Source organism: Pedobacter sp. 05T44 (genome assembly GCF_056395985.1).
Map to the genome: position 1 here is coordinate 1 of NZ_JBFTKO010000003.1, position 57,671 is coordinate 57,671.

Consider the following 57,671-nt stretch of genomic DNA (forward strand, 5'->3'; position numbering starts at 1 on the left):
GTATAACCATAGCCTCCAAAAATCTGCACTGCCTCTGTTGCCGTTCTTACAGCAACTTCCGAAGCAAAATATTTAGCCATAGCAGATTCTTTGGTCATAGGTAAACCACGATTCTTTAAATCGGCAGCCTGTCTAATCAACAGCTCCGCAGCCTCAATCTCAGTAGCCATGTCTGCCAGCTTAAAGCTAATGCCCTGAAAACTTGCTATGGGTTGCCCGAATTGATGTCGTTGTTTAGCATAAGCAACAGCTGCCTCATAAGCACCTTTTGCAATACCTAGTGCCAGCGCTGCAATAGAGATTCGTCCACCATCTAAAACTTTCATTGCCTGCTTAAAGCCTCCGCCTATATTCCCTAAAAGATTTTCTTTTGGAACACGGCAATTGTCAAATATCATTTCAGTTGTCTCCGATGCTCTCATACCTAATTTATTCTCCTTCTTGCCTGCTGCAAACCCTGGCGTTCCTCTTTCAACAACAAAAGCCGAAACCCCATTAGAATCTCCTTTTTCACCTGTTCTGGCCATAACAACTGCAATATCTCCGGTCTTACCATGAGTAATCCAGTTTTTAGAGCCATTAATAACATATTCATCTCCATCCAGTGTAGCAACTGTCATCATCCCCAAAGCATCAGATCCTGTATTTGCTTCGGTTAAGCCCCATGCTCCTATCCATTCTGCTGTTGCTAATTTAGGCAACCATCTCATTTTTTGTTCCTCATTAGCAAAAGCCAGGATATGACCAGTACATAAAGAATTATGAGCCGCTAAAGAAAGACCTATTGAACCGCAAACTTTAGATACCCCTACAATCACATCTACATATTCCTGATAGCCCAAACCAGATCCACCATAAACCTCAGGAACAAGAACTCCCATCAAACCTAATTCGCCAAGTTTTTTAAAAACATCTATCGGAAAATGCTGCACTTCATCCCACTCCATTACATTTGGACGAATATTCTTCTCCGCAAAATCATGTACCACCTTTCTTATCATTTCCTGATTTTCTGAGATGCTAAAGTTATAGCCTACAGAATTATCCATTGTTTCTAACATAATTTTATCGATTGAATCCCGACAATTATAAACAAATAAAACAACAGAAACACAAGTTTAAATTTGCAGAATAATAGAACGAAATGGTATTTAGTTCATTAACCTTACCTCCTTATTTTAAGTAAGTCAAATACGCTAAAAACTTTTTTTATTTTTTTTTAGCTTTACCCCCTTAGAACTATCTAAATAAAGCATCTCATGAAGTCCATTACCGTAAAAGCTCTTGTCGCTCAATTAAAGAACGACCTTATAGGCAAAGATTCTTACAGAGGAGTAACGCTTACTTACTCCTGGCTGGCAAACCAGTTTGGTCACTTTTCTTTAGGTTTTATTCCAACAATACTGCTTTATAATGTACTTAAAGCAAAGACAAATATGTCTCAGCCTGAATTGTGGGCGGCATTTGGTGTTTGGGCTGGCTGGATTTTGTTTGAACTTTTTAATTTCCTATGGCCGTTATTGTTTAAAACAGAATCAATACGTAAGGCTCTTGGAACAGGCAAATACACATTTCAGCCAGCATGGACAAATGTTGCGTTCGATACTTTAACAGATCTGGTTTATTTTGGAATGGGTGCACTTGCTGCAAGTCTCATCTGTGAGTTTCACAAAGGTATGTTAATTGGTCTTATTGTGTTAGTATTATTGGTTATTTACCCCTTCTACTATTGGTACACCACAAAAATGTTTATCCAAAATGCCGATTATCCTTTTCAGTTACGACTAAGTCAATGGAACCAACGAATAAAAGAAGACAACAAAGCATTGATTTTAGACTTCCTCAAGCACAATGAACCAGGAAAACATATGTTGCTATTTGGCTCCAGAGGCAGTGGCAAAACAATGCTATCAGTCGGAATTGCAACGGAGTCATCTATTAAAAATAACAGTTGCAGCTACATTACTGCCGTAAAACTACTCTGTTTATTTTTCGAGAATGAAGATAACCCGCCGATTACAAAGCCTGGGGCTTGGTCGTGGAGAAACTCTTCTTTATTAGTTATTGACGATATTAATCCTGGCGGAAATGTACAAGACGATATTTTAAGCGCAAAACAATTCTACACGATACTTAATAATTTAAACTGTGGCGAATTAAATAAAAAAGCTATCAAAGAAAAAAGTATTATCTGGGTTATGGGTAATGATGACCCAGACAGGCACGCTGAAGAACGCTGGGAAACATTATTAGAAAATATAGGTGTAGAGAAATCAAATATTACAACCGTAAACCTCGATGCAGTTTAATTAAGGAAGTATGTTATTGTCATACGCAAAGCTTACCAGGTGTGTTAAACTTTTAACATCAAAGCGCTTGTACAGTGGAATTATCCTTTTTTCAATTGCTGAGTGCGAAACACCCAATTCATGGGCAATTTCTTTGAAGGAATAGCCTTTTGCCACAAGCGAAAGTGCCTCCTTCTCTTTATTGGATATAGCCAGATGGTAAAACAATATCTTGTTTAATTCCTCTTCAAATTTTTCCTTATCAGGGCCATAAGCCGCATATCTCATTATTTTTCCAAAAATAAGACTCCTGTTAATTTGAAAACGACCGATAATAGATTCGATTTTACCATTCTCAGAACTAAAAACACCTACCCTTGCAGAGATAGGAACTTCCTGACCGTTTTTATGTATCTTTTTAAGCTCTATAGTAAAGCTATACTTCTCCAGGTCTTTTGACTTGTTATGAATAAATTTGAGGGCCTTATCATTAAGGTCATGTGAGAAGGGAGCAAATTCAGGGGCCGACATATTTACTATTGCCAGCATATTTATTTCATCATCTTTATAACCAACCACCTCTTCCCATCCGCTGGCAAAAATCATTCTGTTCTCTTTAAATGAATAGATATAAATGGCTTCTTCAGCAAACCTGGGGATAGTTTGTTCAAAGAACAATGCTTGTTCGCTCTCTAAGTCGGCAGGAACATCTGTAATAAAGTTCCTTGAATAGTCTCCAAAATTCCCTTTTGATTTCATTTTATATCAATTTTGAGAAATCCTTTCATTAAAACCTGCGTATTTACTCAGTTGATTTCAATTAAAAGCACTGCTAATTTTGCAACAAGTTTAAAAAAAATACCTCTCATTTCAGCATACAAAAAAAAGCTGCAAAATTATGCCTAGTCTTACCCCTCGCTTTTCTATTCTAATTTTAAAATTAATTGCAATTTCTCTACTGATCTTATGTTTATATCAAGCCAGCAATTTAATCGTTTAAGAGAACTAGTAAGAGGCTAAAGAAAAAACCTCACTTCCATAAGGGGTCAATCTCTTCCTGCCATTTAAAAAATCCAACGATATAATAAAAGAATAAGCGGCTACCGTTGCTTCCATTTGCATCACAAGTTTTGATGCCGCTACAACCGTTCCCCCCGTGGCCAGTAGATCATCATGAATTAAAACCCTTTGTCCTTTAAGCAATGCATCCTGATGACACTCTATGGTTGCACTGCCATATTCCAGATCATATGATTCCTGCATCGTTTTGTAAGGCAACTTCCCTGCCTTTCTAATAGGGATAAAAGGCACATTTAACAGCTGAGCCAAAGATGGGCCAAACAAAAAGCCCCGGCTCTCTATACCTGCAACCACATCAATGGCCACATTCGAAAGTTGTTTAGCCAACGCGGCTGTAATATCCATGCACAAGCCCGGATCCTTTAGTATCGGAGTTATATCTTTAAAAATGATTCCTGGTTTTGGAAAGTCTTGTACATCGCGTACAGTTTGTTTTATTCTTGATTCTATCATGACTAAAAAGTAAGGTAAGGCGCCAAACGCTCAACCGTTTCCGGGTCTAAAATAGCAACCTTATTTAAGTCAGCAATATTACTATAATTTCCGTGTTGTTTTCTATATTCAATAATAGCATTTACCTGTTTATACCTTATATATGGATGTCCTTTAAAATCCTCTAACCTTGTAGCATTAACGTTAATTCTTTTCAATTTTTGATCATCCACAGAAACCTGATTCCTGATCTCCTCATATTTTACTGAGTCCAGTCCAAATACTTCAAGCAGCTGCTCCTTTTTATAAAAGCCTCCAATACGTTCCCTGTATTTTATTATCCTCCTGGCAAAAGCCGGCCCAATTCCTTTTATCTCAATAAGGGCTGCACTATCTGCCCCATTCATTTCTATTATTTTGCGCGCTCTGGAAACTGGGCTGTTGACATTATTCTTAAAACTCTTCTCCGGCACTTTAGTATTTCCAGCATACTTATCCTCAATTCGTACATAAGGAGATAACCTTTCGTACATTTTCTCAGTAATCGTATACATTTTCTTCAGATCTTCTACATTTCTAAACTTCCCTCCTTTCTCTAAATATTTTAAAATAGCTGCAGATTGCTTAAAAGACAGGCCCAGTCTTTGCCAATCATCAACATTTATAGTATTCGGATCAAACACGAACAAAGAATAATGATGTTCTTTTTTAACATTGTACTTTAATTTTCTACTGTTAAAAACGGAAGACTTATTAACCGGTAGCACTAACCTTTTAATGGCTAATTGTTCGGCTACTGAATTATCCGGTTCTGGCGTCACAAAGCTGTATAAATAAGGAGTAGCACTAATTAATACTATAAGCACTATTAGAACTAAAAGACCATTAAATTCCTGTTTACTAAAATCAAAATAAGCATTCAACCATTTTCTCATTGCCTAATCTATAGCAGAATATTATAAATAACAACCATAATAGGATTAGTATTATATTTTAGTATGTCGCCAACGATTAAAAATATAAATCTTACTTTTGAGGTTGGATAATGTTTCACAAACTGGAATTTAAATGAAGATCATAACTACCCAAGAGTTTGCAAAAGCTACTAAAATAGATAAACTGGGCGTACCCGGACTTGCTGCTTTACTCATGGAGATGATGAAACTTAATGACATCAACAAAGTTTTTTCGCAGAATGAGCATTTTAGTGGTTTAGAATTTGTCGATAAGATTTTAGAAACCATAGGCGTTAGTATCGATTTTGATGAAGACGACCTTAAAAACATACCCAAAACCGGAGGTTTTATTGCAATAGCAAATCACCCATATGGCGGTGTCGAAGGTCTTGCACTTGTAAAATTACTTTGTACCGTAAGGCCCGAGGCAAAGGTGATGGTTAATTTTATACTTAAAAAGATTCCCAATCTAAGTGAGTTCTTTGTAGCAGTAAATCCTTTTGAAAACGTTCAGCACACCTCAAGCATAAGTGGCTTAAAAGCTACTTTCGACCTCCTTCAAAGCGGTACACCAATAGGAATATTTCCCGCAGGTGAGGTTTCAACCTTTAGTTTAGATAAGCAGGAAATTACAGATAGGATATGGCACCCGGTAGTAGGTAAATTAATTGCCAGGGCTAAATTACCTGTAGTACCAATCTATTTCCATGGCAACAACGGGGTTTTATTCAATATCCTTAGCTTTATCCATCCTACGTTAAGAACAGCTAAATTACCTTCAGAATTTTTAAACAAACAAGGTTTAAAAATAAAAGTAAGAATTGGTAAGCCTATTAATATAGAAGATGTTTCTTACAGAAATAACACCAATAAACTACTTGATTTTCTTAGGGCACGTACCTATGCCCTTGGAACCGGTTTAGAACAAGAAAAGAAATTGTTCAACCCAATCAATCTGTTTAAAATAAAGAAAAAGCCAGAAGAAGTTATTGTTGAAACGGATAGGAATAAAATTGTAGAAGAAGTTGATCAGCTCGAAAACTTCAGGGTATGGCAAGAAAAGAACTACGAAGTATATATTGCCCCTACGGTAGCCATTCCAAATATTTTAAGGGAAATTGGCCGTTTAAGGGAAATAACCTTTAGAGAAGTTGGAGAAGGAACAAATAAAAAGATTGATCTCGACAACTACGATATTTATTACAACCATCTTTTCATCTGGGATAAAGACCTGCAAAATATCGTAGGTGCTTATCGTATCGGTAAGGGAGATGAGATTTTAAATACCATGGGCAGACGTGGGTTCTATCTATCAGAACTCTTCAAAATCAAAGAGCCTTTTTATCCGATCTTAAGACGTGGAATTGAATTGGGCAGATCGTGGATCCGAAAAGAATATCAGCAGAAACCACTTCCTCTTTTCTTGTTATGGAAAGGTATTTTAAAATACCTTCTGGATAATCCTCACTATCGCTACATGTTTGGCCCGGTAAGTATCAGCAATAATTTCTCAAAGTTCTCCAAGTCTTTAATTGTAGACTATATTACAAAGAACCACTTTGATTATGAGCTGGCGCATTATGTAAAGCCTAAAAATAAATTTAAAGCAGATCTTTCTGCGATTGATAAGGATCTGTTAATTGAAAGCAGTGATTCCTTAAAAGACCTTGACAGCTTAATATCTGACATTGAGAACTCTCACATTAAGATACCTGTATTACTTAGGCAGTATATGAATCTTAATGCCAAAATCATTTGTTTCAATATTGATCCTAAATTTTCTGATTGTCTTGATGGCTTTTTAGTAGTGGATATGCAAAATATCCCACCTGAAATGCTAGAGAAGATTGGTAAGAATTTTTAATAACAAAAGCCCTGACATCCATCGGGGCTTTTTGTATCAACTAAACCTAAACGTATATAAATACTAACCAAATATTTATGCCACAAAAGTACTGGCGTGATGTTAAGTGCTTGTTAACTATTGATTACTATATAATTTTTTAAAGCCGAAAACTTAATATGCAACTACTGTTAATTCTGTGTATATTTAATGTTACCATAATATTAATTAATCCACAGAGTCATGGGCCGTTTGCTAAAAATATTCGGTACACTAATTTTACTACTGGTTACGCAACTTGCGTACAGTCAGAATAATAGCTACAATATTAGTTTTGAGTTTTACAATGACACCTTCAACCTTGAAGTCGATTCATCTATAATTGTAAATGCCCCCACAGACCTTTCAGAACAATACATTAAATCGAGCTACAACAAAGTAAATGCCGGCAAGTACTCATCAATAATAAAAACGCTTACTGATTACAAGGGGAAACACCAGCTAAACGATTGGCTTTATTATCAACTAATCAGAAAAACAGCTCAGCAGATTAGCCCTAAAAAAGATAACTATGAGCGCTATACTTTTTACAAATGGTTTCTTTTAGGTAAATCGGGATACGACGCCAGACTTACCATTGCAGATAACCGGATCATATTCTATGTTTTTAATGATGAGGATATTTCTGATATACCTTTCGTCATGTTCAAAAACAAAAAATACATGTGCTTAAACCATCATGATTATGCATATGCAGATTTAAATAAGGTACCTCCTCACGATATGATCAGCATCCCTGAAGCTAAAGAGGCCTTTTCTTACAAAGTAACCAGAATGCCTGATTTTAAGCCTGAAGACTATTATGAAAAACAGATTCAGTTCAGCTATAAACATAAAACCTATCATTTCAACATTAAGCTAAATCCTGATGTAGAAATTATTTTTGCCAACTACCCGGTGGTTGACTTTGAATCGTATTTTAATATCCCCCTTAGCAAAGAAACTTATGGTTCCTTAATTCCCCTCCTTAAAAAAAATGTGAGTGGAATGAAACAAAAAAAAGGGATTGATTACCTGATGCGTTTTACCAGATATGCATTCTTATATGAAAATGATGAAGAGAATTTTGGAAAAGAAAAGCGACTCTCTCCGGAAGAGACGCTCTTCTCTAAATATAGTGACTGCGATGATAGAGCAGCCTTGTTTTTTTATCTGGTAAAGGAGATCTATAATGTTCCAATGATTGCTCTGCTGTACCCTACCCATATCACTATGGCAGTTCAGTTTGACACACCTGTAGGCGGCGACCCTATAGTTTATAAAGGCAAGACCTATTCTATTTGTGAACCAACACCACAGAAAGAGGATCTTGGTATTGGGAAAATGTCTGCCGAACTAAAAAAGATCCCCTATCAAGTAGTTTATGCTTATGAGCCGAAACACTAAAGCCTAATTAAAAACAAAATTTGGGTCAAAATATTGCTTTACATGTAAAGTATCTCGCTTTGCTGGCTGTCCGATTGCTTCCAAAATAATCTCTGCCTCTAATAACCACCTTGTTTGGTCTGCTTGTTTATCAGGTCTTAAATTAATTCCTTTAACATATCCATCTTCTATTAGCCTAAACGGTGTCATCAGGCAAGCTGCACAACTCCTGATTAACTTTACTTTTCCATCTAAAATAGCTTGCTTGTTAAATGAAAAAGTTTTTCCTTCCATTGGCGCCTTTATGTAGAGCGTTGTTCTAACACCTGGGGTCTGTATATCTGCCCAAAATAGTCGATAAGGGCCGGTTATTAATCCTGAACCAGCTTCATTTAAATCTGCATCTTCAGTAAATAGATATTGACAACTTGCTTTTTCGGGACAAGGTGTTAGATTTTTTTCATCTATTTCATCCTTAATAATTTTTCCTTTGTCTTTCGTGCAGGAAACACCGATCAAAATGGTTGTCATTACCATCAACAGTTGAATAGTTATTTTTCTCATAATCTTATTGTTTACAACTATACGCTCAGCCATCTATTACCGCTACAGAATTCAGGTTAAGTTTATGTTAAATAAAAAGGCCTTTTTGCGATGTGCAAAAAGACCTATCAAAAATGTTATGATTTGAATATTATTTTACAGCTCCAGGAGTTGTATAAGGTAATACCTGAGGATTATAATTAGCCCAACCAGCAGTCCAATCAGTTGTACCAAAAGCACCTCTATAAGCAACTTTCTCGAAAAAAGCATCAGCAACTTTTACATTTGTGTACAAAGCTCCGTTAGCAGCGGCAGAACCTGCAACTACAGTAAAGTTAGGAGTACCTTGTTTAGCTGCAGCAACTAAATCAGGTGAAAACTTGTAAGGATCAGTAATAACTGATGAAGCATAAGCATCAGGAGTAAAAGTATTATTTGAAGTCAAAGAAGTAGTTAATGCAGCCAATATACCAGCAGCACCTTTAATTTGATTTGATTTACTATTACTTCCTAATACTAGATTGTTAGCAAATACAGATTTACCTGCCACAAAGTTAGCATAAGTAGCACCAGCTGTAGTAACCTTCGTATCATCATAATAAACACCCTCTGTATATCCAGCTAATACTGAATTAAAGATGCTTATTGATGAGTTACGACGAATTTGAGCAGCATGTTGATAGTTAGCATTTATATTTCCAGCACCAGCTACGTCAACAGGACCTAATATAGTTACGTTAGAAAAAATAGCAGATGTTTGAGGAACATTATTTGATCCATTTCCATCATTATCAGATTCAAAACCATTTGAGCCAGAGAAGTCAGCAATTGTAGCCACACGTTGTGCTAAAGCAAATTGAACCTTTCCAGAATAGCCATTATCAGTATCAAAATCATCATCCCATGTTCCAACTGAAAGTAAGTGTTTTGCATTTACTGTTCCACCGAACCATTCAAAAGCATCATCTCCTGAACGATAAACCTGAACATAATCAATAGTAGTACCTGAACCAACGCTTCCAAAAGTAAGACCGTTGATTTCATTATCAGGACCTAAGGCAATACCAGCATATTCAATACGAATATATTTCAGAGTTCCTGAATTATCAGCATCATCAGTACCTCCGTGTAGTGCCTTATCAGTAGCATCAGCAATACCTTCTATTTTAACACCTGTACCGATATTGTTTTTTGCTTTTCCTAATAAAACTAATCCACCCCAATCACCTTGAGCACGACCACCAGCAGGTTGATTTGAAGTAAATACAATCGGCTTGTCAACTGTACCTACAGCCTCGATTTTAGAACCACGTGTAATAACTAATGAACCTTTAGAAGCTTTATCACCTTTAATGATTGTCCCTGGCTGAATAGTAAGAGTAGCATTTCCAGTTACATAAACATTGCCTTTTAAAAGATATATTTTATCAGCAGTCCATGTAGTGCTTGTAGCAACATCTCCTGTTACGGTAACAACTCCTTCTGTAGTTGGAGGATTTATGATTCCTTCATCTGAATCATTCTTTGAGCAGCTTGCAAAAAAAACAAGCACACTTAAAGCTGATATTAATAACTGTTTTTTCATTTCTTTATTTTTAATTTGTTGTTTCAAAGATATTAAGCGTGATTTACCTGTATATTACTATATGTTTAAATAAACATTAAGCATTATTAAAGTCAATTAACAATGATTTAACATTAAAGCGTGTAAGAGAAAGACAAGGAGTAATTGCTACCCAATTTATATCTATTGATTGTTTCATCCTCTCCATTCATTTCATACTTCTTGTTCATGTTATTATCGTAGTATAAAATATTATTGTTGTTTAGGATATCTCCGGCATTGATTTTAAATTCACCCTTATTTTTAAATACCTTCATTCCTAATTGTAGATCTAAAACATTTCTTGGTGCTTCCCAGATGCTAGGGAATCTAGAGCCCCCAGCTGCTATAATTCTACGGCCTACCTTGTTATACAAAATATTGAAGTTCATTTTATTATTAAGAAAAGCATGTTGCAAGCCAGCATTTATAGTATAAGGAGCCTGTCCTACCATTTGGCGACTTTTTTCTAAATAAACTACCCCTGTATTTTCCGGATTTGTTACTTTAGATTTAATCAAAGCTAAATTGGCATAGGCAGTAGTATTTTTCATAAATTCATTCTCTGCTATAAAATCAAGAGACTTTCTAACTTCAAACTCTAACCCATAAACATCCGCCTTATCAGAATTGAAATAAGTAATTGTTCTTGTAGAATTGTAATCCTCATTTAGAGATTCAATGGCATTATTAAATTGCTTATAAAATGCGGATACAGAAATAATCTGACCTGCCGAAGGATATAGTTCAAAACGAATATCTGCATTATTAACCTGAGCACGCTTCAGATTTGGATTTCCTTGCTGAAAGGCAAGTTGTTCATAATCATAATATTGAAATGGGGCAAGTTCTCTAAATTCAGGACGTGCCAATGTACGGTAATATGATGCCCTTAAATTTATTTTTTCCGTTAGGCTATAAGTAAAATTCAATGAAGGTAAAACGTCAAAATAATCCTGTTTAACTGGTTTATTACTTGGGTCAAGTGTTTTTAAGTTTACATTGAACATTTCCGTTCTTACTCCCCAAACTAATCTTGCCTTCTCGCCAAATTTATTATCTAACATAGCATAGCCTGCATTCGTAAGTGAATTAGCTGTATAGATATCTCCAGAGTTTGGAATTTCACTTAGCGTATAAGCACCACTCTCAATTAAATCCTTGCCAAATAATGTTTTTAGTGGTCTTGCTCTTATGGCCTCAACATTTTCGTTATTGAACCCTAACTGTAATCCAAGGAAGCGAACATCAAAATTACGATCACGGTAAGATGAAGCTAGTCCAACTTTAAGTGTCGATGTCTCTTTAAATAAATTAACGGGTAAAGAATAATTTACTGAACCAGTGTATCCATTCTCTTTTAGGGTAGAGAACAATCTTGTGTTTTCTTTACCAATATTTAAAACGTTAGCTGTGTAAGCAATTTCAGGTTTATCCAGATCAGAAATATTTTTAGAATAATTGATCTTACGTTGATCTGGTTGATCATTTAATACGTTACTGAAGCCTACTGACCAATTAATCTTTGCATTTCTTGCCCCTAGCTGATGATTACCTTCTAGTGTTGATTTGAATAAAGATTTCTGAATTAGGTCAAAAGCAAAAAATTTGTTATCTGTTCCAGAACTTCCATTGGTTCCAGTTCTACTAGTATATTGGTCGTCAAATATTCTATTATAAATATTTTTGAAGGTAATTTTACTCTTACCATAAGTGTATGCAAAATTAGCAAGGGCACCTACGTTTGTAGAGAATTTATAAGAATTATCCAAATAATTATACTCATAAAAATCACGTACAGCGTCTCTAGTTATGCTTTGTGCATTACGATAAGTTAATGAAACTATAGCTCCGAATTTCCTATTATCCTTTAAATCCTTAACCCGACCTAAAGTAAACTGATAGTTTTGAGTTGGCAATGCGGTCATGTTATAGATCGACCAGTCTTGAGGAAGCGTTCTTATCGCTTTGATATTTTGCTCATAAGTAAGGCCTGCTGCTAGTCTATTTGTAGAAGGAAAACTTGATTGTAGCTTTCTTTTACCATCATCAAAACCAAAATAATCGGTTGCATTTCGAGGGCCACTAAAGAAGTCTTTAAAAGTCGATGCTGTATTATAGCCAACCCCACCACTTAATGTAATATAATTCTGATCAGGTATATCTTTAGTAGTAATCTGAACAGCTCCACCGGTAAAATCTCCTGGAAGATCTGGTGTGGCTGTTTTACTAATAATTAGATTATCTACCAAGTTCGAAGGCACAATATCAAACGAAAAAGCCTTTCTATTTGGTTCAGTACTTGGCAATGAAGCTCCATCAAGCATCGCAGTGTTATACCTATCACTTAAACCACGGATAACAACAAATTTATTATCCTGAATTGTAGCTCCACTTACCCTTTTTAGAACATCCGAAGTATTTTTATCTGGAGAGCGTTTAATTAATTCTGATGAAATACCATCAGAGATTACCGCGCTATTCTTTTGCTGAGCATAAAGTGCATTTACACTTTCCTTTTTAAAACTCCCCTGAATAACTACTTCATTCAGGTTTTGACCGCCTGCTTCATCAAGGATTATATCGAATATTGTATTTTTTCCAGAGGTTACTTCAACATCACTGATCTCTTTTCCATTGTAACCAACATATTGAAATATTAAAGTGTATTTTCCAGTAGCCAATCCTGTTAATGAATATTTACCATCAACATCTGTAGCCATACCTTTGGGGGTATTTTTTATCTTAACCGTAACACCAATAAGTGTTTCACCGGTTTTCTTATCAGATACCTTTCCTGAAATTTTGCCCGTTTGTGCAAATACTGCTGTGCCGATAATTACAAATAAGGCCGTAATTATTGCCTTTTTAAGATTTAGTTGTGATTTCAATTTGCCGTATATTAATTTCCAGCAAAGCTATTACCACAATGTTAGGTATATGTTAGGTGTAAATTACCATTCGTTTACCAGAGTGTTAACCCTATGTTAAGTAGCATTAGGCTCAGTATCTTAGCCCTACTTTTTTGCAAATAAAGTGCAATAACCAAATCGGTCCGATTAATAGAAACTTAACATCATCTAAAAACGAAGGCTTCTTTCCTTCAATCTTGTGCCCTATAAACTGCCCTATCCATGCAATTACAAAAATCACCAAACACACCAGCCACAATGCTGGTCCACCACTGGCCTCCCATTTCTCTAGCTGAACAATGATCATACTCATTCCAAAAATGAGCAACAGCATCAGGTACGACAATACAGGAGAAAGCTTTAAATAGTAATAAACAGAAAAGGCGATTAAGAACGAAGCCCAGTTCAGGTATCCATTGTACCTTCCCAAAAATCCGATATGCGGAAAAGGAATGGCCCAAACCAAACCTAATAAACTAAACACAATTAGAGGAACACAAATCCAGTGAATAATTTCATTTGAAGGGTTTTGATGGCTTTCGGCATATTTATCAAAAAGGACATCTACCTCACTTCTTTGCTCCGTTTTCATATCGTTATAAGTTTACTGAGTAAAAATAAAAAAAGCGACAGAATAAACCGTCGCTTTTATAAAATATTAATAGCCTGCAGTAATAATTGCAGGTTCGCTTATGCTATTTCGCAAAAGAAACAGATCTGGTCTCTCTTATTACAGTTACTTTAATCTGACCTGGATAAGTCATCTCTGTTTGAATGCGGTTCGAGATGTCAGCTGCCAATAGTTCTGCCTGCTGATCAGTTACCCTTTCACTTTCAACCACAACCCTAAGCTCTCTACCTGCCTGTATCGCAAATGTTTTCTCTACACCCGGATAAGAAAGCGCAAGCTCTTCCAACTCTTTTAATCGTTTAATATAGCTTTCAACTACCTCACGTCTAGCACCCGGACGTGCACCTGATATGGCATCACAAGCCTGTACAATAGGAGATATCATTGAAGTCATTTCTATCTCGTCATGGTGAGCTCCAATAGCATTACAAATTTCAGGATGTTCCTTATACTTCTCAGCCAGTTGCATACCTAAAATAGCGTGAGGTAATTCTGGATTATCATCTGGCACCTTACCTATATCATGTAACAGACCTGCACGTTTTGCCATTTTTGCATTTAAACCAAGTTCTGCCGCCATAGTAGCACAGAAGTTAGCAACCTCACGTGAGTGATGTAATAAATTTTGTCCGTAAGATGAACGGTAACGCATACGACCAACCATTCTGATCAATTCAGGATGTAACCCGTGGATACCCAAATCAATTACAGTACGCTCTCCTATCTCTACAATTTCATCCTCAATCTGCTTCTTGGTTTTAGCAACAACCTCTTCAATACGGGCCGGATGAATTCTACCATCAGTTACCAAACGGTGTAAAGCCAAACGCGCTATCTCTCTTCTTACCGGATCAAATCCTGATAAGATAATTGCTTCAGGAGTATCATCTACAATAATCTCAATACCTGTTGCAGCTTCTAAAGCGCGGATATTACGACCCTCTCGCCCAATAACACGTCCTTTAATTTCGTCACTTTCGATATGAAAAACTGAAACCGTATTCTCAATAGCAGCCTCAACTGCAGTACGCTGTATGGTTTGTATAACAACTTTCTTTGCTTCTTTTGTTGCAGTAAGCTTAGCTTCATCAACAATATCCTTAACCTGGATCATTGCTTGTGTGCGTGCCTCCTGTTTCATTGTTTCAACCAACTGGCTTTTTGCTTCATCAGCACTTAAACCTGCAATAGTTTCCAATTGCTTTACATGTTGGTTTTTCAACAATTCAACTTCTTCTTGTTTCTTTAATGCAATTTCAGTTTGCTTTTCAAGGTTCTTTTTATGATTATCAAGTTCTTGATCTTTGCGGGTAGCGTTTTCAAGCTTCTGGTTTAAAGACTGTTCTTTTTGTTTTAAAGTATTCTCTCGTTGATTGATCTGGTTATTTTTGGAATTTACTTCTTGCTCGTGCTCAGATTTCATTTGGAGGAATTTCTCTTTTGCCTCTAGCAATCTGTCTTTCTTTAAGATCTCAGCGTTACTTTCCGCATCCTTAAGTATCTTCTTTACCTTGCTCTGAACTGCAATTTCCTGCTTCTTAAGCAGGCTACGCAGCAGATATCTGCCTATTAAAATGCCGATTACTAATCCGGCAAGTACGTATCCTAATATTTCCATTCTATTTTTCTATATAAATCAGCTCATACACGCTGCATCACTGTTAAAAATTCGTTTAAAAAAAAACCGCAACTAACTTTATTGAGCCCCAAAGTTTTAAAAACCTCAACTAATTATAATTAGGATTTAAGTCATTTTCAGGTACATAAATGCAAATGAAATACACCTTCTTAATCCTATAAATATTGAAGTGTTAAGTTTTAAAAATAATGAAACTCAAAAACCTAGCTGCGGCTAATATCTTTGTTGTCTTAACTAATATAAAGAACGATCTTATTTCGAAAAAAAATCATTTAATAAACTATCCAATTCTTCCACCTTCTCGGCAACAGCAGTATCTTGATCCTGGACTTTGTTTTCTACTCTCAACACTGCCGTTGCATAGTGCAGTACTGCCATAGAAAGCAAATCCTGTTTATCGCGAACGGCATAATTTTCCTGATAATCTTTTATGCGCTCGTTAATAATCTTGGCTGCTCGCCTTACAATTTCTTCCTCTTCTGTATTGACCTTTAAGGGGTAAATACGATCGGAAATAGTTATTTTTATAGAGATTTCTCCCATTTTTTAGCTTTGTTTCACTTTTTCAAGTATTCCTTATTTCTTAAGTAATACAACACACTTATCTATTTCACGCACAAAATCGTTAATTTTTTGCTTTATATCAAGTGTCTTTTCACTTGTTCCTTCAATACTTTTCGCAAGCTTCAAAACTCTAAGCTTTTCCTCAAGCTCAGTGTTCTTGTTTTTTGATGTATCAAGGGCAACTTTTACTGACTGGTTCTCAAGCTTTAATAAATCATTTTCTTCCTGCAAAGCATTACAAAGCTCTATTAAACGAGTTGTTTTTTGCAATACTGAATTTAACTGATCTGCTACAGAAGACATTCTACTAAAGTTGTTTTTTATTTAAAATATTATTTTTTCAGAAAACACTTACTTATTTTCTGATTTCTGCTTTCGCTGTTTGCGCTAAGTTAGATATAATCTTTTGCATAACGGAATCAATCTGCTTATCCGTTAATGTTTGCTCTTCATCCTGAAGGGTAAAATTAAGTGCATATGATTTCTTTCCTGCAGGTAGTTTATCTCCAACGTACACATCAAACACCTGTACATTCTTAATCAATTTCCGCTCTGTTTTGAATGCTATGGTCTTTAAATCATCAAAAGTCACATTAGTATCTACCAGCATAGATAAGTCTCTTCTTACTAATGGATACTTAGGAACTTCTTTATTTATAATTTTATTTTTCTTTATAATATCTAAAAGCTGTGCCCAATCAAAATCTGCATAATAAACATCTTTATCAATATCAGCTTTCTTTTTATCAGCAGCTGTTGCAGCTCCAAAAGTTACAATTGCTTTATCACCTCTAAAGTATTTTAAACCAAAAGCAAAGCTTTCATTTTTAACTTCTTCAGTTTGATAGTTTGTTATGCCAAGGCGACCAATAACGGCATCAACTGCAGCTTTTAAATTATAAAAACTTACCGGCGAGGCTTTATGGTTCCATTGCTCAGATTGATTAGAACCTGACAACACAATTAATAACCTTGGGCGCTCTACATATTTCTCATTTATCAAATGGTAGGTTTTACCAAATTCATAAAATTTAATATCAGCAGTTTTCCTGTTTAAATTATAAGCAACACTCTCCAGGGCAGGCAACAGCAATTCCTGGCGCATTACATTTAAATCTGAACTTAATGGATTTAAGATCTGTACTGCTTCTTCAGGCACTTTTGAATAAGCTCCCTTTGTTAATGAATTACACCAGATCTCTAAAAAGCCGTTAGCAGTTAACATATCAGCAATAACATGCTGTGTTTGCTCTTTATCTGGCTTAGTGCCATAAGATAGTGATGCATTTATTTTACTAGGAATCTCAATATTATTATAGCCATAAATCCTTAAAACCTCTTCAGTAACATCGCATTCGCGGGTTACATCAACTTTAAAGCTTGGCACTTTAAGCTCCAAACCTTCGGTGGTTTCTTTGGCCACTTCAATGCCTAATGCAGTAATTATATCTTTAATTTCTGCATCGGGAATATTAGCTCCAATTAATTTATTGATGTTCTGATAGCTAACTTCAACATCAAAAGGCTTTATAGGATTAGCGTAAACATCTGAAACCGACGAAGCGATTTCACCGCCTGCCAATTCCTGAATTAATAGCGCTGTACGTTTTAAAGCAAAAGTTGTTATTTCTGGATCAGCACCACGCTCATACCTGAACGAAGCATCTGTTTTTAAACCATGGCGTTTAGACGTTTTACGCACAGAAACAGAGTCGAAATAGGCACTTTCCAGGAATACATTTTTAGTGGCATCAGTTATTCCCGAGGTTTTGCCTCCAAAAACCCCTGCAATACACATAGGTTCTTCTGCATTACAGATCATCAAATCTTCAGCAGAAAGCTTACGCTCAACCCCATCAAGCGTTACAAAAGGTGTTCCTTCAGCACATTTCTTAACAAAAACTTTAGCACCTTTTATCTGATCAGCATCAAAAGCATGAAGTGGTAAACCCAGATCATGTAAAACATAATTGGTTATATCTACAATGTTATTGATGGGTCTGATACCTATTACTTTTAATTTATCCTGAAGCCAATCTGGAGAAGCTTTGACAGTAACTCCACTTATGGTAACACTGCTATAACGCGGACAAGCATTCGTATCTTCAACCTTAACTTCAATTTTAAGGTTTTCATTATTCGTTTTAAAGCCAGAAACGTCAGGCATCTGAATACTTTTACGCAAATAAGCAGCTAAATCTCTTGCTACACCTAAGTGCGAAGCAGCATCTGCCCTGTTAGGTGTTAAACCTATTTCAAAAAGATAATCATCTTCCAGCTTAAAATATTCTTTAGCAGAAATACCAATTGCAGTATCGGCTGGCAAAACAAGTATTCCGTCATGAGAAACGCCCAAACCAATCTCATCTTCTGCACAGATCATCCCTTCGGATACTTCTCCTCTTATTTTTGATTTGTTGATTTTAAAAGGCTCCCCTTCATTTGGGTAAACGGTAGTGCCAACAGTAGCAACCACAACCTTTTGGCCCTGAGCTACGTTTGGAGCACCACAAACAATTTGTAAAATATCTGGTCCGCCAACATCAACGGTTGTAACACGAAGACGGTCTGCATTAGGATGTTGTACGCAAGTTAACACATGACCTATAACCAATCCGGCTAAACCACCAGCAACAGGCTGCACGGTTTCTAAGCTTTCTACTTCCAGTCCAATATTTGTTAATATAAGAGAAAGTTCCTGAGGTGTTTTATCAGTTTGTATGAATTGTTTAAGCCAATTGTATGATATCTTCATTATCTGGTATCTAGTATGAAATACTGGGAAAACGCAAAGATAATATTTTAAAGGGGAATGCTAAAAGAGAAATGCCATTAATGCATACCTCCCAATCCCGATAACATAATGGCACATGCTCCTGCTCCTATTACTAATAAGATAACTGATAGAATAACCAATCTGAGACCCGGCTTTACAGGTTTGTTATTTGCTGTCGCTACAATCATCATGATAATACCAACTATAAATATGATGGCAACAGCTGCCCAATACAATAAAAGAAGAGCAATCATAATTACTGTATTAATTTAAAACGTTCGTTTAACTTTTCTCTGATATCATCGATTTTATTATCTCTGTAAAAAATATTCATTGTTTCAAATGGGATGATCTTCATTTTATCACTCACAATATGAACACATGATTTTTTTACTGCCCGTACATCAAAATCCAGAGGATCCATAAAGTTCATTATAATGATGCGAAACAGGTTATTATAATTCAAATGATCTGATTTTACTCTTGGCAAACAACACATAAGCTCTCCAAACTCTCCCTCTGCACAATCAACAGATATTCCTGTACTAAACAAATTCAGCAGATGCTCCTTCAGTTTCTCATCATGTTCAAAAACGATGGTGTTTTTTGAATTGTTCAGCAAATCTTCTGGATTAATTAAATGTGTCATAGGTATTACGTCATCCCCAATTTTTAACGCATAAGCCATACAAAGTGCATCAGGGTTACAAGGCACCGGAATCAGGTCCTGCGGGGTAAACAATGGGTACTGTTCATATATTTTCCTACGAACCTCTGTAAGCGTTATCCTTCCCTGCTGATCGTTATAATTGTCATTTCTGCCGGCAACCTGGGTTGGCTGAAATGTTACTCCACGCACGCATTTTTGTTTTAAAGCGTAATCTAGGATATCACCAATTTCATGGTCATTCAAGCCTTTTTGTAACGTTACCACCAATGTGGTCGAAACATTAAACTTATTTAAATTATCTATCGCCTTTTTCCTTACTTCTGTAAGGTCTTCTCCTCTTAACTTTGTTAAAACGGCTGCATTAAAACTGTCAAACTGAAGATAAATTTCAAAATCAGGCATATATGAGGCCAGCTTTTCAACAAAATTAATATCCTTTGCAATTCTAATTCCATTTGTATTTACCATTAGGTGTTTAATGGGCTTACTCTTTGCAAGATCAAGAATTTTAAAAAAGTCGGGATGCACAGTTGGCTCGCCTCCAGAAATCTGAACCACATCCGGCTCCCCTTCATTCGCCACTACCGTATCCATCATTTTATTGATTTCTTCAAGAGTTCTGTGCCTACCATAACTCGGAGAAGACATAGCATAACAGGTTGGGCAACTTAAATTACATCGGTCTGTTACTTCTATTATTGTTAAACACGAATGCTGTTCATGATCTGTACAGAGGCCACAATCATATGGGCAACCATAATGTACCTTGGTATTAAATTTCAAAGGCATCTCAGACTGTTTGTTGTAATTTCTGATCTGCTTGTAATACTCTACATCGTCGGCAATCACAACTTTACTATCGCCATGGGTTTTACAATGTTTTAGCATATAAACCTTCTCATCCTGAAAAACAATTTTTGCATCTATTAGTTCCAGACATTCCGGACACAGACTTTTTGTATAATCGTAATAGATATAATTTCTTATTTTCATTTGAGGATGCTATTTGAGATGCGAAGAATAAATTTGTAATAATAGTTGAATATAAACAATGAAATCCAATGGATCACACTTAAATCCAAAAACAATGGGTGATACGGTTTAATAAATTCTACCAGAAATCGATATAAAAAATATAAAACCATAAACAATTTAAAGTGATCGCCATTGATCAGCCTCTTTTTCAAAAAAATAAAGAATAGGAAAAGAAACACCATATAGATCATTTCATAGAGTGCCACTGGATGTCTTTTTAAACCATCACCCAGATCCATCCCCGTAAAAAAATGTGTTTCAACACCAAAAGTGGGCTCATCTATACCCATTAAAAAACAACCTATGCGCCCAATAAACAAGGCAACTATAATTGGTATTACATAAAGATCACCGGAGGCAATCTTTACGCCTATAATTTTTTTGATAAGCTCTACGCCAAACAACCCTCCAATAAAACCTCCTGCGATAGTTTTATTACTGAAGAATGCCAGCAAACTTAAATGTTTTATTGATTCCGGATCCTCAAGCGCAGCAATGACCCGGGAGCCAATAAGTGCACCAATCATTGCCCCCAGCATAATCCACAACCTGTTTTCATCAGAAATAGGATCAACTATCTTTTTCTTTAAGAAATAATAAACCCTAATGCCTATAAGAAAGGCTAGTGTTTCAAAAATATAATGCCAATGATATAACTCACCAAAAAGCTCAAAACGAACGGGAAAATTCATGTTTATCAGATTAACCCTTGATCTCCGAAGCTATAATATCCCTTATCTGCAAGAATAAGATGATCCAATACTTGTAAATCAAGCATCTTCCCTCCCTCTACCAGCTTCTTTGTAAGCTGTAAATCCTGACTGCTGGGCTTCAGATTTCCTGAAGGATGATTATGAGCAAGAATAATAAAAGCTGCGTTATGTTCAAGTGCAGTTTTAAAAATAATTTTTGGGTCTGCTACCGTACCTGCCAACCCACCTTTGCTAATAATCTGCTTTCCGATTACCCTATTTGCCGTATTTAAGATCAAGATCCAAAACTCTTCATGATTTAAGTCGGCAAAAACCGGCATCATTATTTCAAAGGCATCCTTTGATGATGCTATATGCACCACCTCTGTTGCTCCTGTATCCTTTCTCCTACGACCCAGTTCTAATGCGGCAACTATAGCTATTGCTTTTGCTTCTCCAATGCCTTTAAAGTTCGAAAGGCTTTTAACAGAAACTTTGCCTAGTGCATCCAGATCATTTCCATACTCGGCAAGTATTCGTTTGCTTAGATCAACAGCACTTTCATTTCTGTTTCCAGAACCAATTAAAATAGCTATAAGCTCGGCATCGGTTAAATGCCTGCGGCCGTTAAGTAATAGTTTTTCGCGAGGCCTATCTGCCTCTGCCCATAATTTTATCCCCAGTTTTGGTTGATATGGTTTCATTGGAACGCTTTTTTGAACATAAAAAAAGGGATATGCAATGCATATCCCTTTTACAATATTGTAAAGCTATGTTTATTTTAAGCTATTAACAAACTTAGTTAATTTAGATTTGTTGTTAGCTGCTTTATTTTTGTGAATAACGCTTTTTTTGGCTAAACGATCTAACATAGAAACTACTTTAGGAAGTAATTCTAGTCCTGTTTTTTTATCTTCAGCAGCACGCAGTCTTTTAATAAACGTACGAGTTGTTTTTGCTTGATATCTATTACGTAAACGTTTAGTTGCGTTTGCTCTAATTCTTTTTAATGAAGATTTATGATTTGCCATTTTTTGTTATTAAAATATTTTATGTTGAGACCAGCTCTTTTATTTCTTCTTATTTTTCGGACTGCAAATATAGAACTAATGTTTTTAAAATGCAAAATCAGAACATAAATATTTTTTTTAATCTTCTCCAACATAAATACTTGTATCATCAATATACCACATTAATACATGTTAGATATTAGATAAATCGAATTTAGAGCACCAATTGTTCGAAAAAAACACCTGTTTTGCGAAGTAATGTCGAACCAGCGTCGAACCAGCAACATTCTAACACAGTGCCGATCAATACCAACAGCTATATTTATCAATCAAAAAACCGAATTAAAAGCTTTCATTAAACGCTTAAAATGCTATTTTTGGACATAATGATAACATTACTACCTTTGAAAAAGAATAAATAGCCTCAATTTATATTGCCCCATGAAAAAACGTATAGCCATATTTGCCTCAGGGTCAGGATCTAACGCCCAAAAGCTAATGGAGCATTTTAAAAATAACCCTGAAGTAGAAATTGCATTGGTGCTTACCAACAACCCTGATGCCTACGTTCTACAGCGTGCAGACAATTTTGAAATCCCTTCTCATATTTTTGACAGACATGAATTTTATCAAACCGATAATATTATTGATCTGCTAAAAAATCTGGATGTGGATCTGATTGTATTAGCAGGATTTTTATGGCTAATCCCTAAAAATTTAATAAATGAATATCCGGGACGTATTGTAAACATACACCCTGCTATATTACCTAAGTTTGGCGGAAAAGGAATGTATGGAGATCATGTACATAATGCGGTACTGGCTGCCAAGGAAACTGAAGGTGGCATAACAATACATTATGTTGATGAAAATTACGATGAAGGAGAATATATTTATCAGGCAAAATACCGTATTGACAAAGACGATAATTTGGAAATGATTAAGTTTAAAGGCCAGCAATTAGAGCACCAGCATTATCCCCGTATCATAGATGGGATTATTAAAAAGATAAAAAAATAGTATATTTTTATTATTTAGGCATACTAATTTCTCGGTTAAAAAAACTAATTTTGCGGCTCAAAATTTTTCTCTAATGAGTCAATCGATAAAGATCAAAAACGCTTTAATTTCAGTTTATTACAAAGATGGTTTAGAGCCTTTAGTTCGCCTGCTGGCAAAACAAGGTGTTCAATTGTTTTCTACCGGAGGTACAGAACAATTTATTAAAGATTTAAATTTACCTGTTACCGCAGTTGAAGACCTTACGGGTTATCCTTCAATTTTAGGCGGAAGAGTTAAAACTTTACACCCTAAAGTTTTTGGTGGTATTTTAAACCGCAGAGCTTTAATTTCAGATCAGGAACAAATTTCTCAGTATGAGATTCCAGAAATAGATCTTGTTATTGTTGATTTATATCCTTTCGAAGAAACACTAAAAGCTGGTGGTTCTGAAGAAGAAATTATTGAAAAAATAGACATCGGTGGCATCTCACTGATCAGAGCAGCAGCTAAAAACTTTAATGATGTAGTAATCCTTGCTTCTAAAGATGATTATTCAACTTTACAGGAGCAACTGGAAAATCAGAATGGAGAGACTACTTTAGCTCAACGTAAAGCATACGCCAAAAAAGCATTCCATACTTCTTCTAACTACGACACTGCAATCTTCAATTATTTCAATATTGAAGAACCGCTTAACGTATTTAAACAAAGTATCAGCAAAGCACAAATCTTAAGATATGGCGAGAACCCACATCAGCAAGGTGTGTTTTATGGCGATTTAGATGCAATGTTCACTAAATTAAATGGCAAAGAGCTTTCTTACAACAACCTTGTTGACGTTGATGCTGCTGTTGCATTAATTGACGAATTTGAGGCGCCTACATTTGCTATTTTAAAACATACAAATGCTTGTGGCGTAGCTTCAAGAACAAATCTTTTAGATGCCTGGAACGTAGCTTTAGCTTGTGATCCGGTTTCTGCATTTGGTGGTGTATTAATTGCCAACAGAGAGATTGACCTTGCTACAGCAACAGAAATTAATAAATTGTTTTTTGAAGTATTAATTGCTCCTTCTTATCAGCCTGAAGCTGTTGAGCTTTTCCGTGCTAAAAAGAACAGGGTAATTTTACAGAGAAACGATGTAGAATTGAGCAAAAAACAATTTAAAACTTTGTTAAACGGAGTTATTGAGCAGGATAAGGATTTAGTTATCGAAGGTCCGGATCAAATGACCGCTGTAACAGAAAAAGCACCTACTGCCCAGGAATTAATTGATCTGCATTTTGCAAATAAAATTGTAAAGCATACAAAATCAAACACCATCGTATTTGTTAAAAACGATCAGCTATTATCTAGCGGTGTTGGTCAAACTTCAAGAGTTGATGCATTAAAACAAGCAATTGTAAAGGCAGAGGCTTTCGGTTTTGACTTAAAAGGCTCTGTAATGGCTTCAGATGCATTTTTTCCGTTCCCTGATTGTGTAGAAATTGCTGCTGAAGCAGGAATTACTGCAGTTTTACAGCCAGGTGGCTCTATTAAAGATGCTGATTCTGTAAATATGGCTAATGAAAAAGGTATAACGATGGTTACTACTGGCATCAGACATTTCAAACACTAACTTTATTTGTCTCTCAATACAATAAAAAGACGTAGTTTTACATTACTATAGTACACAGAATTTTTAATACTTAAATTATCACCTATAAATGGGTCTATTTAATTGGTTTACACAAGAAGTTGCTATCGATTTAGGTACGGCAAACACCTTGATTATACATAATGACAAAGTAGTAGTTGATGAACCTTCAATTGTTGCTTTTGACAGACAAACAAATAAAATTATAGCAATTGGCAGGCAGGCCATGCAAATGGAGGGTAAAACCCACGATAACATCAGAACAGTTAGACCACTTAAAGACGGTGTTATTGCTGATTTCAATGCTGCTGAAGCCATGATCAAAGGTATGATCCGCATGTTAAATGGCGGTAAAGGCTGGATGTTCCCTTCGTTAAGAATGGTAATCTGTATTCCCTCCGGTATTACTGAAGTTGAAAAACGTGCAGTAAGAGATTCAGCGGAAATTGCAGGTGCTAAAGAGGTTTATCTGATCCATGAGCCTATGGCTGCTGCAGTAGGTATAGGTATTGATGTGGAAGAACCAATGGGCAACATGATCATTGATATAGGTGGTGGTACAACTGAGATCGCGGTAATCGCTTTATCAGGTATTGTGTGTGATCAGTCTATCCGCGTTGCGGGAGATAACTTTGACTCTGATATTGTAAACTACATCCGTCGCCAGCACAACATTATGATTGGCGATCGTACTGCTGAAAAAATTAAAATTGAAGTTGGTGCTGCATTACCTGAATTACAGGATCCACCAGCTGATTTTGCGGTACAGGGAAGAGACTTGATGACTGGGGTTCCTAAACAGATCACCGTATCTTATACTGAGATTGCGCATTGCTTAGATAAATCAATTTCAAAAATCGAAGAGGCTATTCTTAAAGCTTTAGAGATTACTCCGCCAGAGCTTTCTGCTGATATTTACCAAACAGGTATTTATTTAACTGGTGGTGGTGCATTGCTTCGTGGTTTAGATAAACGTGTAGCTGCTAAAACGAAATTGCCTGTTCACGTTGCAGAAGATCCTCTTCGTGCAGTTGTACGTGGTACAGGTATCGCCTTAAAAAACATTGGCGGTTTCAAATTTTTAATGCAATAATTAAATGAAGATAAACTAAGGGCTTCCCTCTTATATTTAGAATATGCGTAACCTTTGGATTTTTATAAGCAGATATAACGCATTTTTCTTCTTCATCATTTTCTTTACTGTTGGAGTTGTTCTTACCGTAAGAAACAACTCCTACCAACGAAGTGTAACCATTAACTCGACAAATAAAGTTGTTGGTGATGTGTACAACAACCTTAATGTATTAAAAAAATACATTAACCTGGGTTCTGTAAATGATAGCCTGGCAGTAGAGAATGCGAAACTGAAGACGGAGATACTTGCCCTTAAAAATATAGACACGGCTAAGGATGTTGTAGTAAAAGACACGGCCGGAGTACCTCAATACACTTATCTTTCGGCCAGGGTTATTAAAAACTCCATTACCAACCGGAATAACTTTATCACTATTAATCGTGGCAAAGCCGATGGCATGGAAACTAATATGCCTGTCATTTCGCCAGGAAGGGGCGTTGTAGGCTTTGTACAGGATGTTTCTGAGCACTTAGCTACTGTACGTTCGCTACTACATAAGGACACGCACATTAGCGTGAGCCTAAAGAGAAACAATGCGGTAGGATCGTTAGTATGGGGCGACAGAAATTCCGATTACAGAAAGGCCTATATTAAAGATATTCCTAATCACTTTAAAGTAAATCTAAAGGATACGGTAGTTACATCGGGGTTCTCATTTTTTCCTTCGGGCATTCCTGTGGGCACAGTTAGTAACACTGGCATATCCACCGGAGATAACTTCATGACCATTGAAATCAATCTGTTCAATGATTTTAGTACCTTACAATACGTTTACGTCATTAAAAATAAACTAGCAAAGGAACAAACAGAATTAGAAGCGAAATTACCCAATGAGCAGTAGATTAGTATTAACAAACGTAGTCAGGTGGTTTATACTACTTTTATTTCAAATCCTTTTACTAAGGAATTTGAGTTTCTACAATATGGCAACTCCTTTTGTTTACATATTGTTTTTGCTATTGCTTCCATTTGGAATTCCCAACCTGTTACTTTACTTAATCGCCTTTGTTACCGGTTTAACTCTTGATGCATTTTATGATACATTGGGTGTTCATACCGCAGCTTGTGTAACTTTAGTTTTTGTAAGGATACTGTTTATTTCTGTAACGGTAAGCAGGGATGGCTTTGATGAACCGGAACCTACTCTGGGAAATATGGGCATTAAATGGTTTCTTCTATATGCTTTTTTATGCACTTTTGCACATCACATTGTGCTGTTCTTTTTAGAAACATTTAGATTAACTGAATTTTCATACACGCTACTAAAGTGTCTTTTAAGTGGAATTTTCACACTGTTTCTTGTTACCTTGATCGAGTTTATATTTTATAACAGAAAGGTACGCTAATGGATAATCTGTTTAACCGAAAATATATTGTACAAGGATTATTCATTGTTGTTTCATTGATATTATTAGGTACACTTTTTTATATACAAGTATTTAGCGACAAATATTTCCTTTCTGCAGAGAGTAATGTGTTGAGGAAGCTTTACACTTTTCCGGCCCGTGGGGTTATTTTAGATAGAAACGAAAAGATTCTTGTACAGAATGAGCCGGTATACGATTTAATGGTTATACCTAACGACGTAAAAGAATTTGATACGCTTGCTCTTTGTGGCATTATTGGTATTGATACCATAAAATTCAAAAAGAATTTTAAGAAAGCTTTAAACCAGTCGAGATACCAACCTAGCATATTTGAAAAACAACTTTCCGTAAGTATTTATCAATCGCTGTCAGAAAAACTATATCGTTTCCCTGGTTTTTTTGTACAAAGCAGAACGATAAGACAGTATCCCGATAGCATAGCCGGTCACTTTTTAGGGTATATAAAAGAAGTAAGCCCTACCGATATTGAAAGATCTGAAGGCTATTACAGACCTGGAGATTACATAGGAAAAACAGGTGTAGAGAAAGCTTATGAAACTGCGCTAAGAGGTGAACGGGGTGTAGTAAATATGCTTTATGATGCGCACAATGTACCAAAGGGTAGTTATGCGGAAGGGAAATTCGATACTTCGGCGGTTTCAGGAGAGCAATTGATATCTTCTCTGGATGTAAGAATCCAGAAACTAGGTGAAGAATTACTGAAAAATAAGGTAGGCAGTATAGTAGCAATAGAACCTGCTACTGGCGAAATCCTCGCTTTTGTAAGTAGTCCGGGTTATGATCCGAATTTAATGGTTGGCCGCCAACAGGGCAATAATTATATGGATTTACTTAAAAATCCAAACCGTGTGCTTAACATTCGTCCTATACAAGGTTATTATTCGCCAGGATCTTCTTTTAAGCCTTTAGATGCGCTGATTGGGCTACAGGAAGGCGTTATTGATGAGAACACCACATTTAATTGCCCGGGCTATTTCCGTGTTGGAAACCACACTACTAAATGTGAGCACGTTGACGGAAATATTGCATTGCGAAGAGGTCTTGCCAGATCATGTAATACTTATGCATGTTATGTATTTCAGAAACTATTAACACAGAAAAAATTTAATAGGAATCAGCAAGTAGCATATGATTACTGGCAAAAGAAAGTAAAGCTCTGGGGCCTTGGCGATACCCTTGGTATAGATTTACCGGGAGAGCGTAAAGGAAGGCTATACGACGCATCTTATTATTCAAAAAAGTACAGCAAGTATTGGGGCTATTCAACTGTAATTTCGTTAGCCATTGGGCAAGGCGAGATGGATGCAACCCCTTTACAGATGGCAAATATTATGGCGGCCATTGCTAATAAAGGTTATTATATAAAGCCTCACCTGGTTAAATCTATCGGAAAAGATCATGTGATTAGAAAGGAATATCTAAAGAAAAACTATGTTGGTGTTGATGCAGCACACTTCGGGCCTGTAATTGATGGAATGCAGGAAGCAGTAAATTCGCCGTGGGGTACTGCTTTGGCTTCGAGAATAGATGGAATTATAATGTGTGGAAAAACAGGTACTGTACAAAATCCACGTGGCAAAAACCACTCCGTATTTATTGGCTTTGCCCCCAGAGATAATCCAAAAATTGCCATCGCAGTTATTGTAGAAAATGCTGGCTACGGGGGCACTTATGCGGCGCCAATTGCAAGTTATATTACAGAGAAGTATCTTAAAGATAGTATACCTCCAAACAGAAGAGGTGGAGTAGAATGGATGAAAAAACAAGTTATTCTTCCTGCGCTACCAAAACCAAAAGTGAAAACCAAAGCAGCCCTTATTGATTCTGCTAAAAAAGCGGATTCACTTAAAAAAAGCATTAATGCTGTTGAACCAAAAAAAGTGATAGATAAAAAAAATGACTAATCAGCAAAGCAACAGATTCTTCTTCAATGTAGATTGGATTACTATCCTAATTTACATTGCTTTGTGTGCGGTTGGTTACGTAAATATTTATGCTTCAGTACATAACACGACTGACACCTCTGTGTTTAATTTTGGCAGCAATTACGGAAAACAATTGATCTATGTTATTGCGGGTCTGGTGTTGGGTTTTTCAATTTTGCTATTGGATGCCAAGTTCTTTAGCGTCTTCTCGCCTATTGTATACGGTGTTACAGTACTACTACTCATTATTGTTTTGGTGGTTGGTAGAAATGTCGGTGGTAACCAGGCCTGGATATCACTAGGTGGTGGGTTTCGATTGCAACCCTCTGAGTTTGCGAAGTTTGGTACGGCTCTATTGCTCGCCCGGTATATTAGCAGCTTCAGTCCTAAATTCAGAGATTTAAAATCTATAGCTTTTGCGGGATTGATTATGGGCATTCCTCTTGTGCTTATCATGCTTCAGCCTGATGCTGGATCGGCTCTTGTATTTTTGGCTTTCATGTTTCCAATGTACAGAGAAGGTTTATCTGGTTACTTTTTGCTGATCTTTTTAGGAATGATTGTGTTATTTGTGGCCGACTTCCTTGTTCCATTAAAAGTATTAATTCCTACTATTCTGCTTATTGGAGGTTTCTTTGTTTATCAAAACAAGCGAAAACAGAAGGTTATGTTTTCTGCAATTCTTGTAACAATAATAGCAATTGCTTATTTATTTGTGGTAAAACTAGCCTACGAGAAGGTTTTGAAACCGCATCAACGTACAAGGATAGAGCTGATATTAGGATTAAAGATAGACCCAAAGGGTGTTGGTTATAATGTGATACAATCTAAAATAGCTATCGGTTCGGGCCAACTTACAGGTCGTGGTTTTTTACAGGGGACCCAAACTAAATATGGTTATGTTCCAGCTCAGAGTACTGACTTCATTTTCTCTACAATTGGAGAAGAATGGGGTTTTGTAGGTTGCTTTGTAGTGATTGGATTGTTCTTATTCCTCTTACTTCGCTTAATTAACCTTGCAGAGCGACAGCGATCTACATTCTCCAGAGTATATGGTTATTGTGTTGCCAGTATCCTGTTCTTCCACGTATTCATAAATATTGGTATGGCCATAGGCATTGTGCCTGTAATTGGCATACCCCTACCTTTTATCAGTTATGGAGGATCATCGCTTTGGAGTTTTACAATATTGTTGTTTATATTCCTTAAGCTGGACTCAAACAGAATGGGCTTTATCTAAGCCTATGAAAAACGCTGACTTAGCAATTCGTAAAATTTATCTACAGTAGTCTGTTTTGAAGCCCAGTTGTTCTTCTCTGCATAGTTATTTTTTAGGAACGTATCTGCAGTCTTTAAATCAGGCATTTTATTGATCAGGTCGATGGCTTCGGAATAAGCAAGATTATAGCCATTAAACAAATCCTTAATGTATAATAGTTTTTCATTAAGAGTTATTCCTTTTTTAAGATCTGTTATTGTGGGCTTGTTGCTTTCCAAATTCAAATTAACAGAGCTATTATTGTTCTTGCCTGCCAGAATATCGTTTAAGGTAGGCCTTACATTACTTACAGGCTCTTGTTGTATTGGTTCTGGTGTAGTTTCATTTACAAAAGCTTTGGCTGGCTCAGGGGCTTTAAAAACAACAGGTTCAGGAGTAGGTATTGGAGCAGGTTCTAGCGCTTCTGGTTCTTCCTGTACTTGAACGACTGGTTCTTCTTTATAAACAACGGGTTCCTGAATTGGTTCTGGTTCCTCGTCAATTGTTGCTTCTTCAATTCCGCTAGTCACAAGAGCAGGTTCCTGAGTTACTTTTTCAGTCGGCTGCTGATCAGTTGTTTCAAACTGCGACTTGCTTTCCATTAACCTCTGCTTTTCAGCAATAATGCGTTCTTCTTCTTTACTTAATGGCCTGTCAAAAATACTATCAACAGATTTTTCTTCGAAGTCAAACTTATCAGTTGATGAATTATCATTTAAAATAAATTCAAAAGACGGAACGTGGTTCTTAACTTCTTCCACTTCCCGAACATTCTCTGGTTCTTGAGAAATTAAAGGCTCTTCCTTTTCTACAACACTGTCTAAAGTATGTTCAGGTATTTCCTTTACAGGCTTATTGTTATTTAACTTCTTTACAATTTGAACATGATCCGACAAAAAATTGGCATTTGCCATAAACAGTTCCAGTTCTAACTCATTCAATTGCTCTGGATTATGAGCTAAAAACTCGTACTGATCTTGAAGTTCGTTTAGTATTTGTCCTATTTTTTTGAAAATATCACCTTGGTTCATCATAATTTAATAACGGAAGAATTGACTTTTTATGTTGGTAACTTGCCATTCAAAAGTACTACAAAATTCTGATATTAGCAGGCTATAAGTACTACAATACGATGTTATTCAGCGAACAAAATTACAGAAGAGGAGAGTTTTGCGGTAGCATAGAGGTAATTTGCGGCTCTATGTTTTCGGGCAAAACAGAAGAATTATTAAGGAGATTAAGAAGGGCTCAAATTGCTCAGCTGAATGTTGAAATCTTTAAACCTAAAACAGATACCAGATATGACGAAAATGCAGTGGTGTCTCACGATTTAAATTCAATTCAATCAACACCGGTAGAAACATCATCTTCAATACTACTTTTAGATGCCAATACTCAGGTTGTCGGTATTGATGAGGCTCAGTTTTTCGATGAAGACCTGCCTGACGTATGCAACAAACTTGCTCAAAAAGGAATAAGGGTTATTGTAGCCGGGTTAGATATGGATTTTCTTGGTAAACCTTTCGGTCCCATACCAGCGCTAATGGCTATTGCAGAATTGGTAACAAAGGTAAATGCAGTTTGTGTTCGTTGTGGTAGTCCGGCGATGTACTCTTTCCGTAAAGTTGCTAGCGAATCGAAAATATTATTAGGCGAAAAGGACAGTTATGAGCCTCGTTGCAGACGGTGCTATCATTTGGCCGATAACGTTATCCTGAATTAAAAAGCATAAAGTGATTACAAAGCTAGGCCAGGGGACAATTTTTACATCGTTTTCCTCTAAGGTATTTCTCACAGCAGTCTTTTTTCTTTTTATCCTTTTTTTCCTGCTTAGAGTGTTTGTTCTTTTTATGTTTCTTTGACATGGCCTATATTATCAATAAACAAAAAAAGGTACATACTGTTTCATCAGTATGTACCTTAAAATACCAGGGTAAACTGGCTAAATTAGATTAAGCCTCGCTTTCGTATTTAATCTGGCCAACGTGTTTGTCAATCTGCCATCTTCCAGTTCCTTCTTCTCCGATTACATCAAACAATTCAAGGGCACGACGAGCTTTATATTCTTCTTCTCTTTGTTCTCTAAAGAACCAGTTTAAGAACTCAAGAGTTACATAATCCTGTTCTTTATGGCAACGAGCTGCAATGCTTTTAATAGATTGGGTTACGCTAATTTCCTGATCCAAAGCTTCTTCAAAAACCTCACGGAAAGAGTTATATTCAATTTTGATATTTGTGATGTCAGGAGAAATTGCTGTACCTCCCATATCTAAAACATATTTATAGAATTTAAGCTGATGGGCTCTTTCTTCTTCGGCTTGCTTGAAAAAATAATCAGATGAAAAGTCGTATCCATTGCGATTACACCATGAAGCCATAGAAAGATAAATAGCTGATGAGTGGGCTTCTTTTTTTATTTGCTGGTTAATAAGTGTCTCTACATCTGATGAGAGTAAGCACTTTGCGCGAATGATATCTTTCATAATTACTATCGTTTAAATGATATTATAACATCAAAAATAATGCAATAAATTAAGAATAGATAATATTAGAGTAATATGGAAAGATTCTAATTCTAAGTTAATCAGGCAACTATACGATGCAAACGATCGAATATGATGTGATTAAGCTCTAACATTACAAATGTACCTTGTAATAGCTCTTTTAAAGCAATAATTTCCAGGATAGAAAGTACATAGCAATGATCGCAAGCGCAGATAAAAATGATTTCAAGATCTGGTGCTTTGGTGCTATTTAAAAGCAAATTTTCTATATCGATCTGATAAACTGCTTTTTTAAGTTTAAGTAAGTTACGATAATCGAAACGAGCAAGTTTACCGGCAAAATCTATATACCAGCAGTTCTCACTGTCTGATTGATAGATGGCACCTTTGTTAGTATTAAATACTTCTGTAAAATTGATTGAAGGTAGTATAACTAAATCCTGCATGTTCACATTTAAACTCTTGATATTGCAAAGGTTACTATTATTTAGAATTAATCCAAATCGTTTGGTAATTTATTTTAAAAAAATTAAATGATTGGTATTCTGAGCGCCTGGCATTAAAGAGATGAAACCATCATAAGAAGACTTTCTAAAGCTACTACTTACGATGGTTTCTTATTCAGATTTGGCTTGTGTCTCGGTTAATTCAAAGAAAGCATGATTTGCTTATAAAAAGATTTACACAATTGTCTAAATATTAAGCGATTTTGACATAACCAATTTGCGTCTTAAGGCTTATCCCACCATAATCGCCCAGTTAAATCATCGGTACCATTAAATTGTCGCTGGATCGCTTCAGAATAATGTGCTTTGTTGTTAGATGATTCTTCTGTTGGATACGCCTGCCTTCTAGGAATTGCTTTAGCTGGATTACCTACGGGTGAGCTCAGTTCAGGATAACCAGTCCTTCTCCACTCAGCCCATGCTTCAAAGCCGTTCATAAATAAATGAACCCAACGCTGGTAGGCAATTTGTTTAAGGCCATTTGCAGGATTATATTGAATTTCGGCATGTGCTTTCATTTTTGCCAGACCACTAATATCATCATTGTTCCATTGCCTAACGGACTGTTCAATTCCCATGTCGTAATTTGTTTTAGCTTCGACATCTGCCCCTGGAATCCAGTTCATTTTTGCAGCTTCAGCTTTAGCAAAAAGAGCCTGCGCAAAAGTAACCAGGTAAACCGGGGCGTCCTGTTTACGAATAGCTAACCCCAGTAACGAGGGGTCCTTTTTATCAACGCCCTCTACAAGTCCAAACTCTAACCCTGTATAGTCTCCGACTTTATTGGCATCCCCATAAACCTTGAGTCTTGGGTCGTCAAGTGGTTTTATATAATCTACCAATGGTTTGCTTAAAGCCCACCACTTACGGTTTTGGTTTGAAATCTGATCATACCAATAGTTTTCATTAGCCGCATTCGCCAAATGTTTGTAGACAAGATTATCTTCATTAGACTCCATAATACCCGCAGCTAAAGCCTTATTGAATTCCACTTTTCCTGTATTCGGATCTATCTTTGAAAGTCTGAGTGCTATTAATAAATGAAGGGTATTTCCCAGCTTTTTCCATCGCTCCATGTTTCCGTTATAAACAATATCGTTTGAGATATCACCTGCAACAATTTGTGAATTTGCTTCATCCAGTAACTTAAAGAGACTATTATAAATTGACTGTTGTGTATCATAAGCGGGGGTATAATTATTTTTTCCCTTTAAAGCCTCACTAAATGGAACATCTCCCCATCTATCTGTTATATGCCAGAAAAAATAAGCTTTTAAGATCTTGGCAACCGCAAGCTGGTTACTTATGGGCCCCTCTGATGGCACTAAAGATGGAGAAGTTAGAACCGATTCCAGGTTCTGCAACGGGCCTGTATACAGCGTATAAAAGCTGAAGTTAACATTATTATAAAGAGAGAGATCGGGATATAATGCTTCTGACAGAAATTGAGCATAATACTCTCCCTGAGGGGATGAGCTCAAAGTAGGCAAACTAAGCTCTGAGTTTGCTATTAATTGGGTACCAGAGGCAACCGTTGGATTATTTGTATCTCTGTTTATGGATTCGTCGAATTTATTACAACCAGAAAACAAGAACACGGTTGCCGCTACGAATAATACTGATTTATTTATCTTTTTCATGACTGCCTATGTTAAAAGTTAATATTCAAGTTAAGGCCATATGAACGAACTGTGTTCAGTCCTCCCGTTTCAAGCCAGCTGATGGATGAACTTCCACTTGATAGTTCTGATGGGTCCAGTCCTTTTGGTGCTTTTTGCCATATCATAACAGGATTACGTGCAATAAAAGCAAGCTTAAGTGATCGGAAAGGCAGTTTAGAAAACATTTTTTTGTCAAACGTATATCCTATACTTAATTCTCTTAATTTAATATATGAGGCATCATATAGATACTCTTCATACACATTTGTTCCTAGAGTGTTTCTGTAGTAGGCCCTTGCCTCAACATAAGGACTGGCTTCCTGTCCACTAACATCAGTGCCATTTATTACAGTGCCTGGAGCATACACGCCATTAATCTTTATCCCTCCACCCTCAGCTACAGCATCACGAATATTATGTCCCTTGTCATTCATAGCAGCAGTCTCTTCCGCCTGTCCTGATTTTTGGGCAAGCATTTTGGACCAGCTAAAGAATCGGCCTCCTTTTTGGAAATCAATCATCGCCGCTATACTAAATTTCCAGAGGTTAAATGTATTTAGAAATCCGCCAGTGTATTGAGGTAGCACTGTTCCAAAATTATGAGTAGCGGGTGTGTAAAGTGGCATATTATTAGCTCCTAGCAGAATTTTACCAGTTGCAGGATCACGCTGGTAGGCCTGCCCGATAAGGCTTCCGTACGAGCCCAGTTCATAAGAATTAAGGAACACTGACTTACCGGCATAGGTATTTGAGCTAATTGGATAAACCTTTGAATCAGTACCCAACTTTTTAATCAGGTTTTTACTATGTGCAAAGTTAAAAGCAGCATCCCATGAGAAATTTTGAGATCTTATCGGTGACCCATTTAAGGTGAGTTCAACCCCTTTGTTTTCTATCTCACCTGCATTAATTATAGTAGTATTAAATCCAGTTGTACCCGAAACTTTTAACTCAATAATCTGATCCTTATTTTGCTGTTTATACAACGTAAAGTCAACTCCTAAACGATTATTCAAAAACTTCAAATCAAGACCGGCTTCATAAGAATGAGCAAATGATGGTTTTAATTCAGGATTTTTAATATCATCAGGGACATAAATAGTATTTATAGTCCCTAGAGGACCATCATATATACCACCAATTCCATATACAAATGACGTTCTATAAGGACTAACATTTGATCCGGCAATTGCATAACTAAGTCGTACTTTTCCATATGAAAGCGGTTTCCATTTTAACAATTCGCCGAAGACCATGCTACCCGAAACCGATGGATAGTAGTAAGAATTATTCTTTTTAGGCAAGGTGGATGTATTATCATTTCTGATTGATGCATCTAAATAATAGATGTTTTTATATCCAAAAGATGCCATTGCATACAAGCTTCGTATCTGTTGCCTAAGTAGGTACGACGTAACAGTAGGCCTATCCTTTGAGGCCGCAATATTATAAAAGTCGGGACTAATTAAACCCCCTTCTGTTTTTTCAAGTAAATAGTTATACTTACGGGTATAAATATTAGAACCAATATTGGCAGCTAATGAAAAGTCATCCCAGCTCTTATTATACTGACCAAGAAATTCATAATTCATTTCTTTGTTCTGGTATTTGCCAGTAGAGAATGAACTTAAATAACGACCACCTACGGCAGACCGCTCCTCAATATTCTGAATATAGCTATCAGTTCTGACAAAGCCGCTTAATTTCAATTCAGGCAAAACCTGATAAGTTAAACCAATATCACCAAATATGCGATCTCTATCATCATTATTTAGGTTCTCATTCGCTTCAAAATACGGATTATTCCAGTATAAAGGCTGGTAGCTATCTAACGAACCATCGGAATTAGGCACATCCAAGTTCCAGTGCAGAAACGTGCCGTCAGCGTATTTATAGTCTTTCAAACGTTTCATATCTATATTCCGTTGAAACCACTGCACAAAGTTTCTTGACCCTCCATCATATCCTTGTGAAGGTCTTTGACCTTTATTACCTGCGTAATTTATGTTAGCAGATGCCGTAAGCTTAGTTGTTACATCAAGGGAAGCATTTAGTCCTAGATTGTTTCTTCTAAGCCAGGTATTTGGTTCAATTCCATTTATATTTCCATTGGTATAACTTAGCCTGAATGTTGAATTTTCTCCACCTCCGGAAACAGATATGCTATTCACCGCATTGTTTCCTGTTTCAAAAAAATCCTTAATATTATTAGGATGAGGAACAAACGGAGTTTCCTGTCCGTATGTAGGATCCTGAGGATAGAAACTGAATACTTGCCTAACTGGTGTACCATCCATTTTTGGGCCCCAGCTCTCATCATAATCCATCTGAACATATTTCTGGCCATTATCAAGCGTATTCCAGGTTTGTTTAGAACCTGCCCCATATAAATTTTGCATTGGCATCAGATTCCCAACCTTTTCAATTGAAAATGCAGAACTAAATTGAACATCGACTTTTTTAGGTCCTTTTGCTCCCTTTTTTGTAGTGATCATTATAACGCCATATTGCCCGCGTAACCCATAAAGCGCTGATGCTGCTGGCCCTTTTAATACGTTCACTGATTCAATATCGTCAGGATTTATATCCTGAGCAACGTTTCCATAATCAGCACCGGTATAACTTCCATCACTACCTGAAGCACCTCCCCCACCATTAGAGAAATTACTGTTAGATATCGGTGTTCCATCAACCACTATTAAGGGTTGATCTGAGCCTGCAAGGGAATTAACCCCACGGATTTTAATCTTTTGGGTACCCCCCATGCTGGCTCCTGATGACCCTACAACTTGCACTCCTGCAATTTTACCGGCAAGGGAACCAATTACATTCTGCTCTTTGGTAAGCGTTAGGTTATCACCTTTTACCTCCTGAGTGGAATAACCAAGAGAGCGCTCACTTCGTTTAATACCCAGAGCAGTTACTACCACTTCTGATAATGACTCAGAGTCTTGCATCAATGAGATATTGATTTCGGTACGACCATCAATAGCTACTTCCTGACTAATAAACCCAAGGTATTTTACAACAAGAGTTGTGGCATTTGCAGGGACTGAAATACTATAAGAACCGTTGGATTGGGTTGAGGTGCCAGTTGAAGCACCTTTAACGAGCACGCTTGCGCCCGGAATTCCTGTTCCGTTACTTGCATCCATTACCTTACCCCTGATAACTTGCTGGGCAAAACTATAAAATGCGAGAAAAAAGGAACAGGAAAAAATTAGGGAAAATTTCTTCATGTCGGTTAGTTTTTAGGTTTGTTAGAGAAAAATACTAAAAAAAATGAAGAAAATGCGACTAACCTGATCAACTCAGATCAAAACAGGGTTAATCTTTATTAAAATACATCACAAATTGATTGTAGCTATCAATTTTATTACAATCTGGAAGCCATTATCTCACTGATCTTTCCATTTACCTTAACTTTTACCCTTTTTGGATGGTTTGAGCTGATGCGATAACTGATAATCTTACCCTCTTTCCAACTCATATCAACTGTAAAATTTCCTCTTGCTCTTAGACCTTTAATCGATCCGTAAGCCTTCCAGGCATCAGGCACAGCGGGCAAAAGATCAATAAAGCCGTCATGACTTTGTATTAGCATCTCTGCGATTCCTGCTGTTGCGCCAAAGTTTCCATCAATTTGAAAAGGAGGACCTGCCGAAAGCATATTAGGATAAACACCACCACCTGCACCGTAGTTGATATCAGTTCTCAAGGTGGGTTTTAAAATCTCTTTAAACAGCTTAAATGCGCGATTCCCATCATGTAGTCTGGCCCAGAACAATAGTTTATAAGCAATGGTCCAGCTAGGGCCATCATCGCCTCTTACTTCAAGTGTTTTTTTTGCTGCCTCAGCAAGATCTGGGGTTGAAAGAGGTGTAATTAATGACGCTGGGTATAAACCATATAAATGTGATATATGACGGTGCTGTAAATCTGTTTCTTTATAATCTTCTATCCATTCCTGAATTCTTCCATCCTTACTGATTACCCCTGCCGGAGGAACAGATTTCAGTTTTTCCTGCAGTTCGTTTCTAAACTCTGCGTCTACATTTAAAAGCTTTGAGGCTGTAATTACATTAGTAAACAATTCTCTTACAATCTGATTATCAATGGTAGGTCCCATGGATATACTTGCCGTTTTACCATTTGGAAGATAGAACGTGTTTTCGGGCGATACCGATGGCGAGGTTACTGACCAACCAGTTTTTGGGTCTTTTATCAATACACTTTTATAGAATTTAGCAGAGCCTTTTAAAACCGGGTAAATACTTTTTAAATAATTAACATCCTGGCTAAAAGCATAGTGATCCCACAAATTATTACACAACCAGCCTGATCCCGCATTTGTTGCCCCCCATGAGGCACTCTCTCCTGGCTCTGTAAAGCCCCACACGTTGGTAATAACGTGGGCAATCCAGCCATCGGCATTGTAATATGCCTTTGCGGTTTTCTCTCCTGGTTTTACAAGACTCTTAACCAATTCTGCCAGTGGCAAATTCAATTCTGAAAGGTTTGATACTTCAACCGGCCAGTGGTTCATTTGCACATTCACATCTAAATGGTAATCGCCATTCCATGGTGTATTGATTTGGTTTGCCCATAACCCCTGAAGGTTTGGGGGAAGCAAGCCTACTCTGGTACTGCTTATACTTAAATACCGACCAAATTGAAAAAATAAGACAGGTAAAGATTTATCATCTGCAAAGTTCTTATAAAAGAGGTCTAACCTTTTATTAGTGGGAAACTTAGCTGATTTTCCCTGTCCCAAATCTATATTTACTCTTTTAAAAAGCTTGGCATAATTTAAGATATGTTTCCCTTTTTGGAGTTCATAAGGAGTTTTTAAAGCAGCAGATAACAATTGCTTTGTTTTCTCTTTAAATGCAAATCCTTTAAAATCTGTTGCAGCAGAAACGTAAATAACTAATTCTGTTGCATTTTTTACAATAAGAACATTCCGATCTACTGTAACCTTTCCCCCCTTCAACTTTGTATTTACCCTGGCCTGATATTGCATCCCCTTGCCATCAGTCCCATTATCAAGTTGACCATACATTTGCAATTCAGTTCCCTCGGTTTTTACTACTGATTTTTCTGATCTGCTAATAGAGATTTTGCAATTTAATTTTCCGGGTTTATCAGCTGTTATTTTGATCACATCAATATCCCCACTAAAGCTTGTAAAATACTCTCTTCTATAGTTTACTCCATCTACTTTATAGCTGCAGTTGGCTATCGCTTTATCCAGAGATAATTCTCTGTGATATGCTTCAGGAGTTATTTCGTCAGGCTTTAGGTTTCCGTAGTTAAAGTCAATTTCGAGATTTCCGAGCACCTGGTATTTGCCCCATTTTTCGCCTCCAGAACCCAGTCCTTTACAAACAAAATCTTTATTTACAAGATCCTGGGCTTCATCGTTTTTTCCTTGAAGTATCAACTCTCGTATCTTCGGCAAACTTTTGTAAGCTTCGTAATTATTAGCATCCTGAGGACCACCCGACCAAAGTGTAATGTCATTTAATACAATCTTCTCTTTCGATATCCCGCCGTCTGGAGTCATACCTAATCTTCCATTACCTAGAGGCAAAGTTTCTTCCCATATTTGTGCAGGTTTGTCGTACCATAAATTTAATGGCTTTTGTTGCGCGCTAACTTTTAAAGTAGCATAGGCTGTTAAAAAAAATAGCGAAAATAGTCTTCTAGTCATTCGGTTTGTTATACTTGGTTGCTATATGAAGGTAAAAGTAGCTGGTCTTGATTTCTTTTAAAATGTACAAACTTTAAAAAAGAATGGATTAAACTATCTTATCTCTGTTGAAAAAGTTAAGGATTAAACAAAAATAGACGACAGACACAAATAAAAAAATAGCAAAAACATTCATCGACATGAACTATTCACTTATCAATAGCATTATCATATCTTAAGAATACACTAATAAAATACTATTGCTAGACTAAGAATGATCAATCCCATCAAATAGCAAACCCAAATAAGAAGAATAATCCCTATACTTGTTAGATACATGACACATGAACGAGAAAAAAATACAAGATGGATTTGAGGGAGAAAAATACATCAGTATCCCAGCCTCTGCGTGGAAAAGTGTAATTAAGGGTAATCGCGTAATGAATCAACTATATGTTACCTATATCGGTTATTTCCCAAAAGCGGCTTACCATTATAGAGAAAGACCCGAGGGCTGTACCGATAATATACTGATCTATTGTACCAGAGGAAAAGGATGGTTCATCATCAATGACAAGCGCTTAGATGTTGGTCCGAATGAGTTTATTATTGTACCAGCTACAAAAGTAGCCATGAGTTATGGAGCAGACATAAATGATCCATGGACAATTTATTGGGTACATTTTAGTGGGAAGGACATCGATACTTTTAACAAGGAATTTAACATTAATCTTTATGATGGTGCACAGCAAATTTTATTGAATGAAAAGGGCATCCAAATTTGGGAATCCATGTACCAAAATTTAGAACTTGGTTATAGCAAAGAAAATCTAACAAATACAAATTTATGCATGTATCATCTTCTGGCTACTTTTCTTTATCCCGAAAAGCATAGTAGCGTTAAAGTTCAGGATGAAAAGAATATGATTAAGGAAACTGTGGCGTACATGAAGAGCAATTTAAGTGAGAGACTTACGGTCGAAGATCTTGCGAGTAAAAACAACTTGTCTACCTCACATTTTTCAAAAATGTTTAAAAAGTCTACAGGTATGTCTCCAATGGATTACCTGATTCACCTGAAATTGCAAAGGGCATGTGTACTCCTATACAATTCGGAAACCAAAATAAAAGAGATAGCTACTTCTCTTGGTTATGACGATCCTTTTCATTTTTCACGATTATTCAAAAAAAGTATGCGCATTTCTCCAAATCAGTACCGGACCAACAGAAGGAAAAAGCTTGGATAGAGAATAACAAAAAAAAATAAACACACAGATAATCAACTACTAATGCGACAAAGTGAAATTATTTTAAAAAAAGATTTTGTCATCCAAAAAAAGACACTACATTTGCAATCCCAAACGGGAAGTAGGTACGGTAGCTCAGTCGGTAGAGCAATGGACTGAAAATCCATGTGTCGCCGGTTCGATCCCGGCCCATACCACTACTTAGAAAAGCTCAATTTCATAACGAAATTGAGCTTTTCTGCTTTAAAAGGCACATTTCCGCTCCAATTTCAATGGGATCAATCCCAAAACTTGTGGAGCGAGAATGATTTTTTGCTTGCTAAGCATATAGTTGAGTTAGTCTGTACAGGAAGAATTCTATGTTTTTCACACCCCTAAATAGATTTCTAAACGCCTTTATTTTTGCGTTAAAAGATTCCGCTGAAGCATTGGTAGATTTGTTGTCAAAGTAGTTGAGAATAGTTTAATAGTGGTTTTGTATCGAGCGAGCAATTGTATTAAATGCTTTGAAACCTGTTTGCCTGAGGAAAACAACGTTTGCAGATCAATTCCATATTACCTGCCCTATCCAGGGTAACTTCAGTTACTTTTTTTCTTGCTCTTTCCGGAATCTTTTTCAGTACTGAAATGACGGTTTCCGCTTTGGTGCCTGCTACAATGGTAACAATGGCTCCTTTCTTACCTTTTGCTGCTTTGTTGATAAGGATCGTGTAAAGTTCACCATGAGAAAGACTAGTTTCGTCTATAGAAAGCTGTTCACCCAGGTTTTCTGGATATAACAGCCATTATTTTGCATGTGATTTCTGGTCCCAGCTCTTAAAATCACTAAGGTAATCACGATATTGCCGAAGTAGGTTTTTAGCCTTTACCCCATAGAATGAACTGATCGTATCAACCCTATTCGGGGCTGTAACAATTGCGGAATGCAGGTCATTTGCTGAAGTTTTCAATTTGAAACCGCGAATGCGAATCATGATAAAGATGAAATAAGGGAAGAAAGGAAAAAGCAGTTGTTCACTCCTTAAGCTACATAACCTCATTCAGAATTTTGAGCTTGCTAAATACCTCACTAAAAGTGATATAGATCATATTTATTTCCATACCTTCTTTCCATATTTGATTTAGGATACGCTTATATAAGAATAAATAGCTGGATTAAACAAACATCAATATGGCAATTGTTTACTGAAAATTAAATTGGGTTTAAAATTTATCAATCATAGAAAATGTTAGGAGACCTTAATAAAAAAGAGCTTATTGATTTACTGGAAAGCCAGGTGATTGGCAGGATCGGTTGCCATTCCGATGGTGAAACGTATGTAGTACCGGTTAATTATGTGTACAAAAACAACGCGGTTTATGCGCATTCGGGGAATGGAAAGAAAATTAAGATGATGCGTGCCAATCCAAAGGTATGCTTTCAGGTAGACCAGATCAAGGATACCTTTCGCTGGAAAAGTGCTATTCTTTGGGGAGATTTTGTTGAACTGACTGGTGAGGAACGTCAGCAGGCCATGCAGGGTATTATACACCGGATTATGCCTTTAACCAGCCGGCCCTCACAAGAAACCTCGCATGGAATTCAGACTGAGGAACACACCAGCCTTGTCGTATTCAGAATCGACCTGACAAAAGCTACCGGAAAATACGAAACCCATAACTTATGATCATAATTTCGTTTCACCTGTGATAGGAGAACATTTAAATGCCTCTATTTTCAAATATTTATGGTCATACCAGTCCTCCAGGTCCGGTAAGGTCAAACCCTTAAATGGAATATAAGCCGCATCTGTCTAAAAGGGATCAATTGCTGCCGGACTTCCCGCTTTTTCTTTTTCCCGGAATAGAAACTATCCTAAAACATGATGTGCAAGTACTTTCTGTACCTCAAAAACATTCACTGATTTATTGAATTTCTTACGGATACTTGGAATAGTTTCACTGGATACCCAGATTTTTAATTCCGCATCCAGGTCAAAAGTACCAGCTGTTTCCACACTAAATCTGCTAATCGCTTTATATGCAATAGAAACATATTCCGTCTTGCTTCCCGTCAATCCCTGAACATCAACAACGATCAGTCTTTTATTGGTAAAGATGAAAGTGTCCCTTATCAATTTAAACCCCATTTCGATCTCTTCATTAGCTGTAAGCAGTGTCCCGTAGTTTTTCCTTACCTCGTTCTGACTTACCGCGCCGGCATTGCCCATTAATGCTGAAAATAACCCCATATTGTATATATTTTTAACTGATTTAAAATTAGAGGTAGCAAGAGGAATAAAGTTACAGTACGTCCGATATTTTGAATTTATTTTTCATAGGCTACCACTTGATAGGCACAATTAAAAATGGCAAACAAGTCCCTCTAACACTTTCCGCTGAAGAACTGTTTGAGGGTTATCTGGCTTGTTTTACGATTCATTGTATCATCGTATATACTGATCAGTTTGAGCATCCAAACCTGAAGTTTACTTTGACGGTTGAGCTGCTATTCATTACGAAATTCCCGCTCGGTAGTTTGCCCTTGGCATCGGCATACAATATCCCCGAAAAACACTAAAAAACCATTGTGCCCGCCATTGACCTTCGTAGCCTTCCACAAAAGCCTGCTCGTATTCGCATCCAGTTTGTAAACAATCGGCTTGGCAGCTGGCTGCTGCCTTGCCATAGTTGTATTTGCCAAGCAGAACAGTACGGCCAATAACACTAAATATTTCTTTTTCATTTTTTTAAGGTTTAGCATTTAATTTTTCCAGCGCGGCATGAGCCTCATTGTCTTTACTGTCATTTGATTTTACCGACTGTTGATACGCGGCTATGGCACCAGTATTATTTCCAACCGCCAGCTCCGCTTTGCCCAGCAAGTTATAATTCTCATAAAAATGGAGGTTCACTTTGATGTTAAACTTCAGGATCGCCACAGCATCTTCATTGCGCCCCTCAGCCAACAGCTTTTCTGCAGTTTCCCTCAGGCCATTGCGGTTTGGGCTGCGCAAATTGTACACATAATAATTCTTTGGATCTTTAACCAGATTCTGATACAGCTTGGTCGCCGCCCCAACACCATCTTTGATTACTGTATTGTAAACCAATTCCCCATAATCCTTTTTTGGCTCATTAAGCCCCGGTTTGTTATCCAGCACATCCTTTAGGTATTCATTGGAGATCGCTACAGAAACATTCCCAACCTTAGAACCCGCACTGCCCGTAATGATCCCGATCAGGTAACCATTGGCATCAATTACCGGCGAACCACTGCAGCCGCCCTTATGCGTCTTCATGTCCCGCTCAATGAGGATATCCATTCCGTATTTCTGATATACTTTTCCTTCATGAACCGTACACAGGCTGTCATCATAGGCACAACTCAGAATATAGACCTTCTCTCCCGGCTTCACTTGTGTATAGCGGGGTTTCAAGGGGTATAAATTTGACGAACTCTTTTTCACTGTAAACACAATCCAGTCCCGGTCCTGTATGGTAGAGCCCTTAGCCTCCAGCACTTCATTCGGGTCTTCATTCAGCAATTTGCCGATCACCGCCGAATCCTGTGTATCACCTTTTGGCCTCATCACCCATTCCTTAAGCGCAGCATTGACTTCAGTCGCCTTGCTTTGTTTATTTTTTGCGATCCAGAGGATGTGCTTGCCAGTCGCCGCCAGCGTGTCCTTACCATTGTCAATTAAAAAACCCGTACCCGCATACTTAAAAGAAGGATGAACGTAGCGGTCACCATTTTTAAACTGCACCTCGTTGATCAGCGCAATCTTCGGCCACTCAGAAATCGGCTTGTCTACCCAGCTTTCCTTTTGCTGGCCATAACCCGCCAGCGAAAAGCACATTAGCATCTGAAATAATAAATTAGTTTTCATCTGAATATAGTTATTTACCCAAACCTAATTTAAACAGCCCATTTCGGCATCAACAACATTGTAAAAAGAATTGTAAAAAATGTAAATTCAGATTAAATAGTGCCGCTATCATCTTTAAGAACCAATTTCGGTATGTTTCTCAGCTGAGTGACAGCAGTAAGACACAAGAGAAACAAAACAAATAAATAATACTACTAAATATAAATATCTCAAATCTATCTATTTGATCTATTCAAAATCCATTAGCTATCGCAAGTATCGACCTCCCCATTCGTCAACACCTAGGTAGTAAAGTTTAACAAAAAATTATATAAATCCGATCCAAAGATCGTCTGGTTCTCAAAAGGTTATAAAAAAAACTTAAGCATTTAAAGAACCGAAAAGAATATCTAAATTCATTTCCAATATCCTATCTTTAGTGCATGAAAACGCTTTTATTGATTTGTTTATTGGTGTCCACTTCCTTTGGGTTAAAAGCTCAGGAAGTCGAGATCGATCAGGTGATTGGCCACTGGGAATTAAAGGATATTCCTAAGGCTGCCGGGAAAGAAGTTGTTCTGGTAGATTCTGTTTATGATGGACGAGCTTTTGAAAATCATACTTTACTGAATGTTGGTGGCAATTTCCCAAATCAGCTGATTTCGGTGTTCATCGATAAAAAGGATTATGACAAATTTGGCGGGGATGTCTTGAAATTATACCAGCACAAAAAGATCAGTGTACACGGTAAGCTATCTCTGCATAAGGATAAACCTCAGATAGTGGTTACCGATCCTAAGCAGCTGAACAACCACCTGAGCTGGAAACAAAAAGTGCTCAATGTGATCTTCTAATTATTGCTGTCTTTTTATTTTTCTGATACATGCTGGAATCGCTCTCTGCCTATTTGCAATATTTAAAGTCCCCACGCTTACTTGTTTTAAGTAAGGACAAGAAAATGCTATGGAAGGATTTGTTATGGTTATTAGTTTTAGATATAGCATTTGCTACGCTCATAGGAGTAATCTACTATACGCTACTGCATTTCAAATTAATCAGGGAATATGAAGAATTCGACATCTTTAAGTATGGGTTTCTCCTGGCTATGTTCTTCGGTGTTGTATTTGCCCCGATTTCTGAGGAATTGCTATTCAGATGGCAATTGCGTAAACCTAAATGGAGTATCTTATTTGTATTGATCTCTCTTGAAATCGTAGCCTGGACTTTTACTAAGAATGACTATGCATTATTTTTTACTGCCATTGGATTGTTGCTGATTGGCCTAACAACTGTTTTGGTAATGAGCAAATTGAACAGATTGAAGAAAGTGAAGGTCTTCAGGATGTATTATGTTTTCTTATTTTATTATACAGCCATATTATTTGGATACGTACATATCACAAATGCCAAGGGATTGACCCTGGCAGACCCAACATTCATTTTTTACATTGGCTCCCAGATTTTTGGAGGTTTAACCATGGGGTATCTTAGAGTGAAGTATGGTCTAAAATACGGCATCTTACTACATGCAACCTTTAATTTGATTGCGGTTCCCCTGGCTTGGTGGATGTCTTAGAATTTGTCTAGTTTATTGTATTGACGCGAAGCCGGATTTTTTATTAAGCAGTGATAAGATTTTCGCTGAAGAACTGTTTGAGTGCTATCTGGCTTGTTTACGATTCATTGTATCATCGTGTGTCTTGGGGACTATTCCATATGTGGCCACCTCTTTCGCGGAATGTGGCCTAATATTACGGCCCAAAATGATCAGTCGATTTCGCTGAAAAGTGGTCAATAGGCTCATTTTAAGCTGTTTTTAGCCTCGAGAAAAGCACTATGGAGATAGCTCATTTTGATCATCAACAATCAAAACGCTAAAAACAAAAAAGCTTGTCTAAGAAATGGCTAAGGTTGAATTTTAAATCGAAACAAGCTTATTATCTCGATGGTTCCTTTGTGTTTTTTGCGGGAACTAACATTGATCATGATTCTCGTCTATATGTTAGTGGATCCGACGGCTTTAATCATCAGCAAGCTTTAATGAACACTTAATTCATTGATTTTACATTACTCGCCTCATTTTAAAACCACCAAAATTGGGGAAGAACCACTATCTGAGAAATATACATGTTGCTTTACATAATCTTTTACTTTCCATAATTACCGTGATGCAAAACTTTGCAGGTCAATTTCAAAACGACAACAATTCGGTTCCTTTTGATAATGAACCGGCAGGTCTGCGGTGTCAGTCAATTTAACTATTCCTAAAAAATTAAATCCCGCCGAGGTATAATGCGCTATAAGTTTTGTGTTGTTACCCAGTGTGTCTAAACGTACAAATCTTTTGCCCAGTTGTCTTGCATACTCCCTGGACCATTCTACGATTTTCTCTATGTATCTGTTCCCGCGTAATGTCGGGTTTGTGCAGATCCGGTGGATGTAAATCGCATCATTCCTGTCTTCTTCTCCCCAGATCTCCTTGTCTTCAAAGGTAATGGCCCAGTTGCAGGCGATTAAATTGTCCTGGAGGATTTTCCATTGCCGGTTTTCTGTGATTTCATTTTTAATGAATGTGTTTTTAAAAACTGGCCAGACTACCATTTCTTTCTGAATTTGCAAACTCCTTGCCGCTTCATAAAGCGATTGAATTTCAGCTACGTCAGTTATTAAACAATTCTTAATCTCCATATCTTATATTTTTTCAAAGGCAATATCTGTATAAATGGAGGATTTATAAAATCCGTATCTTGCTAAATGTGATTTAACTACGGGCTGGGGTACAGGAAAACTTTCAGAATAATCAGGGGAATCTATAAGAATAAGAAGCGAATAGAAGAACAATCGACTTTTAATGTGGCGAAAAAAATTGCGAGGTTAAATTACATTTCAATACCGATCAGGAAACTCATTCAATATCAATAATTGATTATACTTTGGCGGGAATTGTATAGGAGAATACTGCCCCGTGTGGCGTTGCATTCTTAGCCCAGATTCGCCCACCAAGCTTTTGAATAAAATCCTTACACATGGAAAGCGCTATTCCTGCGCCGTGCTGTGTAGATGAACCGAAATTGCTGGATATTGAAAATAGTTTGCTGATGGTTTGTTCATCCATCCCCTGACCCTGATCTGCAACAGATACAATCATTGAATTGTTTTCCAGTGTATAGGTAATCACAATTTCGCCGCCCTCCGGGGAAAATTTAATGGCATTGGACAGTAAATTCCGGTTAACAAATTGTAGCATTTCTTTATCCGATGTTGCAGTTACATGCTTTGGAATTTGATTAAACACTGTTATTTTTTTCGCTTTTAGTTGTTCCGAAACAATATCTGCTGATTCGCAGAACAGATCATGGAGCACGAGTGTTTCTGCTTTATACTGGTAACCAGACAACTGCTGCTTGATCCATTGCAAGATGGTGTCAAATGATTCCAGCATACCCCTGGCTTGCCTTTCTATATCGCCATAAAACTGTTCCATTTCTGTTTTTGTAAATTCAGGATTGTCTTTCATTAAGCCTGCAATGCCTATTGTAGAGACAAGTGGTGTTCTGAAATCGTGAGCTAAAATAGAAAAGAGTTTATTTTTGAATTCATCAGCTTGCTGCAAGGTTTTATTTTGCTCCAGAATTTTTAGATTAAGCTGCTGCAGCTCACGCTCGTGTTTACGCGAAATCTGGTATAAACGATAAATGAAAAGCAGTAAGAATAAACCGGCCACACAAACCGAAACCAGCAACCATATTTTGGTCTTGTTATTTTTGTTTACCATACTTAAAACAGCATTATCACCTTGCATCGCGTTGTACTTAATGTAGTCCCCAACAAATTTTTTCAGCTTCTGGTTCTCTTCTGCCATCGCCCCTTCAAGTAACTTCTGAACATTGATGATTTGATCTTTATTACCCTTCAATGTAGTATGGGCTAAAATATTCGTCAGTATAGGTATTAATTCCAGGACATAGTCCTTTTCTTTGGCCAACTGATAGCTACGCCAGGCATAATGCAAAGCGCTGTCGGGCTGGTTAGCATAATAGTTGCTATAAGCGCTAAGTATGTAAATTTCCTGATCATCAAGCTCATATTTTTGTGCTTCGGCCAAAGCACCGCCAAGCAGCTTCAGTGCTTCTGCAGAACGGCCTTTTTTTACTAAAAAATCGAATTCTAACTCCTTTACAGCAATTAGCACCCGGTGATCTTTGTACATGGATGCAATTTCCCTGGTTTTGTTAATGTAATACTGGGCACTGTCATTTGAAAGAGACGGATTGCTCATGCAATAATTTGCGTACACCAGGCTCATGATGCTATCTCTTCTTCCTGTCCTAATAACCTGTCGAAAAAGATCAAGGCCTTTTGTAGAATCACCAAGACTCAAATATACATTCCCCATGTTCATTACGACCTGACTCATATTTGCGGTATCCCTTTGAATCTTGTAATCAGATAAAGCCTGAGTGTATAGTTGAAGCGACTCTTGATACATTCCCCTAATATAAAGTACAGAAGCGATTACATTATCCGCATCTGCCTTTCCCTTAGGATATTGCAATCTGGTAGCCATAGCTTTAGACATCATACCATAATAAAGGCTACTATCAACATTCTTCATGTGATAAAGCATCCCCAGACGATTTATGGAATTGACATAACTAATGCTGTCTTTAATGAAGGGCAGCTTTTGCTTCTCTGCTCCTATTAGATTAGACTGTCCCTGCACGGTGCCATAACAAAATAGCAGAATCAGTAAAAGATTGTGTATTAATTTTGATGGGCGCATGATTTCTGTACAAATAGCTTAAACTAATTTATTATTAATTTCAACAAATACTGCCAACTAAAAATCCTGGCGTCTGTTCATTTCATTTATTTACAGGTATTTTGTCTTTCTATTTAGGTTAATAAGCAATAATTTTCCATCATAAAAAATTCCAGATAAAAATCGGATAAAAAAATGGTTACAGAATTTGCACACGCTTATTTAAAAATGGCCTAATAAGGAATATTGCTCTTTTTTAACCGTAAAACGACCTTTTGAATCTGTGGTGTAAAAATCAGAATAACAATTACTATCAGGACGCCAACGAGCATCAAATCATAATAATCGCGTGTAGAACGAGTCAATATCTGTTCCCGGACAAAATTATTGAAGTAACCTGTCGATACGCCTTTCGCTGTATAGGCGTCGCTACCGGCATTCATATAGCTGCTTTGTATATCCAACAAAGTAACAGGAAGTTGTGCGGCCGTCTCGATCAGCGCTTCACGGAATTTCTCCCTAACCGCAGATCTGGTATATAATTGGAGTTCATTATTAATAGCGAGACTGGTAGTAAAACCGATAAAACGCGCGAAAATACCAATCAAGGAGGCGTTTATCGCAATTTTTGGTGGTGCTGCGGATGTGGTGAATGAAACAATTGGAACAAATAATACGCCTGTTGCAATACCGTATATAAACATAGGGAGGATAAAATCAATCGTTTCACCCTGAACGGATATAAAATTCAGCATGTATACGTAATACAATGCCATGATCCCAAAACCGGCTATGATCATCCTTATCAGGTTATAGCCCATCAAGATCAACCGGGAGGTAACAAACATACTCAGGACGGTTCCCGCGATCACAGTTAACCATATTGGGATAGTGCTGAGGGGATCATTGCCCAGGACATTTTCCAGATAACCATAAGTAAGTCCCGTACTTCCTTTAAAAATATAAAATGTGAAAAGCAAAAGTAGTCCGAGGACGAAATTCTTTGCCTTGAAAATTTGTAAGTTGATCAATGGCCGCTTGATTTTTCGTTCCCTGATGATAAAAAGGATTAGGATCATTGAACTACTTAAGCTCAGCAGAACGATTATCCGGCTGCTGAACCAGCCCAGCTGCCGTCCGTAAATCAGGATGTATCCCAATCCTAAAATAAAACATACATAAAAAAGATACCCCATCCAATCTATCTGGTAAAGCGGAACCTTTTTTGTAAACCTGGCTTTGCTGCTCATCGTCAGCAATACAATAAGGGCCAGGATGATGAGCAGGATATTGAAGCCATAGAATAACCAGTTGAAATCAAAATAATGAAGTACCATACTGGAATAGATCGAATAAAGTGGAACGGATATCTGTATACCGCAATACAGAATGGAATAAGCGATGACCCTTGCACGTGTAGATTTTAATCTTGGAAATATCAGATTCAATACGATTCCCGACATGAGTGCACAGGTAATTCCCTGTACGAACTGACAGATGATGAACGATGTCCAATTCCTCATATGAAAGCAGATGACGGAACACGCCGCGTTGATGGCAAGTGCGACCAGCAGGCATTTCCTTGGCGAAAAGTATTTCACTATACGAAAATCCAGTGCCAGGAAAGCCACTGTTGAACCATAAATAACAATCATGGCGTATTGAACATCATTAGGTTGTATGCCATAGAAACCCATTGCCGCGGCAGGGCTGCTGTATAAAGCAAAACTAAACAGGCAGGTCATCAGGATGGCGAATATTACAGATCTTGCCATCCATTCTGGTACCCAAAATTTAAAGACGGGGATTTCATGTGGCTGCATCACTAATCCCTTAAAATGTAAACATTGGCATTCATTCCTGCAGAGAGTTTAGCGAGTTTTTCCGGCTTGTCGGTGAACCTGATCCTGACTGGTATACGTTGTGTGATCTTGACGAAATTACCGGTCGCATTGTCCGGAGGGAGAAGCGAATAACGAGCGCCTGTGGTTGGAGAAAGTGATTCTATGGCGCCGTTAAATTTTTCACCCGGAAAAGCATCCGTTTCTATCATAACATTTTGATCCGTCCGGAAATGGCTGATCTGTGTTTCCCTGAAGTTGGCGATCACCCATTTTTCTTCTGATCTGTTGACTAAAAATGCCAGCGTTTGGCCAGGCTGTATCAATTGTCCTTCCTGAATGGCTTTTTTCCCCATCTGCCCGTCAAATGGAGCTGTAACGACCGTATATCTGACATCAAGCTCCTGCCTTTCAAGCAGGGCTTCCTTGAGCTTGATTTCCGCTGCTATAGCCGCACGCTGTGCTTTAATGTCATTCAGCTTGGATAGAGATACCTGCAGGGAAGCTTGTGCCTGATCAAGATCAGATTGCGTGATCAACAAAGAGGTGCTAATGTTATCGAATTTTTGCTGAGTAGTAGATTCATCAGCCAATAACTTTTTATAGCGATCGAATTCTCTTTGCTGCTGATTTAGCTTTGCTTTTGCCCCTGAGAGCTGCGCTTTGATGACCTGAATGCTTCTGATTTGCGTTTCCTCATTGGAAGCTAAAATGGGTAATTTGGCCCGCGAACCCATTAATTCTGCTGAAGCGGCATTCCTTTTAAGTGCATATTCGTCAAGCGCAATGATCACAAGCGTATCTCCTTTTTTAACTTGCTGATTGTCTTTGTAATAAATTTTACTGATATAACCGCCGACTTTTGCATTTACAGGTGATAGATAAGCGTCTATTTGGGCATCGTTGGTGTATTCGTAGCGGTATCCTTTTAGAAAATAGATGACGCCCCAGGAAATGATTGCCACCAACAGAAAGATGCCCAGCCACTTGGTTATCACTATGATCATTTTATCTATTTTAATTTTGTCCATGATATATTGTATTAGAGAATTCCTATGATTGCCAGTAAGCGGATATGGCTGAGTTTTAAATTTGTTTGTGCAGTTGTTAGGTTGAACTTTGCTCCCAGCAAAGTATTTTCTGCATCCAGAAGATCGGTCAAAAGCGATTCCTGATTGAGGTAACTGTTTCTGATGACCCGAACAATTTCTGTAGTTTTGATAATATCCTTTTGTGCCGTTTCTACGCTTTCCAACGACTGTTGCTGCTGTAAGTAAGCTTCTTTCACCTGAATAGAGATTTCGTCCTTTTTGATGCGTGCGTTTTCTTTTGCTTCGTCATTTACGACTTGAGCGCGTGCAACAGCGTGTTTGTTTTTGTACAGGTTATCAATCGAGAACTGCACCTTGATCCCGGTTTGCCCAAACCCCCATAGATCATTTGAGTAAGGATAAAATGAGATCTGGGGGTAGTTGTAATTGTAATTGGAATACAAGGAGACTTTTGGTAACAAAGTCGCCTTCAGCTGCTTAATACTCATCTCTGTCAACTTAATATCACTATTCACGATCTTGTAATCCGGTGATTGATTTAACGCGATATCAATATAATCGGCATAGGCCGAACTTTTAAAAGCACCGGTTTCAAAACCGTCTTTATAGGAAATAGAAAATTGCGCTTCACCTTCGCGCCCCATTAGCATATTCAGCCGTTGTTTAGTGATGTCAATTTTCTTTTCAACATCTGAAAGGCTTAATTCCAACTGGGACAGTTTGACCGAGGTTCTAAGCACATCACTTTTTAGTACAATGCCATTTCTGTTCATATTTTTAATGAGCTTTAGCTGTTTATTTTCTGCAGCGATCTCTGCCGTTATAAACTCCCGGAAGTGCAGGTATTTATAGAGATCGTAATAAGAAACAGCAATATTGAATTTTACACTGTGCTTTTGCAGATCCTGCTCATATCGGCCACGTATTTCTTCTTCCTGCTTGATCTTAATAGTTCTTCTCTCTTTTCCTCCGCTAAAAAGGCCCAGGTTAAAGTTATAGCCAAGTCCATATCCGTACTCGGAAACGGGCACATTCTGTGGAGAGGAGAATAATCCATTGTTGTAGATCAGGAACTGTGAATTAAGCTTGAGATCTCCGCCTACGGAGAGTTCCGGCAGCAAACGGTCCTTCGCTTCAAGCACCTCTAATTTACTTTCAGCAACATTTAGATCAGAAAGCTTTAACTGCCGGTTATGGCTTTCTGCAACTGCCCATATTTTTTCTAATGAAAATACATTAACAGTATCAGGTAGTTGAGCTTTAACAGGCTGCACGAACAGAAAGATGATCGCTTTTAAAATCGCTGCAATTTTATATCGTTTCATCTGAGTGTTTTTTTATATTGGTTTTAATCGATCTGCGCTGCCTCCAGGTTTTGATCATTCTGCTCAACTCATCGATGACAGATGAAAAGTCCATCACAGGCATTAAACCGCCTGAGCATGCAGGAAAAAAAAGATTGAAAGTAATGAGTTGTTCCCTGAGCGCTCGTTCATCATTGTTATGATTTATGTCCTGCTTTTCAAGAACTAAATTAGGGTTGGTTTCAATTGTCTTCTGCTCCATAATGACATTATTAAATTCATTACAAAAGTATCCCGACTGGCGTTTAGTGTTTTTATATAATAAGCCTAATATTTGTTAAATTTGGCCAATGAAAACGCTTCAACAGCTTATCGACAATGTTGACCAAAATCCCGGCTCGATCCTGGTAGTGCGACAGCAAACAGAACAGCGGTTACCATCGCACCAGCATGATAAGGCTCAGTTACTCTTGGTCTTTGGAGGTATCGCCTACCTGCAGACAGAGGAAAATGATTTTTATATTCCGTCCAACCATTACATCTGGATACCTAATAATTATCCGCATAACCTGATGTTTAATGCGCAGGACCTGTTTATAATCAATATTTACTTTCCGAAGGAAAACGGGGACAGTTTCTATAATGAAATGGGAATTTACCCGGTAAGCAAACTATTGTATGAAATGCTTTCTTTCAGCGAAACCTGGCACGGGGATTATTATGAAGGTTCATGGGAATATGAGTTTTTAAGAACACTGAGGAACGTGCTTTCGAAAGAAAACCTTAAAAAGTTTTCGATCCAGCTCCCCACCACCAATGATCAGCGGCTCAATGCTGTTGTTGACCGGCTCCGAAGTCAATTGAATGAAAACCTTACGTTGGAAGCGACGGCCAGTCAATTGGGCATGAGCGTGAGAAGTCTGACCCGTCTATTTCAGGCAAAACTGCATATTACCTTTATCCAGTATGTAAAAATGCTAAGGATTATTCGTGCGATGGAATTGATCAAAGGCACCAGCCTGAATATGACAGAAATCGCCTATGAGATCGGATATTCTAGTATATCAGCATTCAGTAACAATTTTCATCAATTGACAAACATGAGGCCTACTGAATTTAAATCAATGGCTGGAGTATAAGGCATATATATCAGTATTAAAAACATAAAACACAATTCCTTACTGATGTCTACGCGTTGCCTTTAATATAAACTTTTCACAAACCTTACCGTCTTCGATTCCTCGAAAATAAAGTTCAAAACCATACTGTATATTTCGCAGATAGTGGTTCTTCCCCACTTTGGTGGTAGAATAAATTTGTAGTCAAACAGAGCATTCCCATAGCTCCTGAATCACTCGCTAAATAACTGATTGAAAAAACTAAAGATATCAAAGCTGAACTTCTATTGTTGGGAGGGGCTAAAAGCCATCATTATCTGTCCATCGAATTGGATCACTTGGAAAATTCTATACCACATGTACCGCGTATGCAATTTGAGAAACTTAGTCATTTGGCATCAGATAATAGCGAAAGTCCGTTGGTTATCGCAGAAACACTATGGAAATTCTTTTTAAATACATATTCAGAGAATTTGATTATTAAGTGATCGAAAACCGAGTCGAGCCGCGTAAGAGACTTTGCCAGCCCCTGCCGAGCCACTCGGCCTTTAAAATTATGATAATTAGCTAACAAGTCCAGCCTACAAAAAGTTTAGATTTTTTTAACAGAAAATGAACTCGAACATAACGAACGACGGATGTCTGGCTTCTTTTCAGAAACCGGATTTGTTTTTTAATTAATTTGGAATCTACAGGCAACTGCATTCATGTTAACTCCTGCTCCTACGGAAGCATAAATCTTATCATTTCAACTTCTTGCCTTCATTAATCACTGCCTGATTAACCTCTTTAATTCTCTCAACATCCATTTTCTCAAAGGCACGGTCATAGGTCAAAACACCATTGACTTCATGCTCCACATCTGTCGTTTGTGTATAGACGGCAACACTCAGGCCTTTATATTTCATGAGCTGTTCAACCTGATCTAACAAGAGGATGTAACGGTCTGTAAGCGCAGTTTTGGTAGGCTCATAACCATACGCATTATTTTCTACAGGCCACATATGTCCCCTCACAAACAGACCTACGCCTCCAAATTCACCCAGTGAGGCGGCTCGTTTATCATCAGGCACAGAAGCATCGTTAGGTCCGATGTAAATATGGGTATCTACAAAATCTCCATTTCCAGGATCTCCGGCTGCTTTCTGGTACCCTGGATTGTTGTTGAAGCCAGAGTTGCCATTTACAAGTCTTGACGGATCATATTTTTTTACCCAGTCAGTAATTTCTTTTACGTCAAATGCACCCCAGTTTTCATTAAATGGAACCCAGGTAATGATAGAAGGGGAGTTGTAATGATCGTCCATTATGGCTTTTAGTTCCTTACGGAAAACTGTTCGTGTTCTGGCTGTATCTTCATGTTGGTACCAAATGGCCGGCATATCCTGCCAAACCAATAAGCCAAGTTTGTCTGCCCAGTAATAAAATCGTTTTGGCTCAGTTTTCATATGCTTCCTAATCAAATTGAATCCTGCCCTCTTGGTAAATTCCACATCATATTTCAGCGCATCTTCTGTTGGTGCAGTCAGAATTCCGTCCGGCCAGTATCCCTGATCAAGGAGGCCGACCTGCATAACGAATTTGTCATTCAATAATGGCCTAATGACCCCGTTCACTTTACCAAGTTTCACATCACGCATTCCGAAATAGCTGGTTACCTCATCGGTAACTTCGCCGTTTTTACTTCGTA

52 protein-coding genes and 1 tRNA gene (1 of these 53 running past the window's edge) are annotated in these 57,671 nt (G+C 37.4%); 17 read left to right on the plus strand and 36 right to left on the minus strand.

Going from position 1 to position 57,671, the window contains the following annotated elements; genetic code table 11:
• A partial coding sequence (locus AC1DDK_RS06740) for an acyl-CoA dehydrogenase family protein (protein ID WP_477633871.1) occupies positions 1-1,061 on the minus strand: 1,061 nt, incomplete at its 3' end.
• A gap of 198 nt (positions 1,062-1,259) precedes the next feature.
• Between AC1DDK_RS06740 and AC1DDK_RS06745 the strand changes: the two genes are divergently transcribed.
• Positions 1,260-2,309 carry a DUF2238 domain-containing protein gene (locus AC1DDK_RS06745; protein ID WP_172661231.1) on the plus strand — a complete coding sequence of 350 codons (1,050 nt, stop codon included), beginning with the start codon at positions 1,260-1,262 and terminating at the stop codon, positions 2,307-2,309.
• Here the strand turns inward: AC1DDK_RS06745 and AC1DDK_RS06750 are convergent, their stop codons facing one another.
• From AC1DDK_RS06750 to AC1DDK_RS06760, 3 genes are all read right to left on the minus strand, one after another.
• A complete protein-coding gene (locus AC1DDK_RS06750; protein ID WP_172661232.1) occupies positions 2,310-3,047 on the minus strand; it encodes a LuxR C-terminal-related transcriptional regulator in 738 nt (245 codons plus the stop codon).
• A gap of 246 nt (positions 3,048-3,293) precedes the next feature.
• A complete protein-coding gene (locus tag AC1DDK_RS06755; RefSeq protein WP_172661233.1) occupies positions 3,294-3,821 on the minus strand; it encodes an adenine phosphoribosyltransferase in 528 nt (175 codons plus the stop codon).
• Positions 3,822-3,823: 2 nt separating this feature from the next.
• Positions 3,824-4,735 (minus strand): ComEA family DNA-binding protein, encoded by a 912-nt coding sequence (locus AC1DDK_RS06760; RefSeq protein ID WP_288882251.1) that lies wholly within the window; start codon positions 4,733-4,735, stop codon positions 3,824-3,826.
• A 133-nt stretch (positions 4,736-4,868) separates the two neighbouring features.
• Here AC1DDK_RS06760 and AC1DDK_RS06765 point away from each other — a divergent pair, with 133 nt between their 5' ends.
• Both AC1DDK_RS06765 and AC1DDK_RS06770 read left to right on the plus strand, forming a co-directional pair.
• Positions 4,869-6,620 (plus strand): lysophospholipid acyltransferase family protein, encoded by a 1,752-nt coding sequence (locus AC1DDK_RS06765; RefSeq protein ID WP_172661236.1) that lies wholly within the window; start codon positions 4,869-4,871, stop codon positions 6,618-6,620.
• A 222-nt stretch (positions 6,621-6,842) separates the two neighbouring features.
• On the plus strand, positions 6,843-8,045 hold the full coding sequence (locus AC1DDK_RS06770; protein ID WP_337717153.1) for a hypothetical protein: 1,203 nt from the start codon (positions 6,843-6,845) through the stop codon (positions 8,043-8,045).
• 3 nt (positions 8,046-8,048) lie between these two features.
• Here the strand turns inward: AC1DDK_RS06770 and AC1DDK_RS06775 are convergent, their stop codons facing one another.
• The 13 genes from AC1DDK_RS06775 to rpsT all read right to left on the minus strand — a co-directional run bounded on the left by AC1DDK_RS06775 (position 8,049) and on the right by rpsT (position 22,120).
• Complete coding sequence (locus AC1DDK_RS06775) at positions 8,049-8,588, minus strand: hypothetical protein (RefSeq protein ID WP_172661238.1); 540 nt, start codon at positions 8,586-8,588, stop codon at positions 8,049-8,051.
• Between the two features lie 130 nt (positions 8,589-8,718).
• Complete coding sequence (locus tag AC1DDK_RS06780) at positions 8,719-10,179, minus strand: hypothetical protein (RefSeq protein WP_246269578.1); 1,461 nt, start codon at positions 10,177-10,179, stop codon at positions 8,719-8,721.
• A gap of 86 nt (positions 10,180-10,265) precedes the next feature.
• On the minus strand, positions 10,266-13,061 hold the full coding sequence (locus AC1DDK_RS06785) for a TonB-dependent receptor (RefSeq protein ID WP_084498422.1): 2,796 nt from the start codon (positions 13,059-13,061) through the stop codon (positions 10,266-10,268).
• Positions 13,062-13,173: 112 nt separating this feature from the next.
• Positions 13,174-13,674: an Mpo1 family 2-hydroxy fatty acid dioxygenase gene (locus tag AC1DDK_RS06790; RefSeq protein WP_172661239.1), complete on the minus strand. Its 501-nt coding sequence runs from the start codon at positions 13,672-13,674 to the stop codon at positions 13,174-13,176.
• A 103-nt stretch (positions 13,675-13,777) separates the two neighbouring features.
• Positions 13,778-15,331: a ribonuclease Y gene (rny, locus tag AC1DDK_RS06795; protein ID WP_048907315.1), complete on the minus strand. Its 1,554-nt coding sequence runs from the start codon at positions 15,329-15,331 to the stop codon at positions 13,778-13,780.
• Positions 15,332-15,604: 273 nt separating this feature from the next.
• A complete protein-coding gene (locus AC1DDK_RS06800) occupies positions 15,605-15,895 on the minus strand; it encodes a cell division protein ZapA (RefSeq protein ID WP_068891351.1) in 291 nt (96 codons plus the stop codon).
• Positions 15,896-15,928: 33 nt separating this feature from the next.
• A complete protein-coding gene (locus AC1DDK_RS06805) occupies positions 15,929-16,219 on the minus strand; it encodes a hypothetical protein (RefSeq protein ID WP_048907317.1) in 291 nt (96 codons plus the stop codon).
• 52 nt (positions 16,220-16,271) lie between these two features.
• Positions 16,272-18,671 (minus strand): phenylalanine--tRNA ligase subunit beta, encoded by a 2,400-nt coding sequence (gene pheT / locus AC1DDK_RS06810; protein WP_337717155.1) that lies wholly within the window; start codon positions 18,669-18,671, stop codon positions 16,272-16,274.
• A gap of 77 nt (positions 18,672-18,748) precedes the next feature.
• A complete protein-coding gene (locus AC1DDK_RS06815; protein WP_048907319.1) occupies positions 18,749-18,946 on the minus strand; it encodes a hypothetical protein in 198 nt (65 codons plus the stop codon).
• Between the two features lie 2 nt (positions 18,947-18,948).
• Entirely contained in the window at positions 18,949-20,355 is a 1,407-nt protein-coding gene (locus tag AC1DDK_RS06820; protein WP_172661242.1) for a radical SAM protein, read from the minus strand.
• Positions 20,352-21,089 carry a prolipoprotein diacylglyceryl transferase gene (locus AC1DDK_RS06825; protein WP_288882239.1) on the minus strand — a complete coding sequence of 246 codons (738 nt, stop codon included), beginning with the start codon at positions 21,087-21,089 and terminating at the stop codon, positions 20,352-20,354. The genes AC1DDK_RS06820 and AC1DDK_RS06825 overlap by 4 nt, the downstream gene beginning before the upstream one ends.
• Before the next feature lie 5 nt (positions 21,090-21,094).
• Positions 21,095-21,793, minus strand: coding sequence for a RadC family protein (radC, locus tag AC1DDK_RS06830; protein ID WP_172661244.1), 699 nt, complete (start codon positions 21,791-21,793; stop codon positions 21,095-21,097).
• Positions 21,794-21,865: 72 nt separating this feature from the next.
• Complete coding sequence (gene rpsT, locus AC1DDK_RS06835) at positions 21,866-22,120, minus strand: 30S ribosomal protein S20 (protein WP_048907321.1); 255 nt, start codon at positions 22,118-22,120, stop codon at positions 21,866-21,868.
• Between the two features lie 420 nt (positions 22,121-22,540).
• Between rpsT and purN the strand changes: the two genes are divergently transcribed.
• The 7 genes from purN to rodA all read left to right on the plus strand — a co-directional run bounded on the left by purN (position 22,541) and on the right by rodA (position 30,425).
• A complete protein-coding gene (purN, locus tag AC1DDK_RS06840; protein ID WP_172661245.1) occupies positions 22,541-23,119 on the plus strand; it encodes a phosphoribosylglycinamide formyltransferase in 579 nt (192 codons plus the stop codon).
• Positions 23,120-23,192: 73 nt separating this feature from the next.
• Positions 23,193-24,719, plus strand: a complete 1,527-nt coding sequence (purH, locus tag AC1DDK_RS06845) for a bifunctional phosphoribosylaminoimidazolecarboxamide formyltransferase/IMP cyclohydrolase (protein ID WP_288882238.1) — start codon at positions 23,193-23,195, stop codon at positions 24,717-24,719.
• A gap of 88 nt (positions 24,720-24,807) precedes the next feature.
• Complete coding sequence (locus AC1DDK_RS06850) at positions 24,808-25,830, plus strand: rod shape-determining protein (protein WP_048907325.1); 1,023 nt, start codon at positions 24,808-24,810, stop codon at positions 25,828-25,830.
• Positions 25,831-25,873: 43 nt separating this feature from the next.
• Positions 25,874-26,713: a rod shape-determining protein MreC gene (gene mreC / locus AC1DDK_RS06855; protein WP_172661247.1), complete on the plus strand. Its 840-nt coding sequence runs from the start codon at positions 25,874-25,876 to the stop codon at positions 26,711-26,713.
• A complete protein-coding gene (locus AC1DDK_RS06860; RefSeq protein ID WP_172661248.1) occupies positions 26,703-27,218 on the plus strand; it encodes a rod shape-determining protein MreD in 516 nt (171 codons plus the stop codon). The genes mreC and AC1DDK_RS06860 overlap by 11 nt, the downstream gene beginning before the upstream one ends.
• Entirely contained in the window at positions 27,218-29,164 is a 1,947-nt protein-coding gene (mrdA, locus tag AC1DDK_RS06865) for a penicillin-binding protein 2 (protein ID WP_172661249.1), read from the plus strand. The genes AC1DDK_RS06860 and mrdA overlap by 1 nt, the downstream gene beginning before the upstream one ends.
• Positions 29,157-30,425, plus strand: coding sequence for a rod shape-determining protein RodA (gene rodA / locus AC1DDK_RS06870; protein ID WP_172661250.1), 1,269 nt, complete (start codon positions 29,157-29,159; stop codon positions 30,423-30,425). Before mrdA ends, rodA begins: the two co-directional genes overlap by 8 nt.
• Before the next feature lie 2 nt (positions 30,426-30,427).
• On the opposite strand, the gene AC1DDK_RS06875 is transcribed toward rodA, so the two are convergent.
• Positions 30,428-31,477, minus strand: a complete 1,050-nt coding sequence (locus AC1DDK_RS06875) for a hypothetical protein (RefSeq protein WP_288882234.1) — start codon at positions 31,475-31,477, stop codon at positions 30,428-30,430.
• A gap of 98 nt (positions 31,478-31,575) precedes the next feature.
• Between AC1DDK_RS06875 and AC1DDK_RS06880 the strand changes: the two genes are divergently transcribed.
• The gene (locus AC1DDK_RS06880; RefSeq protein WP_048907331.1) at positions 31,576-32,166 is read left to right on the plus strand and encodes a thymidine kinase; all 591 of its coding nucleotides are present in this window, start codon (positions 31,576-31,578) and stop codon (positions 32,164-32,166) included.
• Positions 32,167-32,395: 229 nt separating this feature from the next.
• Here AC1DDK_RS06880 and AC1DDK_RS06885 read toward each other — a convergent pair whose 3' ends face one another.
• From AC1DDK_RS06885 to AC1DDK_RS06905, 5 genes are all read right to left on the minus strand, one after another.
• Positions 32,396-32,926 carry a ferritin gene (locus AC1DDK_RS06885; RefSeq protein ID WP_172661252.1) on the minus strand — a complete coding sequence of 177 codons (531 nt, stop codon included), beginning with the start codon at positions 32,924-32,926 and terminating at the stop codon, positions 32,396-32,398.
• Positions 32,927-33,027: 101 nt separating this feature from the next.
• A complete protein-coding gene (locus tag AC1DDK_RS06890; RefSeq protein WP_048907333.1) occupies positions 33,028-33,393 on the minus strand; it encodes a hypothetical protein in 366 nt (121 codons plus the stop codon).
• Positions 33,394-33,677: 284 nt separating this feature from the next.
• Positions 33,678-35,093, minus strand: coding sequence for a SusD/RagB family nutrient-binding outer membrane lipoprotein (locus tag AC1DDK_RS06895; RefSeq protein WP_288882230.1), 1,416 nt, complete (start codon positions 35,091-35,093; stop codon positions 33,678-33,680).
• A gap of 11 nt (positions 35,094-35,104) precedes the next feature.
• Entirely contained in the window at positions 35,105-38,353 is a 3,249-nt protein-coding gene (locus tag AC1DDK_RS06900; RefSeq protein WP_172661254.1) for a SusC/RagA family TonB-linked outer membrane protein, read from the minus strand.
• A gap of 137 nt (positions 38,354-38,490) precedes the next feature.
• Positions 38,491-40,827, minus strand: coding sequence for a glycoside hydrolase family 95 protein (locus AC1DDK_RS06905; RefSeq protein WP_288882227.1), 2,337 nt, complete (start codon positions 40,825-40,827; stop codon positions 38,491-38,493).
• Between the two features lie 323 nt (positions 40,828-41,150).
• Here AC1DDK_RS06905 and AC1DDK_RS06910 point away from each other — a divergent pair, with 323 nt between their 5' ends.
• Both AC1DDK_RS06910 and AC1DDK_RS06915 read left to right on the plus strand, forming a co-directional pair.
• Positions 41,151-42,053 carry an AraC family transcriptional regulator gene (locus AC1DDK_RS06910; RefSeq protein WP_172661256.1) on the plus strand — a complete coding sequence of 301 codons (903 nt, stop codon included), beginning with the start codon at positions 41,151-41,153 and terminating at the stop codon, positions 42,051-42,053.
• Between the two features lie 124 nt (positions 42,054-42,177).
• Positions 42,178-42,250 (plus strand) — tRNA-Phe (locus AC1DDK_RS06915).
• A gap of 122 nt (positions 42,251-42,372) precedes the next feature.
• Here the strand turns inward: AC1DDK_RS06915 and AC1DDK_RS06920 are convergent.
• From AC1DDK_RS06920 to AC1DDK_RS06930, 3 genes are read right to left on the minus strand one after another with little or no spacing between them, the layout of a single operon-like run.
• On the minus strand, positions 42,373-42,513 hold the full coding sequence (locus AC1DDK_RS06920; protein ID WP_288882274.1) for a transposase: 141 nt from the start codon (positions 42,511-42,513) through the stop codon (positions 42,373-42,375).
• Positions 42,514-42,550: 37 nt separating this feature from the next.
• Positions 42,551-42,835, minus strand: a complete 285-nt coding sequence (locus AC1DDK_RS06925; RefSeq protein ID WP_337717281.1) for a transposase — start codon at positions 42,833-42,835, stop codon at positions 42,551-42,553.
• Positions 42,836-42,838: 3 nt separating this feature from the next.
• On the minus strand, positions 42,839-43,093 hold the full coding sequence (locus AC1DDK_RS06930; RefSeq protein WP_288882226.1) for a hypothetical protein: 255 nt from the start codon (positions 43,091-43,093) through the stop codon (positions 42,839-42,841).
• 186 nt (positions 43,094-43,279) lie between these two features.
• Between AC1DDK_RS06930 and AC1DDK_RS06935 the strand changes: the two genes are divergently transcribed.
• The gene (locus tag AC1DDK_RS06935) at positions 43,280-43,720 is read left to right on the plus strand and encodes a pyridoxamine 5'-phosphate oxidase family protein (protein ID WP_337717157.1); all 441 of its coding nucleotides are present in this window, start codon (positions 43,280-43,282) and stop codon (positions 43,718-43,720) included.
• Between the two features lie 183 nt (positions 43,721-43,903).
• Here AC1DDK_RS06935 and AC1DDK_RS06940 read toward each other — a convergent pair whose 3' ends face one another.
• The 3 genes from AC1DDK_RS06940 to AC1DDK_RS06950 all read right to left on the minus strand — a co-directional run bounded on the left by AC1DDK_RS06940 (position 43,904) and on the right by AC1DDK_RS06950 (position 45,925).
• Positions 43,904-44,284 (minus strand): PH domain-containing protein, encoded by a 381-nt coding sequence (locus AC1DDK_RS06940; RefSeq protein WP_288882223.1) that lies wholly within the window; start codon positions 44,282-44,284, stop codon positions 43,904-43,906.
• A gap of 257 nt (positions 44,285-44,541) precedes the next feature.
• Entirely contained in the window at positions 44,542-44,778 is a 237-nt protein-coding gene (locus AC1DDK_RS06945; protein ID WP_288882222.1) for a hypothetical protein, read from the minus strand.
• 4 nt (positions 44,779-44,782) lie between these two features.
• Positions 44,783-45,925, minus strand: coding sequence for a S1 family peptidase (locus AC1DDK_RS06950; protein ID WP_288882220.1), 1,143 nt, complete (start codon positions 45,923-45,925; stop codon positions 44,783-44,785).
• A gap of 422 nt (positions 45,926-46,347) precedes the next feature.
• On the opposite strand from AC1DDK_RS06950, the gene AC1DDK_RS06955 reads away from it, so the two are divergent.
• Entirely contained in the window at positions 46,348-46,758 is a 411-nt protein-coding gene (locus tag AC1DDK_RS06955) for a hypothetical protein (RefSeq protein ID WP_288882218.1), read from the plus strand.
• Positions 46,759-46,787: 29 nt separating this feature from the next.
• Complete coding sequence (locus tag AC1DDK_RS06960; protein ID WP_288882217.1) at positions 46,788-47,480, plus strand: CPBP family glutamic-type intramembrane protease; 693 nt, start codon at positions 46,788-46,790, stop codon at positions 47,478-47,480.
• 584 nt (positions 47,481-48,064) lie between these two features.
• Here the strand turns inward: AC1DDK_RS06960 and AC1DDK_RS06965 are convergent.
• From AC1DDK_RS06965 to AC1DDK_RS06990, 6 genes are all read right to left on the minus strand, one after another.
• Positions 48,065-48,592: a GNAT family N-acetyltransferase gene (locus AC1DDK_RS06965; protein WP_288882215.1), complete on the minus strand. Its 528-nt coding sequence runs from the start codon at positions 48,590-48,592 to the stop codon at positions 48,065-48,067.
• 238 nt (positions 48,593-48,830) lie between these two features.
• Positions 48,831-50,687 carry a tetratricopeptide repeat-containing sensor histidine kinase gene (locus AC1DDK_RS06970; RefSeq protein WP_337717161.1) on the minus strand — a complete coding sequence of 619 codons (1,857 nt, stop codon included), beginning with the start codon at positions 50,685-50,687 and terminating at the stop codon, positions 48,831-48,833.
• Positions 50,688-50,899: 212 nt separating this feature from the next.
• Positions 50,900-52,489, minus strand: a complete 1,590-nt coding sequence (locus AC1DDK_RS06975) for an MFS transporter (protein ID WP_337717163.1) — start codon at positions 52,487-52,489, stop codon at positions 50,900-50,902.
• A gap of 2 nt (positions 52,490-52,491) precedes the next feature.
• The gene (locus AC1DDK_RS06980) at positions 52,492-53,538 is read right to left on the minus strand and encodes an HlyD family secretion protein (RefSeq protein WP_288882209.1); all 1,047 of its coding nucleotides are present in this window, start codon (positions 53,536-53,538) and stop codon (positions 52,492-52,494) included.
• Between the two features lie 11 nt (positions 53,539-53,549).
• Positions 53,550-54,884 (minus strand): TolC family protein, encoded by a 1,335-nt coding sequence (locus tag AC1DDK_RS06985; RefSeq protein WP_288882207.1) that lies wholly within the window; start codon positions 54,882-54,884, stop codon positions 53,550-53,552.
• Positions 54,871-55,125: a hypothetical protein gene (locus AC1DDK_RS06990; RefSeq protein ID WP_288882206.1), complete on the minus strand. Its 255-nt coding sequence runs from the start codon at positions 55,123-55,125 to the stop codon at positions 54,871-54,873. The genes AC1DDK_RS06985 and AC1DDK_RS06990 overlap by 14 nt, the downstream gene beginning before the upstream one ends.
• A gap of 88 nt (positions 55,126-55,213) precedes the next feature.
• On the opposite strand from AC1DDK_RS06990, the gene AC1DDK_RS06995 reads away from it, so the two are divergent.
• Positions 55,214-56,002 (plus strand): AraC family transcriptional regulator, encoded by a 789-nt coding sequence (locus AC1DDK_RS06995; protein ID WP_337717165.1) that lies wholly within the window; start codon positions 55,214-55,216, stop codon positions 56,000-56,002.
• A 722-nt stretch (positions 56,003-56,724) separates the two neighbouring features.
• Here AC1DDK_RS06995 and AC1DDK_RS07000 read toward each other — a convergent pair.
• Positions 56,725-57,671, minus strand: the 3' portion of a protein-coding gene (locus AC1DDK_RS07000) for a glycoside hydrolase family 2 protein (protein ID WP_337717167.1). Its footprint extends 871 nt past the window's final position; only the last 947 of its 1,818 coding nucleotides appear in the window; the start codon falls outside the window, past its right edge — the gene reads right to left on this strand; its stop codon occupies positions 56,725-56,727.

What these genes read in the sequence shown, in the direction of transcription:
- AC1DDK_RS06945 (WP_288882222.1), bottom strand. Translation starts at nt 44,778, where the DNA reads ATGAAAAAGAAATATTTAGTGTTATTGGCCGTACTGTTCTGCTTGGCA.
- AC1DDK_RS06965 (WP_288882215.1), bottom strand. Translation starts at nt 48,592, where the DNA reads ATGGAGATTAAGAATTGTTTAATAACTGACGTAGCTGAAATTCAATCG.
- purN (WP_172661245.1), top strand. Translation starts at nt 22,541, where the DNA reads ATGAAAAAACGTATAGCCATATTTGCCTCAGGGTCAGGATCTAACGCC.
- rpsT (WP_048907321.1), bottom strand. Translation starts at nt 22,120, where the DNA reads ATGGCAAATCATAAATCTTCATTAAAAAGAATTAGAGCAAACGCAACT.
- AC1DDK_RS06825 (WP_288882239.1), bottom strand. Translation starts at nt 21,089, where the DNA reads ATGAATTTTCCCGTTCGTTTTGAGCTTTTTGGTGAGTTATATCATTGG.
- AC1DDK_RS06910 (WP_172661256.1), top strand. Translation starts at nt 41,151, where the DNA reads ATGAACGAGAAAAAAATACAAGATGGATTTGAGGGAGAAAAATACATC.
- AC1DDK_RS06790 (WP_172661239.1), bottom strand. Translation starts at nt 13,674, where the DNA reads ATGAAAACGGAGCAAAGAAGTGAGGTAGATGTCCTTTTTGATAAATAT.
- AC1DDK_RS06970 (WP_337717161.1), bottom strand. Translation starts at nt 50,687, where the DNA reads ATGCGCCCATCAAAATTAATACACAATCTTTTACTGATTCTGCTATTT.
- AC1DDK_RS06885 (WP_172661252.1), bottom strand. Translation starts at nt 32,926, where the DNA reads ATGAAAGATATCATTCGCGCAAAGTGCTTACTCTCATCAGATGTAGAG.
- AC1DDK_RS06950 (WP_288882220.1), bottom strand. Translation starts at nt 45,925, where the DNA reads ATGAAAACTAATTTATTATTTCAGATGCTAATGTGCTTTTCGCTGGCG.
- pheT (WP_337717155.1), bottom strand. Translation starts at nt 18,671, where the DNA reads ATGAAGATATCATACAATTGGCTTAAACAATTCATACAAACTGATAAA.
- AC1DDK_RS06770 (WP_337717153.1), top strand. Translation starts at nt 6,843, where the DNA reads ATGGGCCGTTTGCTAAAAATATTCGGTACACTAATTTTACTACTGGTT.
- mrdA (WP_172661249.1), top strand. Translation starts at nt 27,218, where the DNA reads ATGGATAATCTGTTTAACCGAAAATATATTGTACAAGGATTATTCATT.
- AC1DDK_RS06940 (WP_288882223.1), bottom strand. Translation starts at nt 44,284, where the DNA reads ATGGGGTTATTTTCAGCATTAATGGGCAATGCCGGCGCGGTAAGTCAG.
- AC1DDK_RS06935 (WP_337717157.1), top strand. Translation starts at nt 43,280, where the DNA reads ATGTTAGGAGACCTTAATAAAAAAGAGCTTATTGATTTACTGGAAAGC.
- AC1DDK_RS06750 (WP_172661232.1), bottom strand. Translation starts at nt 3,047, where the DNA reads ATGAAATCAAAAGGGAATTTTGGAGACTATTCAAGGAACTTTATTACA.
- radC (WP_172661244.1), bottom strand. Translation starts at nt 21,793, where the DNA reads ATGAAACCATATCAACCAAAACTGGGGATAAAATTATGGGCAGAGGCA.
- purH (WP_288882238.1), top strand. Translation starts at nt 23,193, where the DNA reads ATGAGTCAATCGATAAAGATCAAAAACGCTTTAATTTCAGTTTATTAC.
- AC1DDK_RS06765 (WP_172661236.1), top strand. Translation starts at nt 4,869, where the DNA reads ATGAAGATCATAACTACCCAAGAGTTTGCAAAAGCTACTAAAATAGAT.
- AC1DDK_RS06905 (WP_288882227.1), bottom strand. Translation starts at nt 40,827, where the DNA reads ATGACTAGAAGACTATTTTCGCTATTTTTTTTAACAGCCTATGCTACT.
- AC1DDK_RS06895 (WP_288882230.1), bottom strand. Translation starts at nt 35,093, where the DNA reads ATGAAAAAGATAAATAAATCAGTATTATTCGTAGCGGCAACCGTGTTC.
- AC1DDK_RS06805 (WP_048907317.1), bottom strand. Translation starts at nt 16,219, where the DNA reads ATGTCTTCTGTAGCAGATCAGTTAAATTCAGTATTGCAAAAAACAACT.
- rodA (WP_172661250.1), top strand. Translation starts at nt 29,157, where the DNA reads ATGACTAATCAGCAAAGCAACAGATTCTTCTTCAATGTAGATTGGATT.
- AC1DDK_RS06875 (WP_288882234.1), bottom strand. Translation starts at nt 31,477, where the DNA reads ATGATGAACCAAGGTGATATTTTCAAAAAAATAGGACAAATACTAAAC.
- AC1DDK_RS06815 (WP_048907319.1), bottom strand. Translation starts at nt 18,946, where the DNA reads ATGATTGCTCTTCTTTTATTGTATTGGGCAGCTGTTGCCATCATATTT.
- AC1DDK_RS06880 (WP_048907331.1), top strand. Translation starts at nt 31,576, where the DNA reads ATGTTATTCAGCGAACAAAATTACAGAAGAGGAGAGTTTTGCGGTAGC.
- AC1DDK_RS06960 (WP_288882217.1), top strand. Translation starts at nt 46,788, where the DNA reads ATGCTGGAATCGCTCTCTGCCTATTTGCAATATTTAAAGTCCCCACGC.
- AC1DDK_RS06955 (WP_288882218.1), top strand. Translation starts at nt 46,348, where the DNA reads ATGAAAACGCTTTTATTGATTTGTTTATTGGTGTCCACTTCCTTTGGG.
- AC1DDK_RS06930 (WP_288882226.1), bottom strand. Translation starts at nt 43,093, where the DNA reads ATGAGGTTATGTAGCTTAAGGAGTGAACAACTGCTTTTTCCTTTCTTC.
- AC1DDK_RS06800 (WP_068891351.1), bottom strand. Translation starts at nt 15,895, where the DNA reads ATGGGAGAAATCTCTATAAAAATAACTATTTCCGATCGTATTTACCCC.
- AC1DDK_RS06995 (WP_337717165.1), top strand. Translation starts at nt 55,214, where the DNA reads ATGAAAACGCTTCAACAGCTTATCGACAATGTTGACCAAAATCCCGGC.
- rny (WP_048907315.1), bottom strand. Translation starts at nt 15,331, where the DNA reads ATGGAAATATTAGGATACGTACTTGCCGGATTAGTAATCGGCATTTTA.
- mreC (WP_172661247.1), top strand. Translation starts at nt 25,874, where the DNA reads ATGCGTAACCTTTGGATTTTTATAAGCAGATATAACGCATTTTTCTTC.
- AC1DDK_RS06775 (WP_172661238.1), bottom strand. Translation starts at nt 8,588, where the DNA reads ATGAGAAAAATAACTATTCAACTGTTGATGGTAATGACAACCATTTTG.
- AC1DDK_RS06760 (WP_288882251.1), bottom strand. Translation starts at nt 4,735, where the DNA reads ATGAGAAAATGGTTGAATGCTTATTTTGATTTTAGTAAACAGGAATTT.
- AC1DDK_RS06755 (WP_172661233.1), bottom strand. Translation starts at nt 3,821, where the DNA reads ATGATAGAATCAAGAATAAAACAAACTGTACGCGATGTACAAGACTTT.
- AC1DDK_RS06745 (WP_172661231.1), top strand. Translation starts at nt 1,260, where the DNA reads ATGAAGTCCATTACCGTAAAAGCTCTTGTCGCTCAATTAAAGAACGAC.
- AC1DDK_RS06975 (WP_337717163.1), bottom strand. Translation starts at nt 52,489, where the DNA reads ATGCAGCCACATGAAATCCCCGTCTTTAAATTTTGGGTACCAGAATGG.
- AC1DDK_RS06890 (WP_048907333.1), bottom strand. Translation starts at nt 33,393, where the DNA reads ATGCAGGATTTAGTTATACTACCTTCAATCAATTTTACAGAAGTATTT.
- AC1DDK_RS06820 (WP_172661242.1), bottom strand. Translation starts at nt 20,355, where the DNA reads ATGAAAATAAGAAATTATATCTATTACGATTATACAAAAAGTCTGTGT.
- AC1DDK_RS06860 (WP_172661248.1), top strand. Translation starts at nt 26,703, where the DNA reads ATGAGCAGTAGATTAGTATTAACAAACGTAGTCAGGTGGTTTATACTA.
- AC1DDK_RS06980 (WP_288882209.1), bottom strand. Translation starts at nt 53,538, where the DNA reads ATGGACAAAATTAAAATAGATAAAATGATCATAGTGATAACCAAGTGG.
- AC1DDK_RS06990 (WP_288882206.1), bottom strand. Translation starts at nt 55,125, where the DNA reads ATGGAGCAGAAGACAATTGAAACCAACCCTAATTTAGTTCTTGAAAAG.
- AC1DDK_RS06900 (WP_172661254.1), bottom strand. Translation starts at nt 38,353, where the DNA reads ATGAAGAAATTTTCCCTAATTTTTTCCTGTTCCTTTTTTCTCGCATTT.
- AC1DDK_RS06985 (WP_288882207.1), bottom strand. Translation starts at nt 54,884, where the DNA reads ATGAAACGATATAAAATTGCAGCGATTTTAAAAGCGATCATCTTTCTG.
- AC1DDK_RS06850 (WP_048907325.1), top strand. Translation starts at nt 24,808, where the DNA reads ATGGGTCTATTTAATTGGTTTACACAAGAAGTTGCTATCGATTTAGGT.